This window comes from Psychrobacter sp. SHUES1, assembly GCF_001652315.1.
In the GTDB taxonomy this organism is placed as follows: domain Bacteria; phylum Pseudomonadota; class Gammaproteobacteria; order Pseudomonadales; family Moraxellaceae; genus Psychrobacter; species Psychrobacter faecalis.
On the sequence record NZ_LXWA01000031.1, the window covers coordinates 1 to 57,671 of the forward strand.

Annotated in this window: 43 protein-coding genes, 2 tRNA genes, 1 other RNA gene and 2 pseudogenes (1 of these 48 running past the window's edge); 28 read left to right on the top strand and 20 right to left on the bottom strand. The window is 44.1% G+C overall.

Annotated features, from left to right (window positions below):
- A pseudogene (locus tag A7325_RS13910) lies at window positions 1-258 on the top strand (DDE transposase); the annotation flags it as partial.
- A gap of 112 nt (window positions 259-370) precedes the next feature.
- On the opposite strand, the gene A7325_RS02690 reads toward A7325_RS13910, so the two are convergent.
- From A7325_RS02690 to A7325_RS02700, 3 genes are all read right to left on the bottom strand, one after another.
- Window positions 371-1,711, bottom strand: coding sequence for an outer membrane protein transport protein (locus tag A7325_RS02690; protein ID WP_068404399.1), 1,341 nt, complete (start codon window positions 1,709-1,711; stop codon window positions 371-373).
- A gap of 401 nt (window positions 1,712-2,112) precedes the next feature.
- On the bottom strand, window positions 2,113-3,564 hold the full coding sequence (locus tag A7325_RS02695; RefSeq protein WP_068404401.1) for a hypothetical protein: 1,452 nt from the start codon (window positions 3,562-3,564) through the stop codon (window positions 2,113-2,115).
- 234 nt (window positions 3,565-3,798) lie between these two features.
- The gene (locus A7325_RS02700; RefSeq protein WP_068404403.1) at window positions 3,799-4,080 is read right to left on the bottom strand and encodes a SlyX family protein; all 282 of its coding nucleotides are present in this window, start codon (window positions 4,078-4,080) and stop codon (window positions 3,799-3,801) included.
- 202 nt (window positions 4,081-4,282) lie between these two features.
- On the opposite strand from A7325_RS02700, the gene A7325_RS02705 reads away from it, so the two are divergent.
- From A7325_RS02705 to A7325_RS02730, 6 genes are all read left to right on the top strand, one after another.
- Window positions 4,283-6,232 carry an ATP-binding cassette domain-containing protein gene (locus A7325_RS02705; protein WP_068404405.1) on the top strand — a complete coding sequence of 650 codons (1,950 nt, stop codon included), beginning with the start codon at window positions 4,283-4,285 and terminating at the stop codon, window positions 6,230-6,232.
- A 448-nt stretch (window positions 6,233-6,680) separates the two neighbouring features.
- The gene (gene petA, locus A7325_RS02710) at window positions 6,681-7,265 is read left to right on the top strand and encodes a ubiquinol-cytochrome c reductase iron-sulfur subunit (RefSeq protein ID WP_068404407.1); all 585 of its coding nucleotides are present in this window, start codon (window positions 6,681-6,683) and stop codon (window positions 7,263-7,265) included.
- A 7-nt stretch (window positions 7,266-7,272) separates the two neighbouring features.
- The gene (locus tag A7325_RS02715; protein WP_369811263.1) at window positions 7,273-8,493 is read left to right on the top strand and encodes a cytochrome b; all 1,221 of its coding nucleotides are present in this window, start codon (window positions 7,273-7,275) and stop codon (window positions 8,491-8,493) included.
- Window positions 8,493-9,206, top strand: coding sequence for a cytochrome c1 (locus A7325_RS02720; RefSeq protein WP_068404411.1), 714 nt, complete (start codon window positions 8,493-8,495; stop codon window positions 9,204-9,206). Before A7325_RS02715 ends, A7325_RS02720 begins: the two co-directional genes overlap by 1 nt.
- Window positions 9,207-9,399: 193 nt before the next feature.
- Complete coding sequence (locus tag A7325_RS02725; protein WP_068404413.1) at window positions 9,400-10,014, top strand: glutathione S-transferase N-terminal domain-containing protein; 615 nt, start codon at window positions 9,400-9,402, stop codon at window positions 10,012-10,014.
- A 140-nt stretch (window positions 10,015-10,154) separates the two neighbouring features.
- The gene (locus A7325_RS02730; protein ID WP_068404415.1) at window positions 10,155-10,592 is read left to right on the top strand and encodes a ClpXP protease specificity-enhancing factor; all 438 of its coding nucleotides are present in this window, start codon (window positions 10,155-10,157) and stop codon (window positions 10,590-10,592) included.
- A gap of 148 nt (window positions 10,593-10,740) precedes the next feature.
- Here the strand turns inward: A7325_RS02730 and dcd are convergent, their stop codons facing one another.
- From dcd to A7325_RS02765, 7 genes are all read right to left on the bottom strand, one after another.
- Window positions 10,741-11,316 carry a dCTP deaminase gene (gene dcd, locus A7325_RS02735; protein ID WP_068404417.1) on the bottom strand — a complete coding sequence of 192 codons (576 nt, stop codon included), beginning with the start codon at window positions 11,314-11,316 and terminating at the stop codon, window positions 10,741-10,743.
- A 162-nt stretch (window positions 11,317-11,478) separates the two neighbouring features.
- Window positions 11,479-12,582: a DUF2804 domain-containing protein gene (locus tag A7325_RS02740; protein ID WP_068404418.1), complete on the bottom strand. Its 1,104-nt coding sequence runs from the start codon at window positions 12,580-12,582 to the stop codon at window positions 11,479-11,481.
- 26 nt (window positions 12,583-12,608) lie between these two features.
- Window positions 12,609-13,031, bottom strand: a complete 423-nt coding sequence (locus tag A7325_RS02745) for a hypothetical protein (protein ID WP_068404420.1) — start codon at window positions 13,029-13,031, stop codon at window positions 12,609-12,611.
- Window positions 13,032-13,122: 91 nt separating this feature from the next.
- The gene (gene apbC, locus A7325_RS02750; protein WP_068404422.1) at window positions 13,123-14,346 is read right to left on the bottom strand and encodes an iron-sulfur cluster carrier protein ApbC; all 1,224 of its coding nucleotides are present in this window, start codon (window positions 14,344-14,346) and stop codon (window positions 13,123-13,125) included.
- 260 nt (window positions 14,347-14,606) lie between these two features.
- The gene (gene mgtE / locus A7325_RS02755; RefSeq protein WP_068404424.1) at window positions 14,607-15,959 is read right to left on the bottom strand and encodes a magnesium transporter; all 1,353 of its coding nucleotides are present in this window, start codon (window positions 15,957-15,959) and stop codon (window positions 14,607-14,609) included.
- 187 nt (window positions 15,960-16,146) lie between these two features.
- Window positions 16,147-16,776: a CoA transferase subunit B gene (locus A7325_RS02760; protein WP_068404426.1), complete on the bottom strand. Its 630-nt coding sequence runs from the start codon at window positions 16,774-16,776 to the stop codon at window positions 16,147-16,149.
- A 68-nt stretch (window positions 16,777-16,844) separates the two neighbouring features.
- A complete protein-coding gene (locus A7325_RS02765; protein WP_068404428.1) occupies window positions 16,845-17,561 on the bottom strand; it encodes a CoA transferase subunit A in 717 nt (238 codons plus the stop codon).
- A 406-nt stretch (window positions 17,562-17,967) separates the two neighbouring features.
- On the opposite strand from A7325_RS02765, the gene metG reads away from it, so the two are divergent.
- The 5 genes from metG (at window position 17,968) to A7325_RS02790 (ending at window position 24,705) form a co-directional block, all read left to right on the top strand.
- The gene (gene metG, locus A7325_RS02770; RefSeq protein WP_197488861.1) at window positions 17,968-20,085 is read left to right on the top strand and encodes a methionine--tRNA ligase; all 2,118 of its coding nucleotides are present in this window, start codon (window positions 17,968-17,970) and stop codon (window positions 20,083-20,085) included.
- Between the two features lie 308 nt (window positions 20,086-20,393).
- Window positions 20,394-21,443, top strand: a complete 1,050-nt coding sequence (locus A7325_RS02775; protein WP_068404432.1) for an ABC transporter substrate-binding protein — start codon at window positions 20,394-20,396, stop codon at window positions 21,441-21,443.
- A 166-nt stretch (window positions 21,444-21,609) separates the two neighbouring features.
- Window positions 21,610-22,638, top strand: coding sequence for an ABC transporter substrate-binding protein (locus A7325_RS02780; protein ID WP_068404434.1), 1,029 nt, complete (start codon window positions 21,610-21,612; stop codon window positions 22,636-22,638).
- 341 nt (window positions 22,639-22,979) lie between these two features.
- A complete protein-coding gene (locus tag A7325_RS02785) occupies window positions 22,980-23,879 on the top strand; it encodes an ABC transporter permease (RefSeq protein WP_068404436.1) in 900 nt (299 codons plus the stop codon).
- A 31-nt stretch (window positions 23,880-23,910) separates the two neighbouring features.
- Window positions 23,911-24,705 (top strand): ABC transporter ATP-binding protein, encoded by a 795-nt coding sequence (locus A7325_RS02790; RefSeq protein WP_068404438.1) that lies wholly within the window; start codon window positions 23,911-23,913, stop codon window positions 24,703-24,705.
- Between the two features lie 75 nt (window positions 24,706-24,780).
- Here A7325_RS02790 and A7325_RS02795 read toward each other — a convergent pair whose 3' ends face one another.
- Window positions 24,781-25,434, bottom strand: a complete 654-nt coding sequence (locus A7325_RS02795; protein ID WP_082894261.1) for a response regulator transcription factor — start codon at window positions 25,432-25,434, stop codon at window positions 24,781-24,783.
- A 105-nt stretch (window positions 25,435-25,539) separates the two neighbouring features.
- Window positions 25,540-27,759, bottom strand: a complete 2,220-nt coding sequence (locus A7325_RS02800; RefSeq protein ID WP_068404440.1) for a PhnD/SsuA/transferrin family substrate-binding protein — start codon at window positions 27,757-27,759, stop codon at window positions 25,540-25,542.
- Between the two features lie 236 nt (window positions 27,760-27,995).
- Here A7325_RS02800 and A7325_RS02805 point away from each other — a divergent pair, with 236 nt between their 5' ends.
- From A7325_RS02805 to A7325_RS02835, 8 genes are all read left to right on the top strand, one after another.
- Window positions 27,996-29,372 carry a cytochrome c gene (locus tag A7325_RS02805; RefSeq protein WP_082894262.1) on the top strand — a complete coding sequence of 459 codons (1,377 nt, stop codon included), beginning with the start codon at window positions 27,996-27,998 and terminating at the stop codon, window positions 29,370-29,372.
- Window positions 29,372-30,340 carry a c-type cytochrome gene (locus A7325_RS02810; protein ID WP_264753692.1) on the top strand — a complete coding sequence of 323 codons (969 nt, stop codon included), beginning with the start codon at window positions 29,372-29,374 and terminating at the stop codon, window positions 30,338-30,340. Before A7325_RS02805 ends, A7325_RS02810 begins: the two co-directional genes overlap by 1 nt.
- 200 nt (window positions 30,341-30,540) lie before the next feature.
- The gene (locus A7325_RS02815; protein WP_068404617.1) at window positions 30,541-32,943 is read left to right on the top strand and encodes an FdhF/YdeP family oxidoreductase; all 2,403 of its coding nucleotides are present in this window, start codon (window positions 30,541-30,543) and stop codon (window positions 32,941-32,943) included.
- 132 nt (window positions 32,944-33,075) lie between these two features.
- Complete coding sequence (locus tag A7325_RS02820) at window positions 33,076-34,029, top strand: formate dehydrogenase accessory sulfurtransferase FdhD (RefSeq protein WP_068404619.1); 954 nt, start codon at window positions 33,076-33,078, stop codon at window positions 34,027-34,029.
- A 902-nt stretch (window positions 34,030-34,931) separates the two neighbouring features.
- Window positions 34,932-36,578 (top strand): sodium:solute symporter family protein, encoded by a 1,647-nt coding sequence (locus A7325_RS02825; protein WP_197488863.1) that lies wholly within the window; start codon window positions 34,932-34,934, stop codon window positions 36,576-36,578.
- A 102-nt stretch (window positions 36,579-36,680) separates the two neighbouring features.
- Complete coding sequence (locus tag A7325_RS13915) at window positions 36,681-36,815, top strand: putative transporter small subunit (RefSeq protein ID WP_223808464.1); 135 nt, start codon at window positions 36,681-36,683, stop codon at window positions 36,813-36,815.
- Window positions 36,816-37,033: 218 nt separating this feature from the next.
- Window positions 37,034-37,107: transfer RNA gene (locus tag A7325_RS02830), tRNA-Cys, on the top strand.
- A 122-nt stretch (window positions 37,108-37,229) separates the two neighbouring features.
- A tRNA-Leu gene (locus tag A7325_RS02835) sits at window positions 37,230-37,316 on the top strand.
- A gap of 198 nt (window positions 37,317-37,514) precedes the next feature.
- Here the strand turns inward: A7325_RS02835 and ssrA are convergent.
- The 4 genes from ssrA to prmB form a co-directional block, all read right to left on the bottom strand.
- Window positions 37,515-37,873, bottom strand: a transfer-messenger RNA (tmRNA) gene (gene ssrA, locus A7325_RS02840).
- Between the two features lie 85 nt (window positions 37,874-37,958).
- Entirely contained in the window at window positions 37,959-38,630 is a 672-nt protein-coding gene (locus A7325_RS02845; RefSeq protein WP_068404444.1) for an alpha/beta hydrolase, read from the bottom strand.
- 189 nt (window positions 38,631-38,819) lie between these two features.
- Window positions 38,820-39,923: a chorismate synthase gene (gene aroC, locus A7325_RS02850; RefSeq protein WP_068404446.1), complete on the bottom strand. Its 1,104-nt coding sequence runs from the start codon at window positions 39,921-39,923 to the stop codon at window positions 38,820-38,822.
- A gap of 86 nt (window positions 39,924-40,009) precedes the next feature.
- The gene (gene prmB, locus A7325_RS02855; protein ID WP_068404448.1) at window positions 40,010-41,182 is read right to left on the bottom strand and encodes a 50S ribosomal protein L3 N(5)-glutamine methyltransferase; all 1,173 of its coding nucleotides are present in this window, start codon (window positions 41,180-41,182) and stop codon (window positions 40,010-40,012) included.
- 427 nt (window positions 41,183-41,609) lie between these two features.
- On the opposite strand from prmB, the gene A7325_RS02860 reads away from it, so the two are divergent.
- Window positions 41,610-42,995: a L,D-transpeptidase family protein gene (locus A7325_RS02860; RefSeq protein ID WP_197488862.1), complete on the top strand. Its 1,386-nt coding sequence runs from the start codon at window positions 41,610-41,612 to the stop codon at window positions 42,993-42,995.
- Between the two features lie 208 nt (window positions 42,996-43,203).
- Here the strand turns inward: A7325_RS02860 and A7325_RS02865 are convergent, their stop codons facing one another.
- The gene (locus A7325_RS02865; RefSeq protein ID WP_068404450.1) at window positions 43,204-43,413 is read right to left on the bottom strand and encodes a hypothetical protein; all 210 of its coding nucleotides are present in this window, start codon (window positions 43,411-43,413) and stop codon (window positions 43,204-43,206) included.
- Window positions 43,414-43,770: 357 nt separating this feature from the next.
- Here A7325_RS02865 and A7325_RS02870 point away from each other — a divergent pair, with 357 nt between their 5' ends.
- The 5 genes and pseudogenes from A7325_RS02870 to A7325_RS02890 all read left to right on the top strand — a co-directional run bounded on the left by A7325_RS02870 (window position 43,771) and on the right by A7325_RS02890 (window position 51,049).
- Window positions 43,771-45,513, top strand: coding sequence for a TIGR00341 family protein (locus A7325_RS02870; protein WP_082894263.1), 1,743 nt, complete (start codon window positions 43,771-43,773; stop codon window positions 45,511-45,513).
- Between the two features lie 188 nt (window positions 45,514-45,701).
- Entirely contained in the window at window positions 45,702-48,374 is a 2,673-nt protein-coding gene (gene alaS, locus A7325_RS02875) for an alanine--tRNA ligase (RefSeq protein WP_068404452.1), read from the top strand.
- A 298-nt stretch (window positions 48,375-48,672) separates the two neighbouring features.
- Entirely contained in the window at window positions 48,673-49,959 is a 1,287-nt protein-coding gene (locus tag A7325_RS02880) for an aspartate kinase (RefSeq protein WP_068404454.1), read from the top strand.
- A gap of 373 nt (window positions 49,960-50,332) precedes the next feature.
- Window positions 50,333-50,500 (top strand): annotated as a pseudogene (csrA, locus tag A7325_RS02885) (carbon storage regulator CsrA); the annotation flags it as partial.
- Between the two features lie 174 nt (window positions 50,501-50,674).
- Window positions 50,675-51,049, top strand: coding sequence for a HopJ type III effector protein (locus A7325_RS02890; protein ID WP_068404458.1), 375 nt, complete (start codon window positions 50,675-50,677; stop codon window positions 51,047-51,049).
- A gap of 158 nt (window positions 51,050-51,207) precedes the next feature.
- On the opposite strand, the gene A7325_RS02895 is transcribed toward A7325_RS02890, so the two are convergent.
- Together A7325_RS02895 and A7325_RS02900 are read right to left on the bottom strand one after the other, a co-directional pair.
- Window positions 51,208-51,519, bottom strand: coding sequence for a YeaC family protein (locus tag A7325_RS02895; protein WP_068404460.1), 312 nt, complete (start codon window positions 51,517-51,519; stop codon window positions 51,208-51,210).
- Window positions 51,520-51,581: 62 nt separating this feature from the next.
- Entirely contained in the window at window positions 51,582-52,583 is a 1,002-nt protein-coding gene (locus A7325_RS02900) for an NAD(+) kinase (protein ID WP_068404461.1), read from the bottom strand.
- A gap of 309 nt (window positions 52,584-52,892) precedes the next feature.
- On the opposite strand from A7325_RS02900, the gene A7325_RS02905 reads away from it, so the two are divergent.
- Entirely contained in the window at window positions 52,893-53,615 is a 723-nt protein-coding gene (locus A7325_RS02905; RefSeq protein WP_011280732.1) for a Bax inhibitor-1/YccA family membrane protein, read from the top strand.
- Window positions 53,616-53,734: 119 nt separating this feature from the next.
- On the opposite strand, the gene A7325_RS02910 is transcribed toward A7325_RS02905, so the two are convergent.
- Window positions 53,735-56,560: a heavy metal translocating P-type ATPase gene (locus tag A7325_RS02910; protein ID WP_068404463.1), complete on the bottom strand. Its 2,826-nt coding sequence runs from the start codon at window positions 56,558-56,560 to the stop codon at window positions 53,735-53,737.
- Window positions 56,561-57,003: 443 nt separating this feature from the next.
- Between A7325_RS02910 and mrcB the strand changes: the two genes are divergently transcribed.
- On the top strand, window positions 57,004-57,671 hold the 5' portion of the coding sequence (mrcB, locus tag A7325_RS02915) for a penicillin-binding protein 1B (protein ID WP_068404464.1). 1,831 nt of this gene lie beyond the right edge of the window; the window shows 668 of its 2,499 coding nt (coding positions 1-668); it begins with the start codon at window positions 57,004-57,006; its stop codon lies off the right edge, out of view.

The window sequence follows — 57,671 nt, forward strand, 5'->3', positions numbered from 1 at the left end:
AGACGTTTGATGCGCTATATGGCAGTTAGAGCTAAGGTTAGCCCTCTACGAATTAGCTTTCATATGGCGTCTATTACGATTGTTGATCTGTTACGGTTTGCGCCTTTACAGGCTGCAGGACTCTTCCCTAAGTTGTTAGATACAGTTTTAGAGGAAGGAAAATTGTTTGTCATTCCTGAACGTAGAAAGCGATCTTGCCCGAGGGTAGTTAAGGGTAAACCACAAAAATATCCCAAAAAAAATACCAGTCAGCGTTAACTGACTGGCATTACTCTTGTGGGTCGCTTTTTTTAATATCGCAATTGCATTTATAATAATATTTGGGGCTCTCCTAAATAGTTTTACTTATCTAGGCCAGCCCCTAATATCTTTACTCACCTTGATAAGATAGTTTCACACCAAGGATATAACCATCGTTATCTTGGAAGTCACCAACGATTTTACCTGTCGGTAATTGACCTTTGGCATCACCGAACCATAAATATTTACCACCAGCTGATACCGCCCATTCAGGAGTCACGTTATATTTAGCACCTAAACCAACACTATAGTAACCATCGATAGGGCCTAATGACGTTGTTACATCGCCAGCACCACTGTCCCATCCAACTGTACCACTAACCGCTAAAGCAGGAGCAATACGTTTAGCAAGACCGAGCTCTACTTGCCATTGATCATCTTCATAATCAACTAAGTTCAAGCCATCAGGACGTGAAACTGGATTTTTGCTGGCTGCATTGTATAGTGGCGGTGTGATTGAAAAATCACTCCAAGGTACCCAGCGTACTTTTGCAGTAGCTAACATCGTTGGGTTAATGCCAGTTTGGAAATCAAGGTTTACTGATTTTGGAGTAGTAATTTCCATGTTAGTAACTTGAGTAGATGGAAGTGCACCACCACTTAATGTAGGAGCTAAAGGATAGCTTTCATAGATGTTCATACTATGGTCAATTTCTGACCGATATGTTAAAGCAGCCTTCAAAGCAATTTCTGGCTTACTATAAGAAATACCTGCTAACCAACCATAATCCTGATCTGGACTAATATGTGAGGTATAACTAGTAGCAGGACCATAAGCAAGACCACGCAGCTTAACATCAGACTTAACACGTTGTGCAACAGGACCACCATAAATTTGGAAGTTTTTATCTGCGCCAAGTTTCATACCAAGAATGGCAGTTAAATTCTCACTACGAACTTCAACTTTAGTATTTTCACCTGCAGTACTATTTTCAGCACCTATTATAGCTGGTTTTAAGGCTGCTGTTGTACCGCCACTTATAGGATCATTAGGTGCGGGATCATTAGCAAATTCACCTGCTGAGTCAGCCGGATTAGTGTTAGCAACAAAGTTATTATCACCCTTATATTCAGCAGCAGCGCCAAATGGCTCATCGTATAAAACACCGATACTAAAAGTATCATTGATATCCGTTTTCACACCGTAACGAAAGAAATCATAAGATTCAGCGATATCACCAGTTTTATTGCCACGCTCATATCTATTATTTAAAGGATCATTGTTAGAACTGTCATAACCACTAACATCAGCATCGATATAAGTATAGACAGCTTCAGCATAAGTACCATCTTGTAGAAATGCTGTGACATCTTGACCAGAACGGTCAAGACCTGCTGCATTAGTAATGCTAGCAATTGAAAGAGTAGCTATCGCTACAGTAAGGGTTTTTAAATGAAAAGTAGCGCGCATTGTATATCTCCAAACATCCTCGTTGTTTAATCGTTCTAATAATCCATATTTAGCATTGTTACGCAAAATATAAGATTATGTAAACGATGTCCTGAAATGAATAGTAATGACTTTTCAATACTAAAACAACAATTAAAACGCTTTATTTCTTGTTGATGACTGAGCAGTACAAAATATTAAATCCTTTTAATAAACAATAGTTTATTAAAATAATAGTCATTAATTTATAATTGATATTATTGACAAACTTAAATCGGAAATTGAAGATCTTTATTCTTAAGTTAAAAGGTATTTATTATTACATTCTCTTTATCATAAACGTAAAAAAACGACCCTTTAAGGATCGTTTTTTTTGTGCAAATTTATAACCTACATTAATGATAGCAATCTTAGTTAAAATATTATTTAGCTTGATAAGATAGTTTTACGCCAAGTGCAAAACCATCATTGTCTTCAAACTTACTGACTACTTGTTTGGTTGGGATTTGGCCATCTGCATCACCGAACCATAAATACTTACCGCCAGCAGATACTGCCCAGTTTTCAGTGATATCATATTTACCACCCAAACCAACGCTATAATAGCCTTCGATTGGACCGAGTGAAGTAACAGGGTTGCCTGCGCCACTATCCCAACCAACGGTACCGCTTACCGCAAACTTCGGTGCTAGACGTTTTGCAAGGCCTAATTCTACTTGCCATTGATCCTTATCGTAACTAACTAAAGGCAAACCTATATCATCTTTAGTTAGGTTTTTACTTACGTCATTATAAACAGGCGGAACAATGGCAAAATCTCCCCAGGGCACCCAACGTACTTTTGCTGTAGCTAAAGTTGTTGGATTAATACCAGTCTGAAAATCAAAGTTTACAGATTTTGGTGTGGTAATATCAATATCACCACCCTTTTTTATTCCTGCTACTGGATATTGTTCATATATAGGAAGGGTATGGTCAATTTCTGAACGATACGTCAATGCAGCTTTTAAAGCAATTTCAGGTTTGCTGTAAGCAATACCTGCTAACCAACCAATATCCTTATCAGAGCTAATATGAGCGGTATAACCGTTCGCTAAACCATAAGCCAGTCCTCTAAGCTTGACATCGGCCTGTACTTGCTGCGCGACTGGACCACCATACACTTGGAATTCTTTGTTAGTACCAAATTTTGCGCCTAATATTGCTGTAATACTCTCAGTGCGTACCTCGACATTAGTACCCTCGCCTTTACTGTCTAGCTCAGATTTGACAGCATTTAAGGGTGCGCCAAGTTGTTCAGCTTCAGTTTTATAGCCTGTCGCTTTCTCTTTTGCATCTTGTGCCAAAGCAGCCAATCTACCCGCTTCAGCAAGGTTGCCCTGCTGCTGAGCTAAGCCTGCTTGCTGAGCAAAACCTTGTGCCTTATTAGCTTCTTCTACTGCATTGTTACGAGCACTATTAAAGTCTGAGTTTAGATCATTAAAAGAAGTATATTTACCTTGTGTTAAATACTTCGTAGAACTATCAACATTGCCTTGAGCTACGAAATCGTTATTACCAAGATAGTCAGCTGCAGCACCAAATGGTTCATCATATAAGATACCAATACTAAAGGTGTCGTTGATATCCGTTTTTACACCATAACGGAAGAAGTCATAGTCTTCTGCGATGTCATCAATTTTATTACCTGAAGAGTCTTTACCACTAACATCAGCATCGATATAGGTATAAACGGTTTCGGCATAGGTACCATCTTGCAAAAACGCGGTGATATCTTGACCTGAACGATCAAGACCTGCCGCACTAGCGATACTAGCTGCAGAAAGAGCAGCCAAAGCTACCGTTAGAGTCTTTAGATTGAAATTTGCGCCCATTGTGTATCTCCAAACATCCACATTGTTTTACCGCTACACCGAACTTTGTTAGGTAGACAGTATCTAAGTTGAAGGATACTAATGTGTTTTTTACATGAAAACAACCGAAAAATACATTATTTCTGCAATATGACTGAATAGTCAGTAAACCGTATATTTATGCCAAAATTCGCATATAAACTTATAATAAATGCTGTGCAATTATTTGTTATCTATAATTAAAAAAACTTATTCCTAATAATGCGGTGGTCTATCTGCCATGACATCAAAAGGCGCTACACCGCCCTCCCCATCTTGGCTTTGCACTTGCTTATAGATAAACTGTAGTTGACGTTGCAAGGTTTGAATATCTCTATCTTGGCGCGTAATAACCTCATCAAGCCTCTCGACGGTAACTTCAAGGTGAGAGAGGTTCATTTGCAACTCAATGACCTGTGCTTGTAAATCTGCTTGGCTATCTGACAGCTGAGCTTGTTGATTAGAAGCGTCTTTTTCTATCGAATTTTGTTGGTTCATATTTTTCTCAATAGTAGTTCTCAATAATAGATAGTATAGTTATTTTCTTTATGAAATCTCAGACTTAACCATTTAAAACAGACTTTATAAAATAGTGTTTACAAAGGCATTTACGCATACTACAGTTAGGTGGCAGCATGTTATACTGCTAGGAATTGTGCAACAACCCCTACCTCACTATTATATAAGCTTAAGATATTCTATGGCATTGATACATTTAAAAGATATTCACTTAGCCTTTGGCGTGGCTCCTGTTCTCGATGGCATCGATTTTTCAATCAATGCAGGCGAGCGCGTTTGTTTAATTGGCCGTAATGGCGAAGGCAAATCTACTTTATTTAAATTGATAAATGGCTCATTGCAGCCTGACAGCGGCGAGATTATCAAAAATAGCAGCATGCGTGTCGCGATGCTAGAACAAGACGTTCCTGAAACCAGCGGACGTATCTTAGACATCGTGATGGGCGGTAGCCGCCACACCGCTGATTTGCTGATTAACTATAATAAGCAAGTCGATATGTGTGCCAATGGCGATATGGACGCTTGCGAGCATATGGCAACCTTGCAACACGATATCGATGCGGTACATGGTTGGGATTTAGAGCGTGATGCGACCCGTCTAATTACGACTATGGGACTTGATCCTGAGGCTGATCTGTCTTCATTGTCTGGTGGTCGTAAACGCCGTGTACTACTTGCGCGGGCGTTGGTCACCAAGCCTGATGTGCTATTACTCGATGAGCCAACCAACCATTTAGACGTTGAAAGCATCGAATGGTTGGAGCGCTTTTTACTCGACTGGCAAGGTCTGACGTTATTGTTCGTGACGCACGATAGAGCATTTGTTAATAAGCTTGCCACCCGTATCGTTGAGCTTGATCGCGGTCAATTGACGAGCTATGACGTCACCCAAGGCGCAAAAGGTTACGCGCGTTATCAAGAATTAAAAGAGCAGCAGCTACTCGCTGAAGAAAAAAACAATGCTAATTTTGATAAAAAATTGGCACAAGAAGAAGTTTGGATTCGCCAAGGTATCAAAGCGCGTCGTACCCGTAACGAAGGCCGTGTCCGTGAGCTAAAAGCTCTGCGCGAAGAGCGTAAAGGCCGCCGCGAGCAAGTCGGTAACGTCAATATCACCATGGGTGAAGGCGAGAAAAGCGGCAAGCTGGTTTGTAAAGTTAAGAACCTGCATCTGGAATATGATGGCAACGTCTTGGTCGACAACTTTAGCACCATGATTATGCGCGGTGACAAAATCGGTATCGTCGGTCCCAACGGCGCGGGTAAAACCACGCTAATTAAGGCCCTACTAGATATGTCCGACGATGAAGTCACTAAAACAGGCACGGTCGAGCTTGGCACCAATTTACAAATTGCCTTTTTCGATCAGCTGCGCGACCAGTTAGATTTAGAAGCCAGCGTGGCGCAAAACGTCTCTGAAGGTTCTGACTTCGTAGAAGTTGGCGGGCGCAAAACGCATATCATGAGCTATTTGCAAGACTTCTTATTTGCTCCAGAGCGTGCGCGTACGCCTGTTAAAGCCTTATCAGGTGGTGAGCGTAACCGTGTGTTATTGGCCAAGCAATTATTAAAGCCTGCCAATATTTTGGTACTCGATGAGCCAACCAACGATTTGGATATGGCCACCTTGGAGCTTTTAGAAGAATCGGTTGCCAGCTTCAACGGTACTATCCTGCTGATTAGCCATGACCGCTCATTTATGGACAATGTCGTTACCTCTACCTGGGTATTTGACACGGATGAAGAGGGTAATGGCATCGTCAAAGAATATGTCGGCGGCTATCAAGAATACTTGGTACAAAAAAACCGTGAAGAGGCAGCCAAAGCTAAGAATACTAAATCGTCTAACGATAATGCTGGCAATAGCAAAGCTAACAATAAAGCTACGGTCGCGGCAAAGTCTAATACCGCTGCGAAAAAGCTTAACTACAATGAACAGCGTGAACTCGATAATTTGCCAAAAGAAATTGCTGCGTTAGAAGCTGAGCAAACGGAGCTGGAAGAAAAGCTGGCTGACGGTTCATGGTTTACGAAAGATATGGAAGCCGCTATGGCTGCCAGTGAGCGTTTATTAGTCATCGAAGATGAGATGATGACTAAGCTTGAGCGCTGGCACACGCTTGAGAGTTGATATTGTCTAGCCCTATTTATCACCACATAACCTTATATCGAAAGTGGTTAAGGGTTATAAATAGCTTACGACCACTTACAACCGTGTAATGTGCGGAAAGTTAGTGAACATTGTCTTGATTTCAAGTATCATTCCCTATTGCTGAATACCCTTATTAATTATAAGGTCATTATTCATAATAGTCTTGTTGATAAAAAAGCGTACTTTAAGGTAGGTTAAATATTGATAATTAAGCAGTTTTAGACTAATTATCTTGTTTAACACTGAAGTACGCTTTCTCAAGGCTGCTTTATTTTTAACACAATAATTTATTTTATGACCGAAATAGCTTAGAATAGCAACAATTAGCAAAATTAGGCACAGCTAACGTGGCTTGATAATTGTCATTTTTCTAAGCCACAAACCCAGTGTGGGATAATCCCATTTCATTCACCTGGAGGAAGTATTAATGAGCCATGCCGAAGGCGTTAACGTACAACGTCGTAGAGTTCTTATTGCCTCGACTGCCGTCATTGGTGCAGCTGGGGTAGCTGCTGTGGCGACACCTTTTGTCCGTTCTTGGACTCCGAGCGCAAAAGCCGAGGCTGCAGGTGCTGCAGTGACCCAAGATATTGGTTCTATCGAAGCAGGACAGATGATTGTCGTCAAATATCGGGGCAAACCTATCTTTGTGGTCAAGCGCACTGAAGAGATGCTGACTACGTTAGAATCAGTGAAGCCATTACTGTCAGACCCTGATTCAGATGAGTCGCTACAACCAGAATATTGTAAAAACCCTGAGCGCTCTTTATCACCAGAAGTCTTGGTGGTAGAAGGCGTCTGTACACATTTAGGCTGTGCACCAAACTACCGTCCTGATGTGGGCGCAGCTGATTTAGGCGGTAATGACTGGTACGGTGGATTTTTCTGCCCATGTCATGGCTCTAAATACGATTTATCGGGTCGTGTTTATAGTGGTGTCCCTGCACCGCTTAACTTACCAATCCCAGAGTACAGCATGGATGGTACTATCTTGACGATTGGGGAGGCTTAATATGAGCATGGGTAAAAAATTAATGCATTGGGTGGACGCGCGCTTTCCTGCGACTGAAACCTATGAATATCATATGTCAAAGTACTATGCACCAAAGAACTTTAACTTTTGGTACTTCTTTGGCGTGTTATCAATGGTGGTATTGGTCAACCAGCTAGTGACTGGTATTTGGCTAACGATGATGTACAATCCAAGTGCCGAAGGGGCATTTGCGTCTGTTGAATATATCATGCGTGATGTCAAAGGAGGCTGGCTCATCCGTTATATGCACTCGACGGGCGCTTCTGCGTTCTTCGTCGTCGTATACCTGCATATGTTCCGCGCCTTGCTATATGGTTCATACCAAAAACCACGCGAGCTTATTTGGCTCATCGGTATGGGTATTTACCTAGCATTGATGGCAGAAGGTTTCTTCGGTTACCTACTTCCTTGGGGCAACATGTCATTCTGGGGCGCTCAGGTTATTCTAAACTTACCTGCAGCTCTACCTGTCATTGGCGATGGTCTTGCTGAATGGGTACGTGGTGATTATATCATCTCAGGTATCACCTTAAACCGCTTCTTTGCTTTGCACGTGGTTGCTATTCCACTTGTCCTTGTCGGCTTAGTGTTTATGCATTTAGTAGCGCTGCATCACGTTGGTTCAAACAACCCTGATGGCATTGATATTAAAAAGCTAAAAGATAAGAATGGCGTACCATTAGACGGTATCGAATTCCATCCTTACTATACTGTGCATGATATGGTTGGTATTGTTGTCTTCTTTATCTGTTTCTTTGCAGTAGTATTCTTCTTCCCAGAAGGCGGCGGTTTCTTCCTTGAGCCACCAAACTTTGAAGCAGCAAACTCACTGAAAACACCTGCGCATATTGCACCAGTATGGTACTACACACCTTTTTATGCCATCTTACGTGCGGTTCCTAATAAGCTTGGTGGTGTGATTGCAATGGGCGGTGCGATTGCCTTCCTATTCTTAATCCCATGGCTTGATAGATCGCCTGTACGCTCGATACGTTATAAAGGTATTTTGTCTAAGATTGCCCTTACTATCTTTGCTATCAGCTTTGTGGTATTAGGCTACTTGGGTGCGACACCTGCAACGCCAACAGCGACAATTTTGGCACGTATCTTTACTATTCTGTATTTCTTGTTTTTCTTATTGATGCCGTTCTACACAGCTATTGAGAAGTGTAAACAGCCACCAGAACGCGTTACCGGAGGTCACTAATGAGCACGCTAATTAAATCCCTAGCTGGTCTAGGCTTAGGCGCCGCGCTGACGTTGACTGCTGGCACTGCAAGCGCATCAGGTGGTGGATGTGGTACTTTTACCAATGCCGATGGTGTGGTTGAACACTTAGCTTGTAGTACAGCTCCTATTGATTTTACCAATAAGGGTTCGCTACAAAATGGCGCGAAAATCTTTATGAACTACTGCGCTGGATGTCACTCAGCAAAGTATGTTCGTCATTCGCGCATTGCTAAAGACTTAGAGATACCGCCTGAGCTGGTTGAAAAGTATTTGATGGTCACCACCGATGAAATCGGTGACCATATCAATGCTGAAATCGACCCCGATGTTCAAGCATCATGGTTTGGCGCGGCACCTCCGGACTTGTCACTTGAAACAAGACTACGCGGTGATGACTGGGTTTATACTTACCTTCTATCGTTCTATGAAGATCCAAGCCGTCCTTGGGGCTCGAACAACTTAGTACTTGCAAACGCTGCTATGCCGCATGTGTTGCATAATATGCAAGAAACCTTGAGTGAAGAAGAGTTTGAATCTGAAGTTGGTGACTTGGTTAACTTTATGGCGTGGATGGCAGAGCCAGTACGTCATGACCGCCAAGTAATCGGTTTCTTTGTGATTTTATTCTTATTAGTACTACTAATTCCAGTTTACTTATTGAATAAAGAATTCTGGAAAGACGTAAAATAATAAAGCAATAAAAACCCAACCTTCATCTAAAAAATAAGCACTACTTCGGTAGTGCTTTTTTATGTCTGCATAAATGGCTAACTATAAAACCTTCTGTTAACGATCGCCTCATGGACAATGTTTACGTACGCTACCTTGATAAACGCAGCGACATTGTTTACGATAATAGGCTTTATTAATACATTAGGCTTCCATGATTGATGCGAATGACATACCAAGTAGTCAGCTGATTTTATACGCTGACGATGGCTACAACAGCCATGTGGTCCGCCTATTGCTTGAAGAAAAAAAGCTCGCCTATTATTTATCACGGCTACATTCTGAGCGTCCGGAAGACTTGACCGAGCTCAACCCTTATCATACTTTGCCTGTCTTGCAACAGCGTGAGATTGCGCTATATGAGATTAACGTTATCTTCGAATACCTTGAGGAGCGTTATCATGCCAATAAACTACTGCCAGATACGCCACAAGAGCGCGCCCAGTTTCGCCAATTGGCTTGGCGTATACAACATGATTGGTTAGTACTCGGCAAACGATTGCTGATGCATCCGGACAGTTTTAACAAAGCGCAAGCAGCCTTGGCGAAAAAGCAGCTAAGCGACTCCTTGATTACTTTGTCGCCTTTATTCGCTCATAAACCTTATTTTATGGCCGACGAGTTTGGTTGGTGCGACGTGCTATTAGCGCCGTTGTTATGGCGATTGGAAGAGATGGGTATTGAGTTACCGCGCGCTATCAGCCGCCCCCTATTTGACTATCAAAAACGGGTCTTTGAACGTGACAGCTTTCAAAAAAGCGTACGTTAATTAGACAACCGCTAACGACTCCCCTAAAATAGACTTTGATATAGAGTAACGATGCAGTGAATAATTTTTTAATAGATACCACTCTGTTAGGAATTACTCATTAAGCAGTATTTAATAACCATACCTAAGGAAACCAAAAGATGAGCGAAGAAACCACCTCTATTACTCCAACACGTCCCTATATGGTGCGCGCGCTATATCAATGGATAGAGGACAATGCGCTCACCCCATACCTGATGGTAGATGCTACTGCTGACAATGTCCAAGTCCCTAAAGAGCATATCCAAGACGGACGTATCGTGCTCAACATTGCTAGCCGCGCGACCGGTAATATGAGCATGGAAAATGATTATATTCATTTTAGTGCGCGCTTCGGCGGTGTCTCGCAAGAGATTTGGGTACCATTGACGGCGGTAATGGGGATTTATGCCAAAGAAAATTCGCAAGGGATGTTTTTTGACCCCAATGAATATGATGATTATGTCCCTGAAGAAGACGCAGCGACTACCTCCAAGAAAAGTACCGCTGCCCCGAAACCTAAGCGCGATAATAAAGCAGGGTTAAAAGTTTTAAAATAATTATGTTAAAAAATCGATTTTAAAATAGCCGAAAGAGTTAGCCATAAAAAAGCCAGTCATATTCAATATGCTGGCTTTTTTTATGGTCAGTCCAAAATGCTAACAGGCTTAAAAGCACTTAATCTCTTGGTGGTTAAGTGCTTGATGATTAGGTTCTTGGCAGCGTCACACCGCGCTGACCTTGGTATTTACCGCCGCGGTCTTTATAACTGGTCTCACAAACGTCGTCCGCATCGCTTTGAAAAAACAGCATTTGTGCCACGCCCTCGCCCGCATAAATACGCGCAGGCAAGTTGGTGGTATTGCTGAACTCTAATGTCACATGCCCTTCCCACTCAGGCTCAAGTGGTGTGACGTTGACGATGATACCGCAGCGTGCATAGGTCGATTTACCAAGGCAAATCGTCAATATGTCACGCGGAATACGAAAATACTCCATCGTGCGCGCCAAAGCAAATGAATTTGGCGGAATGATACACTCGTCACCGATGACATCAATAAAACTTTTTTCATCGAAGTTTTTTGGGTCTACAATCACTGAATGAACGTTGGTAAAGACTTTAAACTCAGGCGCACAGCGTACATCATAACCGTAGCTTGAGGTGCCATAACTGACCAAACGCTCGCCGGCATCATTAAAACGTACTTGACCTGGTTCGTATGGTTCAATCATGCCATGTTCTTCGGCCATTTTACGAATCCAGCGGTCAGACTTGATAGACATTGTTGTTCCTTAAAAAATTTTCAATAGCCAATTTTTAATAGCCATTGTGATAATAGATTTTTGGTAGCGACGATTATACGGAATTGACGGCGCAATTTATAGAGCGGCAACGACTTTAAAGTTAAACCTGCTATTGATAAAAATATCATAAGCGCTCATCAGTTACCATTTAGCAAAATGATCTTCTGCTAAGCCCATTACCTTATCGAGCTTAATCACCTCATCTGCTAGCCGTATCTCACCACTATAAAAACCCAGCCATTGCTCAAAAATACTAGCGAGCACACCGAACTTATCGGTCTTTTTATAGACAGTAATCGGCGTAAAGGTTAAATCAATATCAACCTTGCTCCAGCCAAGATTTTGATGATAAATACGCCAAGTATGCTGCGCGGCTGCATCCAAATCTTGACGTACAAACATCACAGGCGGCAAGTACACTATCTGACCATCAAGCCAGCAAGCATTTTCACTGCTGCCGGTTTCGTTGACGCCCATCGATAAGTTCAAGGTGAAATGACGGCCATCGGGCAAATAACTATTGATACAGCTCCAAAACCAATTGGTCTTGTGGCGCATATAGCCAAGCGTCCAATCTAGATTGGCTATAGTCGTGTCAGTAAAGTCGATTTTTCTGAGCTGAGTATCCAGAGCTTTAGTACTAAATGTTGAATTATCTTTAATAAGTAGATGACCAGATATTGTTGTCAGCGGCTCTTTTTGGGTAAAGGTCCAACCGCGTCTGCCCGTTGGTGTACAGATAGCGAGTGGCTGTGACTGTCTTGCTAAGGTTGCATTGAGTGCAAGGTTTTGACTATCTAGCACAACTTCAATCTGGGAAGGCGTAAAATCCAATGTTACGGTCAGCTTATCATGAGTAAACGCCATTTGACCTTGATAGCAATCGCCTTCTAATAAGGTCTGCCAAGTCAAAGGTTGCAAGGCTTCGCAAACTTCTAGCTCATTAGTTTCATCATTATAGAGATAAACGAAGGCGCTGGTCGCAAGCTTAATCGTCGCCAGTGCTAGGCAAACTCGATAAGGCGGCTCGATAATTTGGATAAAACAAAATTGGTTGGCTTTAAGCGCTTTGCGCCAGTTTGGCAGCGCTTTTTGCGAGATAAGATAACTATGATAGTCAAGATAGTTGATGCGCTTAACGCTAGCAAAAACGCCAAAGCTAGGTTGACCGTTTTGAATAAGTTGGTCAATCTCAACTGCTCTCAAGTGATTAGCGATAGGTTGGTGATTATCGTTTTGCTTCATTTTTACGGCATCCTAGCCAAAATTCATTACGAGACTACCTGGCCTTGGTAGCTAACTGTGCTGCTAACTATTCTTCTTTTTGCTTGTCCTGAAGCAGCCCAAACGGCTTCCCTAATAGCTTTAATCTCTATCATCGTCAAACCATCTATAAGCTCTTCTGTCACATTGACTACTGCAAAAGAACTTATTCCAAACGGATGCCTAGAAAATTTAAGCAATAAATCAGTCATAGCTTGTATTGCTTGTAAAAAATCAGCAATCACCATTCGGCGATTGCTAAAATCTGCATTAACCTGATAGCGTTTGCTACTGCTATCTTTATAGTAGCAAACGGCGCTCACTTGATTGTTTGAGAGCTCAATCACGTATATAGGCGGACGAAATAGCTTTAGGAGCCGATATTGCTTGGGGATAGTATCTAAATGACGTTGATAAATGGATGGACTCACGATACTTCCTTTTTAAAATTCAAAGCCATTTAGATTGTAAGACTTTATACGCTTAGGCTATTTTACTAACTTTAGAAGCCATTAAAAACTATTAGAAAATCCGCTTATCATCGACAGGTTTGGCAAATTTATTGATATTGGCTTCGATATTTTTAGCAATACTTAGATAATACGGCGCAAATTCATCATCAGCCAACACGCTCGGCTCACCTTTATCCACTTGGGCGCGAATACCGCTAGCAAGCGGCAACTGACCCAAGAGTGGCACATGGTATTGCTCAGCGATTTTTTCGCCGCCGCCCGTACCAAAAATCGCTTCAGTATGGTTACAGTTGCTACAGGTATGCAGCGCCATATTTTCAACCACGCCAAGTACTGGAATATTGGTTTTATTAAACATCTCGATGCCTTTTTGCGCATCAAGTAAGGCGATATGCTGCGGCGTCGTCACAATCACCGCACCCGTTACCGGAATGCGCTGCGCCAATGTCAGCTGAATATCGCCAGTACCAGGCGGCATATCGATGACTAAGTAATCGAGCTGCGGCCAATTGGTTTGGTTATACAGCTGCATTAAGGCGCCAGTGGCTTTTGGTCCGCGCCACGCCACAGGTGTATTATCACCATCGAGCAAGCTACCAATCGATAGCATTGCCAAACCATGCGCTTCAATAGGTACAAATTGCTCGTTTTCTAGCTCAGGTTTGACTTTGTCCACGCCCAGCATCGTCGGCATACTTGGTCCATAAATATCAGCGTCTAGCACGCCAACCCGATTGCCCAATTTCTGTAATGCTAAGGCGATATTAACGGTAGTGGTTGATTTACCAACGCCGCCTTTACCCGAAGCGACGACGATAATATGGCGGATACGCGGATGCGCCGTTAAGGACGCTTGCGTCGGCGCCGCTTTCGTAATCGGCGGTTCAGCCTGATTGCTGCTATTTGTATTTGCAGAGGGTTTGGTCTGCTTTTCCATCGCGTTAGTGGTTTTTGGCATGGCTTTCGGTAGGCTTGAGCCCGCGCCTTTTGCAGGCGCTGGCAGGCGCACATTCATATGAATCACTCTGATGCCATGCGGATGCAGTAGATTGCCAAGCTCTTGCTGAATGGTCTCAGGGTCGCTATCTTGCGGCAGACGCAAATCCAAAGTCAGCTCATCGCCATCGCGCTCTAGACCTGTGACCATAGTTGCAAGACTGTTATTACCCAAATGGTAATTGAGCAACACTTGATCAACGGCGCTATCACGAGCCGCTTGTTGCTGCGGAGATTCGGATTTCGAAGATGCTCTTTTTTTTATAAAATTAAACATAGCTACCTCTACTACCTATATCGATGGTTAAATTTGGCAAAAACGATGAATCTTTTTAAACAATAACTGTTTAAAATTGTTTAAAAAAACTCTTAGCTAAAACTTTAGCCCATAAAACTTTTGCCAAATGCTTTTATATAGATACAGTGTAGCTCAATGGGCGCTATAAAAAAACCACACTGTCAGTAGGTATGAGGGTCAAAATTGGTGTTATTTTTTTATTTAAGCGGTCTTATGTAAATGACCGTTTGTTAAACGAACTAACCAATTGGTAAAAACCTAGAAGCGATGAATAAATAAATCAGCACGCCCGACGCATCACTGATTGAAGTAATCAAAGGCGCACTGGCGGTTGCAGGGTCAAAACCGAGTTTATTGAGTATAAAAGGCAGACTCATGCCAATGACACTACCAATCATAACGACACACAGCATACTTAGTGCCAAAACCAAAGAGACGGTCGCGTCACCACGCACATAGCCAATAAGGGCAATGGCAACGGCCATCGTCGCCCCGAGCAGCAGTGCAACTAAGGCTTCGCGGCCAAGGAGTGAAAACCAATCACGCATCTCCACATCACCCGTCGCTAAAGCACGTACCATTAAAGTCGCTGATTGCGAGCCGGCGTTACCGCCACTATCAACCAGTAAAGGTAAGAAAAATACCAATACTAAGTTTGCCGCAATGACGTCTTCGAAGTTAGCAATACTTAACCCCGACAGCAAGTTGCCAAATACTAAAAACACCAGCCAAAAAACCCGCTTACGGTAAAGGACAGTAATACTGACGTCTTTTAAGCGCCCGACCATGGTCGAGACACCGCCTGACTTATGGAAGTCATCCGTGGCTTCATCACTTGCCACGTCCATCGCATCATCATGAGTGACGATACCAACCAACGCTCCACTGGCATCAGTAATGGGTAGGGAGATTAAGTCATAACGGGCAACAGTTTTCGCAACGTCTTCTTGGTCATCGTTGACATCAGAAGAGATGACCGAGCTGACCATGATGTCTTTAATCAGCTGCTCAGGCGATGATAAAATAAGCACCCTTAATGACACCACGCCCAATAGCTTACGCGCGTCATCAATCACATAAGCATGATAAATAGTTTCGGCATCAGGCGCTTCTAAACGTAGCGCATCCAAGGCCTCGGCGACAGTCATCTCAGCCCCTAACGTCGCATAATCGGAGCTCATCAAAGCACCAGCTGTGCCTTCTTCATAGGCCGACAGACGGCGAATATCCTCACGCTTCGCCTGCGCTAAGGCAGGTAATAGCACGTCGCGTTGGTCTTGACTCAGGCGCTTATACAAATCAGTCCGTTCATCTGACGGCATCTCACCGACTATCTTGGCTAAAATAGCGCGCGGAAAGACATAAGCGAGCGCCACTTGACTATCTGGGTCTAAATAAGCAAATATCGTCGAGCGATTGGGCAAATGCGCAAGGAGCTGCCAAGCCAGTTTGGGTTCAATTAATGCCAATAAATCAGCTATATCGATAGGACGCAGGTTTTGAATCTCTTCAATCGCTTGCTCATACTGCTGCTGCTCGATAGCACGGCTTATTTTTTCGGCATAGGTCAACGCCAAGTCTTTATTATTCATTGCTTTTACTCCGTGCAGCGCAAAATAGGGCAACAGGCGCTCATAAAAAAGAGCCAATATTATTGGCTCAAATTAACATAAAATCAAATGCTAAAGGATTGAGGTTTTATTAGCAAGCGAATGATGCTTAAAGCAAGCAAACACCTAACAAAGTTGAATACTTATTCACCAATCTTTTTTGACGTACTTATTGCATAATGCTCACCGGCGTCTTTTCTTGTAATTCTTTAAAACTCACTCCTTCTGCCAGCTCAACCAATTTTAGACCGTTGCCAGTGACATCTAATACGGCAAGCTCGGTAATGATACGGTCGACCACGCCTTTACCTGTCAAAGGCAATTCACACTCGGCAAGGATTTTTGGCTCGCCATGTTTGTTGACCTGTTCCATCAGTACAATCACCCGCTGCACGCCAGCCACCAAATCCATCGCGCCGCCCATGCCTTTGACCATTTTTTTTGGAATCATCCAGTTGGCCAGATCGCCTTTTTCGGATACTTCCATCGCGCCCAATATCGCAAGATTGACATGACCACCGCGGATCATCGCAAACGACTCTGAACTACTAAAATAGCTGGCACCCGGTTCGGTGGTGACGGTTTGCTTGCCTGCATTAATCAAATCCGCATCGACATTTTCTTCGGTTGGAAACTCGCCAATACCGAGTAAACCGTTTTCAGACTGAAGCCAAACATCGACGCCTTCAGGGATATAGTTGGCGACTAGGGTCGGTAAACCAATGCCTAAATTGACATAATAGCCATCTTTTAACTCTTGCGCGGCGCGCTGTGCCATCTGCTCTCTCGTCCATGCCATGATAGTTTCCTTATTTTTTACAAAGCCTATTGTTATTTTTTCATTAAAACCATTAAATAATCTTTCATTTAAGCGCTTGTAGTGGCTGCTTTGGTAGTAGTTTTTTCAATACGTTTTTCGGGATTATCATTTAAGACAATACGCTGGACAAAAATACCCGGTAGATGGATCTCATCGGGGTTTAGCTGCCCTATCTCTACGATTTCTTCGACTTCCACAACTGTAACTTTACCCGCCATCGCACAATCTGGATTAAAGTTACGCGCCGTTTTATTAAAGATTAAGTTGCCGGCTTTATCAGCCTTTTGTGCTTTGATTAATGCCACATCTGCCCGCAAAGTATGTTCAAGCACATAGATACGACCATCAAATTCGCGCGTTTCTTTGCCTTCAGCCACTTGCGTGCCAACGCCTGTAGCGGTATAAAACGCTGGAATACCAGCGCCGCCTGAACGCAGTTTTTCCGCCAACGTCCCTTGCGGTGTCAGCTCAACCTCTAGCTCGCCTGACAGATATTGACGCTCAAACTCTTTATTTTCACCGACATACGATGAAATCATTTTTTTGATTTGGCGCGTTTGTAACAATAGACCTAAACCAAAATCATCGACACCGGCGTTATTACTGATACAGGTCAAATCCTTGACCCCGCTATCACGCAGCGCCTCAATCAGCGCTTCAGGAATACCGCACAGTCCAAACCCACCGATAGCAAGAGTTTGACCGTCACTGACGACACCTTTTAACGCTTCTGCAGCGCTGCTATATACTTTTGATTGACTCATGCTCATCTCCTTGCAAGTCACATTATTTTTTATATAGGTAATGTCTCATCGTTTATATAAGACAATACATTATGTATCGATATAACTAAATTATAATCTCTTTGCTAACTTAGCATATTATTATCCTAGCGACCAGATAACAATCTTAAAATACTTATATGCTAAATCGTTGAGTAACTGCGTAGCTGCCTGCGTGATTAAGCATCGATTTAATTACCAAGGTAATATCACAAAATCGGCCGAATTACGGTATCATAGGCGCACTTTTTTAATTCTTCTCTTTTTTAGAGTTATTGGACGTTTTAAGTGTTAATAATTTAGCATTGATAATACGGTGCTGACTCCTCATAAAGTGCTCGAGACGTTTGAAAATCAACCCGTTTATATAAAAATATAGGTGACAAAAGTGCGTGAGATTTTAGTAACCAGTGCGCTGCCCTACGCCAATGGCTATATCCATTTGGGGCATCTTGTAGAATATATTCAGACCGACATTTGGGTACGTGCGATGAAAGCACAAGGCCATCAGGTCACCTATGTCTGCGCTGATGATGCACACGGTACGGCGATTATGCTCAAAGCAGAAGCCAATGGCGTCACCCCAGAAGAGCAAATCGCCTCGGTAAAAGCCTCACATGAAGCCGATTTTGCCAAATTTTTGATTGACTTTGATAATTATCACAGCACCCATTCAGAAGAAAACAAGCATTTCTCTGAGCTGATTTATCGTCGCCTTAATAGCGCCGGACATATCAGCACAAAGGACGTCAAGCAGCTTTTTGACCCTGAAAAGCAGCTGTTTTTAGCCGATCGTTTTGTCAAAGGAGAGTGCCCTGAATGCAGCGCGCTTGACCAATATGGCGATAATTGTGAGGTATGCGGTACCACTTATGATGCAACCGACCTTATCAATCCGCATTCAACGCTATCTAATGCGACGCCCGTGCTTAAAACTTCTAAGCATTATTTCTTTGATTTGCCTGAGTTTGAGCAATTCTTAAAAGATTGGACGCGTAGCGAAAATCGCTTGCAAGTCTCCGTCGCCAATAAACTGCAAGAATGGTTTGACGCGGGTCTGACCAGCTGGGATATCTCGCGTGATGCGCCGTATTTTGGTTTTCAAATCCCAGATACACCAAGCGATGAGCCAGAAAAATACTTTTATGTCTGGCTAGATGCACCAGTTGGCTATATGGCAAGCTTTAAAAACCTATGTGATAAGCGCGAAGGTAGCGACCAAGCGCTTGATTTTGACCGTTATTGGATGCAAGAAAACGAGCATAAAACCGAGGTGTATCATTTCATCGGTAAAGACATCGTTTATTTCCATGCGCTATTTTGGCCAGCGATGCTAGCCGGCAGCGAGTTCCGTACGCCAACCGGTGTTTTTGCCCACGGTTTCTTGATGGTCAATGGCGAAAAAATGAGTAAGTCACGCGGCACCTTTATCAAGGCCGAAACTTACGCGGAACACTTACACCCTGAATACTTGCGTTATTATTTCGCCAGTAAACTGTCTGACAAAGTTGAAGATATTAACCTTGATTTAGAAGACTTTATGCAAAAGGTCAACTCTGACTTGGTGGGTAAAGTGGTCAATATCGCCAGCCGTAGTGCCGGTTTTATCGTGAAGAAATACGACGGTATGCTGTCAGACAATTGCGTAGAATCAGAATTACTAGAAAATATCACCAAAACTGGTGATGAAATTGCCGCCGCTTACGAAAACCGTGAGTTCTCGCGTGCGATGCGCTTAATCATGCAGTGTGCCGACAAAGCCAATGAATATATCGACGAGAAAAAACCTTGGTCGCTTGCCAAAATCGAGGGCACTGAGAAAGAAGTGCAAGACGTCTGCTCGGTGGCGATTAATATCTTCCGCCAATTGATGGTTTATTTGGCGCCAGTATTGCCTGAGCTGACAGCCAATGCTAAAGAATTCTTAAATATTGATGATTTAAGCTTTGCTAGCCGAAATCAATGGCTACTTGGTCATAAAATCAATAAATTTAAACCTTTGATGCAGCGTATCGAAGAAAAAGACGTTGCGGCAATGGTTGAAGATTCAAAGGCCTCGTTAGCGCAAGCAGACGCCCCTACTGCTAACAGCGATAATAATTCAGATAATAAAAAAGCAGTAGTAAACACCCAGCCAGTACCAGCGGCTAATACTGACAGTGAAGCTGGGCAAGCGGACTATATTGGTATTGAAGACTTTGCCAAAGTTGAGATGAAAGTGGCACACGTCTTAGCCTGTAATTATGTCGAAGGTGCGGATAAGCTTTTACAATTTACCTTGGACGTTGGCGAAGACAAACCGCGTAATGTCTTTAGCGGTATCCGTAAGTTTTATGAGCCTGAGCAATTGCTGGATAAAAAGGTAATTTGCGTCACCAATCTTGCGCCGCGTAAGATGAAATTTGGCATCTCAGAAGGCATGGTATTATCGACTGGCAACCCGAAAACTCAGTTAACGGTGGTTACTTTACCGGACAACTGCGTGATTGGTGATGTGTTAGCTTAAATGCGGTTGTACTTATAGAATAAAAAAGATGCTTTCGTGGCATCTTTTTTTTGCCTAAAATTCATTGGTGACAAAATAAAAAGAGCGTGGGCAAAAAATAAAAATATCGACAAAAATCTGCCTTTATTCACTTTTATAAAATCAATGACAAATGCGTTTTATTTTCTTATTGCCATAAGTTACATTACTGTCATAATATGGACGTAATCATCAAGGGATTGATTACCTTTATGTTCGCCCGTTATCTCAGCATGCACATAACATTGACTCGGGTAACCTGCAATTTTTAACCTATGAGCCAAAATAAAATGACCTTTGCCACTACTTTACGCCTTAGCCTGTGCGGCGCTGCTTTTAGCGCGGCGCTTGGTTTAACCGCTTGCTCTAATAATGCGACCGACCCTGCCGTCAACGCTGATGATAGCGCAACTAACGATAAGCCTGCCAAAACCTTGGCCATCACGCAAATTGTCGAGCATCCTTCTTTAGATGAGATGCGCCGCGGCATTATTGATGAGCTGGCGGACAACGGCTACGCAGAAGGGCAAAACCTAACCGTTAATTTTCAAAGTGCGCAAGGGAATACCGCAACGGCTGGGCAAATTGCCAAACAGTTCGCCGGTGACAATCCAGATGCTATCGTTGCCATCTCAACACCTTCTGCGCAATCGGTAGTTGCTTCGACCAAAACTGTTCCCGTTATTTATACCGCCATTTCAGACCCTGTGGCAGCCAAGCTAATTGACGAAAATGACGTGCCTATCCAAACCAATGTGACTGGTTTGTCGAGCGAATTACCTATTGAACCGCAGTTAGACAATATTCAAAAAATCGTGCCCAATGTGAAAACCATTGGTTATGTCTATAGCCCAGGCGAAGCCAATTCGGTGGTGGTTCTTAAACAACTGGAAAAGGCAGCACCAGCACGCGGGCTTAAGATATTGGGCGTCACTGCCAATCGCCCTACCGACGTTGCAATGGCTACTCGTAGTCTGGCTGGCAAGGTAGAGGTTATTTATACCTCACTGGATAACAATGTGGTTTCGGCTTTTGAAGCGATGGCAAATGCGGCTAATGAGCTTGATATCCCAGTTATTGCCTCAGATGAATTTAGCGTCAGACGCGGTGCGACGGCAGCGCTTGGTGTCAATGATTATGACTTTGGTCGTACTACAGGCAAAATGGTGTATCGGGTATTAAACGGTGAAGCGACCAAAGATATCGCACCGCAAGTTATGAATACCTTAACGCTATATGTCAGCCCAAAACACGCCGCTGAACAAGGTACTAGCCTATCGGCAGACTTACTTAAAAATGCCATCAATGTCGACAAAGAAGCACAAAAGGCCAGCAAATAGTCACTAATAAATAGTTGCGTCTCAATAGTAAAGAATAAACGGACGGTAATTAATAATCAGCTATACAACGGATTACACAATCAGCTAGGATAATGGCTGGCAGCGCTACCCTTTTTTATCTTTTATATAATGTACGGACACATTATTATTTTCAGGAGTCAGACCCATGTTGTATCAAAATCGTTTTGCCAAAGCTTTATTATGGGGCGGTGTTTGCACCGCTATCTTGACCGGCTGTAACCAGCCAGCACAAGATGCCAACACCACTGACGGCGCTGCTACGGGCGGCGATGCCAAAGCTGCCATGAAAACGGTCGCTATTACCGCCATCGTTGAACATCCAGCACTCGATGATGTGCGTAAAGGCGTTATCGACGAGTTAAGTGACGCCGGCTTTAAAGAAGGCGAAAACTTAACCATCAACTTCCAAAGCGCCCAAGGTAATACCGCCACTGCCGGTCAGATTGCCAAACAATTCGTCGCTGATGCACCAGATGTCATCGTGGCGATTGCCACGCCATCGGCTCAGTCTGTAGCCGCTTCTACCAGCAGCATTCCTATGGTGTTCTCAGCGGTCACCGACCCTGTCGCAGCAAAACTGGTACCGAAACTTGATGGCTCTGGCACCAACGTTACTGGCGCCTCTGATGCCCTTCCTTATGCGCCGCAAATCGATTTGATGCGTCAAATTATCCCAAGTCTAAAAAACGTCGGTTATGTCTATAGCCCAGGTGAGGTGAACTCAACCATCGTTTTAAAAGCGCTAAAAGAGAATCTGACCCCGCTTGGTATTAACGTTCACGAAGCGCCTGCGCAGCGTAGTAACGATATTGCGATGGCCGCTCGTAGCCTTGAAGGTAAAGTCGATATGATTTATACCTCAACGGATAATAACGTGGTTTCAGCATACGAATCACTGTACCAAATCGCTAAAGAAAGTAAGATTCCATTGATTGCCTCTGATACCAGTTCGGTTGAGCGCGGTGCCGTTGCAGCCTTAGGGGTGAACTATTACGATTTAGGCCGCGAAACCGGTAAAATCGTTACGCGTATCTTAAACGGTGAAAAAGCAGGCGAAATCCCTGTTTATACGCCGCAATCGCTTGATTTACATGTCAGTCCAAAGAATGCGCAAGCTGAAGGCATCACGCTACCACAAGCCGTTATCGATAAAGCAAAAGTAGTGTTAGAATAACTGCCGCTTTTAACTCTAATTCTTAGACGATAGTTTTTATCAATTATCGTCTAGGTTAATTGGATATAGCTATTTTGATATGGCTATATAGGTAGCGCAGACAAACCCAGCTCTCAGTCAGTAGGCTGGGCTTGTTTTTTCAAGGCTGTAAATAAGCAAAGCTTATAATCAAGCATTCTAAGAATAGGTTTTGCTTGACCCTAACTGCAGATACCTCTATCTGTTAAATTCACCGCTTAGTCGTTTAAGCAAAGTTGGCTGATTGATAGCGCGATATGTCGCCTATCTCAATTATCTCGCCATCATTTATTAAACGCTGGGTTATGACTTACTGATCTCTTATGTCTTTAATTGCTTTTTTTGGTGCGCTTGAAAGTGGTCTGATTTATGGCCTAGTGGCGCTTGGCGTCCTTATCTCATTTCGTACCCTCGACTTTCCGGATTTGACCGCTGACGGTAGTTTTCCGTTGGGCGGCGCTGTCGCGGGTATTTCTATCATCGCTGGAGTGAATCCTTGGCTTGCTTGTGCCTTTGGTATGCTAGCAGGGTCAGTCGCCGGTATTGTCACCGCGTGGCTACACGTTAAGCTGGGCATTTTACAGCTGCTTGCCAGTATCCTTGTGATGGTTGCTTTATACTCTGTCAATCTACGGATTATGGGTGCGCCAAACTTACCATTGTTAGGTGAAACGACCGTATTTAGTACCTTGGTCAGTGATGGTAATGGTTACTGGATGCGCTGCCTCATTATTGGTGTCGTCGTCCTATTGGCCATGTTGTTTTTAAACTGGTTTTATAGTACCGAAACGGGTTTATCGATGCGGGCGACTGGCTCAAACCTACGCATGGCACAGGCGCAAGGTATCAATACCTCATGGATGACCATCATTGGTATGGCGATTTCTAACGGCTTGATTGCGTTAGCAGGCGCATTATTTGTGCAGACGCAAGGTGGCGCTGATATCTCAATTGGTATCGGTACGATTGTCATTGGTTTAGCAGCGGTCATCATCGGCGAGACCATTATTCCAGCTAAGCGTATTTGGCTGATTACCTTTGCGGTGGTCGTTGGTGCGGTGCTTTATAAGCTCTTTATTCAAGTGGCTCTATCAAGCAGTACGCTACGTAGTATCGGATTTGGTCCCCAAGATTTGAACTTGATTACCGCGCTACTCGTGGTATTAGCCTTAGTCTTGCCAAAAGCTAAAAATAAATTTTTAAGTCGTAAAGTTCGGGCTTAATGTCAATATGCAACCATAAGGAATAATTATTATGATGCAAGCTACAGATTTGCGGTTGACCTTTAACCCTGGAACGCCCATTGAAAACCCTGCCCTACGCGGTATCAATTTAAATATCGCCGATGGTGAATTTGTCACCGTCATCGGTACCAATGGCGCAGGCAAATCGACCTTTTTAAATGCTGTCAGTGGCACCACGCGCGTGGATAGCGGTTCAATCTTGTTAAATGGTATTGATGTCACCAAAAAGACCGCGCACCAACGTGCCCATTGGGTTGCTCGCGTTTTCCAAGACCCGATGGCGGGAACTTGTGAGGCGCTAACCATCGAAGAAAATATGGCGCTAGCCTATAAGCGCGGCGGCAAACGTGGTTTGAACTTTGCCCTTAATCAAAATAACCGTGACTTATTTCGCGAGAAATTATCGGTATTAAAATTGGGTCTAGAAAATCGTTTAACCGACCGTATGGGCCTGTTATCCGGTGGTCAACGCCAAGCCGTGAGCTTACTGATGGCGTCATTGCAACCGTCTAAGATTCTACTGCTTGATGAGCATACGGCGGCCCTTGACCCTAAAACAGCGGCGTTTGTTTTAGAATTAACCGATAAAATCGTCACCGACAATCAGCTAACAACGATGATGGTGACGCATTCGATGCAGCAGGCTCTAGCTCATGGTACGCGTACTGTGATGCTTCATCAAGGTCAGGTGGTATTAGACGTATCTGGCGATATCCGTAAAGGCATGGATGTGCATGATTTACTGGATATGTTTGAGCAAACCCGCGGTGAAAAGGTCGAAGATGACAGTTTGATATTAAGCTAACTCATTTTGCAAAATATTTTGAATTTAAAATAAAACGCCTTCTCATTAGGCGTTTTTTTATGGCTGTTTTAGTTTTTAAGAATCAAGCATGACCAATTTTTGAATCAATTCACTGACATGCTGCGCTTGCATTTTCTTCATCACCTGTGAGCGATGTACCTCTACCGTTCGTACCGATATGTCTAAATGGTCGGCGATATTTTTATTTAGATTGCCTTGCATCAGCTCATGAGCGACCTGTTTTTCTTTCTCGGTTAGCTGCGCATAGAGCTTTTTTATACTATAAAGCTCAGCTCGTTTGAGGGTTAATACTTGCGCACGCTCAAGCGCTTCTTGGAGACGGTGACTATTAATCGGTTTCTCTAAGTAATCAGCGGCGCCTTGTTTGAGCATATTAACAGCATCAGCAATCTCACCTTGACCAGTTAATGCAATAAGCGCTATCGGACTGTCCTGTTGATTAAGGTGCGCTTGTAGTGCTTGACCGCTCATGGCTGGCATCATTAAATCACTGACGATCACCGCGGGATAATAGATATCAACTTGCTGCAAAAAAGTCAGGGCACTTGACCACACTTGGGTCGGCAATCCTAAGCTGCTAATTAAAAAATTACAGGAATGACGCACGCTTTCTTCATCGTCGATGATATGAACCAGTAGAGGTTCATTATTGCTATCAACTGGCGTTTGCCATTCTGAGTGCTTAACTGAATTATGCTGAGCATTCATACGCAACCTTATGATTAAGTTAATTTGTAAAATTTATAAATGCTTGGTTGTTGATAACCCTCTCTTGCTCACTTTCGCTTTTGCTTACTGTCTCTGTTGATTATCTTATTTCTGCGCATCATCTGCCAAATGCAGCGGCAGATAAAAAGACACTTGCGCACCTACCCTGTTTGCTAATGGATGAGTGTTTTCCATTTTTATCAAGCGCACTTTACCATTTAACGACCGCTTTAAGCGTTGCTGATAACCATCTAACGCTTGTATAGTATTAAGCTCCTGCTGGAATTCGATATTGCCAAGCTGCATCATACCGCCAATTGACTTGCACAAACGCTGACATATCATCAGCCCCAAGCCTAAACCATTTTCTTTGGTCGATTTGGTGGCGTATTTATTAGTCAGACGCTGTTGTGATTGACCCTCAACTAACTGCTGATTACCCTCTAACGGTTTATGGTCAAGCAACTGCGCCTCATCAAAACCGCCTGCATCATCGGTTATATGCAATACGATATAAGATTTACCATTATAATCTTTTGCCTGACAACGTAACATTATCTGCGTTGCCCCTTGCTGCTCGGCATTGAGCATACTATTCATCAATAACTGGTCAAGAACCAAGCTTGGCAACTGCAAAGTCTGGTAGTCACTCGCCAACCAAAAGCCAATACTTGAGGCTTTTTCACCAAGTAGCAATATACACTGCGCATAGGTGGTGACGATGTCCACTTGAACGTTGTTCGGCTGCGAGCGCCCTGCCCAGCGCCGAATATTACTGATAACAGCCGCGACCCGTTCGGTTTCATTAACAATTTGCTGTAACGCACTTTCTGTCGCTTGTTTGTCTATTGCTTGCTTTTCTAGCACTTGCTTGTCCGTTAGGGTCTTTTCTAGCGCATTCAAACTATGGGCAGAGTTTTTATCCAGCACCGTACTTTCTTTACCGTCTTGGCGGCTGACACTGCTTTGACTGCGAATAAGTAAGCCTTGCGCATAATTTTGAATGGTCGCCAGCGGCTGATTGATTTCATGGGCGATGGATCCACTCATCTCACCGATGACAGCGAAGCGTTCTGATTGACGTAGCTGCTGGTCATAATCACGAATCAGTTGATTTTGCAGAATGATTTTTTGCCGTCGTCGCCATGCCAGCCAGCTCATCCACGCATAATTCACCGTTGATATCAGTACAATTAAAACGATAACTGCCATCCACAATCGATGCGCCTTTACCCAATCGACCATATGCGCGCCCAGCTGCTTTTGTGCTGGATGACGATTCATATCATAAAGGATACGTTCAGCATCGCTACTCGATTCGGCTGGTAGCCAGCGCTGTCCTATCCCTAACGACTCTTGCTCTGGTTGACTCTTTCCATATTGACTCAAACCAAATAAATTTTGATTGATTTGCCGAATCAAGGCAGCTGGCGCTTGCTCGGTCGCCGCCAATGTCCAATTGGGATATATCTTTGTTGAAGACTGACAGCTAGAAGCGGTCGCCACAGGGTGAATAAGTCGGTATTGTTTTTTGCTAATCTTCCCTTGCTGCGCCATTTCTTCCATCAAACAAAGTGGCGCAATCGCTGCATCTACGCTGCCACTGGCCAATGCATGTAAGGTACGCTCAATAGGATAACCGACGAACTGGGTCTGATAACGGTTGGATGGCACACCGTTTTGTTGTAATAAATGCGCGACGAGCAGATAACCACCAAAAGCCTCACTGTCGACGGCAGCAATTTTACGCTGCTGCAAATCTTGCAACTGATAAATGCCGCTGTCTGCCTTTACCCAAAGTGCACTGGCGACGGCTTCCATGGCGCTAGGTTCTTTTAACGGACTACCCTGACTGAGTTTATTAAATTTATTAGCTAGATTAACCGTTGTAGAAAGCTGCTTATCAGCGCTTTTATTAAAACTTTTTTTATGAAAGTTTTTACCCTGGTTATCATCAGGCCTATCCAATTGAGCGGTCTCTGTATCAGCTTGCAAGGTCGCAAGCCAGCGCCAATGGGTGGTATTCATTTTAATCAGCTGTACTTGCGGACCAAGCACTAGGGCAAACTGCTGCGCTTCGATTTCCTGCTGCCAATTTTCTAATGCTAGCGGTATCAAGACCACCGTGTCCTCTTGCAACTGTCCATTAAGCTGATTAAGCCAAGGTTGCCAACGCTCTTGTGCAGCCGTTTCCCCTTGCGGCGCGAGCACGCCTAAATAGTAAGTTTGCGCATTGGCAATGGCTAGCATTAACCAAGTAAAGGACGCTACAACGATAATAAAATAAGCGTTCAAGCTAGCCCAGACTTTAGACTTTTTAACCATACACCTAGCCTTACAGTTGAGCTATCAAACAGCCATTATAAATGAAAACCATAATTATAATGTGGTTTTCCACAATATCGTAATGTTACCCGCCACTTTATACTAGATAACAATCTTGTAACTTTTCATTTACTAAGCTTAATTTTTAAATATTTCATAGGACTATCTAATAGTCCTCATAGAATGTTTATGACGAATGAGAAGCTTAGTAAAAATATCTTATGGAGGGCAGGCTTATGAAAAAGTGGCCATTAATTATTATTATGGCAGCCATTGTCGGGCTGATTTTAGCGTTTATTATTGGGCAAATACTACCTAATATGCGCACAACCAGCAGTGACATCGAGGTCAATATCACTGACCCTGTCCTTATTAAACAAGGGCAATACGTCGCGCGTACTGCTGACTGTGTCGCCTGCCATACGACGCTTGACGGTGAAACTTATGCTGGCGGCCTGCCGATGCTGACGCCACTAGGTGCCATTTATTCAACCAATATTACCCCTGATAAAGAAACGGGTATTGGTCAATATACCTTTAGCGACTTTAAAAATGCCGTCAAGCATGGCGTGCGCCGTGATAATAAAGCGCTATATCCTGCGATGCCCTATCCGTCTTATCAGCTCATGCCAGAGGAAGATTTGGCCGCGATGTACGCCTATTTTATGTCTGACGTCAAACCCGTTAAGCAAGCCAACTTAAAAAGTGAGTTGCCGCCAATAGCCAATTGGCGCTGGCCGCTGGCTTATTGGCAAGCACTGTTTGACCCAAAACGTGACTTTGTGCCAGAAACTGATGATGCGCTATTGACCCGTGGCCAGTATCTAATAGAAGGTCCTGGACACTGCGGCTCTTGTCATACTGGACGCGGTATCGGTTTCCAAGAAATCGCCTTAAATAATGCCGACTCAGAAGAATATTTGAGCGGTGCGGTTATCGATGGCTGGCGAGCCAAAAGCATTCGCGGTGAACATCGCGGTTTGGCTACGTGGACGGCCGCAGAATTGAATGACTTCTTTAAAACCGGTCGTACTGACAGCACGGCTGCTTTTGGCGCCATGGCCGAAGTGGTCGAGCACAGCACACAATATATGACAGACTATGATATCAACGCCATGTCGTCTTATCTAAAAACACTGTCTCCTGCGCCAAACAAAGAAACAATCTTGCCAGCGAAAAAAGACATTACCACGCAAAAACTGCTTGATGGCAACTATGATTCGCGCGGCTCAATTTTGTACGCTGAGTATTGCCAAGTTTGTCACCGTGCCGATGGTAAAGGCGTGGCGCGTATTTTCCCAGCCCTTGATGGTAATAGCGCGGTATATGCTAAAAATGCTGACTCGGTACTCCAAATCACCTTGAGCGGTGGCCGCATGCCCGAAACCCCGCACGACCGCATGGCCTTTACCATGCCTGAATTTATCAACCTAAGTGATGCTGATGTGGCAGAAGTGGTCAACTATGTCCGTAATAGCTGGACCAACCAAGCGCCTGAAATTGGTGTTAATGACGTGGTAAAAATGCGCGCTTTTCTTGCCAAAAAACCAAAAACCAGTACCGATATCGCCCCAGACTTAAGTATTAATGCGCAAACAAAAGGAGCAAAATAATGAAAAACTCTCCACTCAACTTGCCTGCTATTGTTAGCGTTATCTCTCAAAAAATGACTATTCGCAAATTACCTACTGCCATCTTTACTGCTTCAGCGCTTAGTATCGGCGCTATCAGTAGTGGCTGCTCACAGCCCGAGCCTGTAGAACAAAACGCGCCTAAATATGGCTTAGTTACTGCTGATGATGCCAATGAAGACATCGGTACTTATGTGCTGCCGCAAGATACGTCTATCTTGGATGAGCCAAACGCTGATGAGATATTTTATGGTAAGCGCTTATTAAACGAAACCAAGCGCTTATTACCCGAGCACGTTGGCGCGCAAATGAACTGTAATAGCTGTCATATCTCGCAAGGTAAAATCCCCCTTGGCGACCCGTATATCAACAGTTACAACTTCTACCCGCGTGTGATGCCGCGCGCAGGTAAAGAAATCGATTTAACCAAACGCATCAATGGCTGCTTTCAGCGTTCGATGAATGGCAAACCATTAAAACCTGAATCACCTGAAATGCTAGCAATGTTGGCCTATATGAAATGGCTGTCACAAAATACGCCAAAAGAGCAAAAGGTCGATATCCAAAATGCTGGTAAAGTGGATGAATCCTTGGTCGGTAACCCTGTACGCGGTGAAAAAATATACCAAGTACAATGTGCCACCTGTCATGGTGATAACGGCGAAGGTATCAAAGACAGCCGCGGTGATATTGTCTTCCCACCATTATGGGGCGATGAATCCTTTAATATCGGTGCGGGCATGGCGCGTACTTATAAAGCGGCGGCTTTTGTGAAATACAATATGCCGATGGGCATTCAAACCAAAGGTCTATGGGGTCATGGCAATGTGCTCAGTGATCAAGACGCCATCGATGTCGCTGAATTTTTTACCCATCAACCGCGTCCTGACTTTGCTGGTAAAGTAAACGACTGGCCTAATGGCAAAAAACCTAAAGATGCGCGTTATTAAATGCACTAACCTGACAACATATCAGTCATGCTGATTTATAAAATAAAAAAACCTCAAACGCATGAATGGCTTTGAGGTTTTTTGTTATCTATGGTTAATGCGACTAAAAAATTTTGACCAGCCATTATATAGTAGTGCTTAAGGCAATGACTTTTATTACAGTCATACTTACTTATCGCCATTCGCTTATGAGGTCTATCATTCGTAAAATTCCTATTTACTCTCACCCTGCTGCTGGTTGGCCAGCTTTGGTTGCTTCTACTCGTAAGCTAATGGATTACAAGGCTTTTTTGCGTGGCAGTATAAGTATCTTACACAGCAATCAGCCCAACGGCGGCTTTGACTGTCCGGGCTGTGCATGGCCAGATCATAAGACCCATAAAAGCCTTGATGTCTGTGAAACGGGTATTAAAGTCATTGCCAGTGAAACGATGAGTAGGCGCGCCGATGCCGCATTTTTTGCCAAACATAGCGTCAAAAAACTACAAAGCTGGTCAGGCTACGAGCTTGAGCACAGCGGCCGCTTATCAGAGCCGTTATATTATGATGCAGGGCAAGACCGCTATGTGGCAATTTCTTGGCAGGCAGCATATGAGCGTATTGCTGATACGTTGAAAAATCTCGATTCGCCAGATGAAGCGTTATTTTACACCTCAGGACGCGTCACTAACGAGCCTGCTTTTATGTATCAATTGTTTGTACGCTGTTTTGGCACCAATAATTTGCCAGATTGCTCAAATATGTGTCACGAGCCAACGTCAGTGATGCTCGGTAAACAGTTAGGCGTCGGTAAAGCCACGGTGGTTTTGGAAGATTTTGAACAGGCGAAGCTAATTATGCTGTTTGGGCAAAATCCTGCTACCAATCACCCGCGTATGCTTGAGATGCTGGCACACGCTCATAAGCAAGGCTGCAAAATCATCTCTATCAATCCTATGCGTGAGCAAGGTTTAAGCAAGTTTAGAAATCCGCAAAAACCAACCCATATGGCCGCAGGGCAAAGTGATGAAATGGTTGATGAAGTCATTCAAATTCAAATCGGTGGTGATACCGCTTTATTGACGGGCTTGGCCAAATGGCTGACCAAAAATGGCAAAATTGATAATGATTTTATTGAGCAGCACACATCAGGTTATGAGGCGCTGGATACCTGGTTACGCCAGCAGTCTTGGACAGAGGTAGAGCGTGGCTGCGGTATTAGTAAAGCAGACATTATTAAACTTGCCAAACTTGTTGCTGATAGCCCCGCAACCATTTGTACCTGGGGCATGGGTATTACCCAACATGTCCAAGGCGAAGATAACGTCGCCATGATTACCAATTTGCTACTACTCATGGGTATGATTGGGGTCGATGGCGCAGGCGCCTCACCGGTGCGCGGTCACTCCAATGTGCAGGGCGATCGCACCATGGGTATCCATGAGCGTCCTAAACAGAGCTTACTTGATAGCCTTGAGCGCGTTTTTAAGCGCCCTATGCCGCAAGAAGATGGGCTTGATGTCATCGCTGGGGCAAAAGCATTGATGCAAGGTAAGCTCAAAGCCTTTATCAGCATGGGTGGGAATTATGCCGTTGCCGCGCCCGATAAAATTGCGATTCAAACGGCCTTAACCGCTACCGAGCTTAATGTTTTTATTGGCACCAAACTTAATGAAACTATGCTATATCCGGGTAAAAACAACCTTATTTTACCTTGTATCAGTCGTACCGAACGTTTAGTAACGGCGAAAGGTGAACAGTTCGCGACGATTGAAGACTCTATGTGCCAGATTGTTTCTACGCGCGGTCGCATTGAGCCGATTAGTGATGATTTAAAATCTGAAGCGCAAATTGTGGCCGATATGGCAACCCACGTGCTTGGCGCTGATTCGTCTATTCCATGGCAAACCATGAGCAGCGACTTCGATATCATCCGTAATTATATCGCTCAAGCGATTGAAGGCTTTGAGAATTTTAACGATCGTATTCGTGAAAATAAGCGCGGTTTTCATTTATATCACCCTGCCCGTCATCGCGTTTGGAATACCGATAGCGGCAAAGCGCAGTTTGAAGTCCCACAATATCCAATTACTTATGTCGCAGCACAGATGGCAAAAGCCACATCGAGCTATCATAGCCATGCTAAAAATAACAATGCTAAAAGTGACCATAGCAAAAATAATGAACCCGCGATTCATCCAAGCGATAGCGATAGCGATCACAATCCAACCCAAAGCGCTGAGCAAAAAGTATGGCAGCTAACCAGTGTCCGCAGTCATGATCAATTTAACACCATGATTTTTGGTCATCAAGACCGCTATCGCCAGACCAACCGCCGCGACGTGTTATTTATGCATCCCGATGAAATCAAGCGTTTAGGTTGGCAAAAAGGCGATAGCGTTATGGTATCGCGTCAAGATAGTCAAGATGAACAGCGCACCTTAGGTCCATTAATACTGACTGAGATGGATATCGCTGCCAATGCGGTGGCGACCTATTATCCTGAATGTAACGACCTTATCGACTTAGACACTCATGCACCAGACTCAAGGACGCCTTCTTATAAATCCGTCACCGTTGTTTTGCAGCGCGTTAATGAGGGCACACTAGCCGCCAGCGCTTAATAAAGATGGTTTGATAAAGGTAATGGTTAAAATATAATGCTCAGTAAACATAACGCAGTTGCAGTAGAACCTTGGTTAAATGGCTCAGCGGCCGATTTAGAAACCAATGCTGATCATGCTGCTGCGCCAATAATGGATATGCAGACCGTGCCCTTATCGCGCCTACATTTAACACAAAAACATGCTTATTTATCTACAGCAAATCTCTCTTCTAAAAATGCAGAAATAGAGGTTGATGACAAATCAGCGCTGCTGGCAGTAGAGGCAGCGGTTGCGATTGTCATTAATGGTATCCACTATGCGATATTGATGGCAAGCCCCTACCAGCTTGAGTATCTTGCTATTGGTTTTTTGTATAGCGAAGGATTGATTCATCATAGTCATGAATTATTAGAGTGGGAGGTAACGCAACTGACCGATATTGCCAGTTACCGAAAATTCACCAGTGATTTAACGGATGACTTACTTGATGAAAAGACGGCATTTGAGCAATTTTCAGCGCAGTTGCAAGACTATGATGTATATGTAGTAGAGCTGGTACTAAATCAGCGCTGTCATCAGCGTATTCAAGCGCAGAGGCGACAGCTAGCAGGACGTACAGGCTGCGGTATGTGCGGTATCACCGGGCTTTCGCAAGCGCTTCCCGATTTAAGTCATTATTTATCATCCAGCTTGCAACAAAAACAGTCAGAATCCTCCGTGCCCAGTCTTAGTTATTTACTGCACATGCATCAGCAAATTAACGCCGCCCAGCATACCCATCAACTCACTGGTGCGGTACACGCTGCAGCCACCATGCAAGGCAAGGATTTGTATTTATTTGAAGACGTAGGGCGTCATAACGCACTTGATAAACTCATCGGTTGGCAATTGCGCAACAAGACCAAGCTGACATGCGTGGTGATGACCTCGCGATTGTCTATTGAGCTGGTACAAAAATCCATTCGTAGCCACATTCCTTGGCTCGTTGGTATGTCGGCACCGACCAGTACTGCAGTACGCGTCGCTGAACACTATGGTTTGGGACTGGCAGGGTTTTTACGCGATGACCGAGTTACTTATTATACCAATTATAAAGACGCTTAAAACAACAAGTTAGGGGCGACTCTTTTATTATATCCATTTAACTCTATCACTAAACCGCTAAGCAATAACTATTTTCTACTTATTTTTACTTCAACTTAACTCTCCCTGTAAGTTCGTAAAAGAGCCCCTAGCCTTTATCGTTACCTTTCCTTAATACAAGAAAATTTGTTTAAACTTCATAGTTTCTCCTAACCTCTTCTGCTTATTAGGATCATTTTAATAACGACCTATTAGTTTATCTTAATGCTGGCTGACTAAAAAGTCTGCGGTAAAATTTGAGATAGCAGACAGAATAGGTTACTCTTACCGCACAAACATGTTACGATAATTTAACATCGCTGTAGTTTTATTTATCAATGAGAAGTAAATACTGGCAATAACTGCCGTAAAAATTTACTTATTATCACGACAGCGGATGTTCGCTCACAAGCAATAAAGGGATGAAAACCCATCCTAACTGTTGCTTAACGCAGCTACTATAAACAGCTCTATTTAGCACCGCTCAAGCAGTTTAGGCTCAGTGCTTATCCGTATTTTTGCTAGAGATGCTTAGTCAATAAGCGTCTTTTAGCGTCTCGTTACTATCGAGTAGGCATCACTTGACAGCGTAATGGTCAATCCATTAACAGACGCCTATTGAGAGTTGCCGCCGTTATTTCTAAGACAAATTTTTAGTCTATATTTTTTGTCAAATATTTGTCTAACAGGCTGTGCTAAATGAAAAAGCGGCATCACATTTAACGTGAGCGTTTGGCTTGCCTCATTGCGTGCTTGTGCGCTGTATACAAGCAGCGAATAGAACCAATGCGTCCTATTACATTCCTAACAGTTTGTGGCATGACTTTTATTGCAAACCTTTATTCTTCAAACAATTGCGAGGTATGAATTTGAAAACTGAGTCATTGTTCCAATTTTCATCAATCACCATTCTTTTACTTTTATTAGGATTTTATGGCGGTACTTACCTGCTGTCTTTATTGATTAAAAAAGATAAGGAAACCACTTCTGGATTTATGGTCGCCGGTCATGGTGTCGGTTTTGGCATGGGCGCGGCGAGTATGACTGCAACTTGGATTTGGGCAGCCTCGTTTTATGCGGCTGCAACCTCCGGTTATAAATACGGCGTTTCAGGACCGCTACATTATGGTTTTTGGGGCGCCTTGATGATTTTATTCATCTACCCTTTTGGCATGCGCTTTCGCGAACTTGCTCCTAATGGACACACCTTAGGTGAACTTATCCACGCGCGCCACGGATCATCAAGCCAATTAATTTTAGCAATATCTAACCTTATGGGCAGCTTAATTAGCTTGATGGTCAACTTCACCGCTGCTGGTGCTTTGGTATCAGTATTATCGCCGTTATCTTTTCAGACCGGCGTCATTATCGCAGGTGTCGGAGTGCTCAGCTATACGTTAACCTCTGGATTTCGAGCGTCCGTATTTACCGATTTTGCTCAATTAGTTGCTTTGATGGCGATTGGAGTCATCATCATCCCTGCGGTGCTATTTGCCATGGGCGGGCCATCGGTCATGGTCAGTGGCTTATCAAACTTAACCTTAGAGCAGCAAAACCTGTTTTCTTCTGAAGCCTTTTTTCAGCAAGGGGCGCCTTATTTTGTCGCGGTATTGGCTTATGCTATCGGCAACCAAACCATTACCCAGCGATTATTTGCCATTGATAAAAGCAAAATCAAAGCCACTTTTGTCACTGCAACGGTCGGCTACGCGGGCATCGTCATTGGACTTGGTATGATTGGCTTGATGGCTTTGACCATTGGTATTGAACCGCTCGATGGCAATATGAATAACTTAATCCCGCAAATGGTTAGTACTTATTTGCATCCGGTATTTATTGCCTTGTTCTTTATTTTGGTCATTGGCTCGTTATCCTCAACCGCTGACTCAGATTTATCGGCGCTATCAACGATTATGATGGCGGACGTTTATGGCAAAAATATCGCTAAAGGGCGCGTAAAACCAAAAACCATGATGCTGGTTGGACGCTCAACCATGATTATTGCCACCGCTGCCGGATTGATTTTTGCCAGCTTTAAGCTTGATATATTGGTCATGCTGGTCTTCGTTGGCGCATTGTGGGGCACCATTGTATTCCCTGTGATTGCCAGTGTGTTCTGGAATCGCGTCACCAATGTGGCCTTTACCTCAGCCGTCATCGTCGGGTTGTTATTATTTTGCGTCGCGCGCTTTGAGCTGATTCCCATTGAAGGCTTCACCGCACTATTTTTTGAAATTTTGGCCAGTGTTGGTGCTGCTGTCGTCATTGGACTCATGGTCTTTGGCTTTTTAGGACGCAAAATCGGTGTGGGCGCCGCCGCTATTACGCTCGTACTGATGCTCATTTTTGCCACCGGCTTTTTACGCCAATATATGGTCTTGCTGGCTTCCTTGACCGCTTACGGTGCCAGTACCATCGTCTGCGTGATTGTTAGCCTTATGGGTGACGAGCATTTTGATTTTGACCTCATTAAACAGCGGGTGGACAACTACGATAAACAGCCGCAAGCACAAACGTTACCAAAAACTTAAGCAAAAACTCATTAGTCATTGATGGTTAACCAATGCTTGGCTAGCCATTGTTACTAAAATCTAGTAAGCAAAAAATTTATATAAACACTATAAGGAGACATCATGGACAACGTCTTTATCTATGGATTTTATATCCTCGTCTGGCCGGCGATTACCCTTGGGGTGCTGACATTAATCTGTACCGCAACTTATCGCGATTTCAAAAAAGCAAAACGTAATAATCAAGATATTGTCTAGCAAGCGCTAAACTAGAATAATTATTTTTAACAAGTCATCACTGAATTTAGGTTTGGCGATGACTTCATTTGCACCACTTTTGCTGTCCTTTTACCTTATTAAGGCTCAAATAATGCCTCATTTATGGTTAAATAGCGGCAACTTAGCAAATAAGCGCTGTTTCGTTAAAAAATGACTTGTAATTTAAATTATTTTTGCTAATATAGGCATCCTTGATTGGCTGGGTGGCAGAGTGGTCATGCAGCGGACTGCAACTCCGTTAACGCCGGTTCGATTCCGACCTCAGCCTCCAATTATTTAGCTATAAATATATAAGTATGACGTTAATTTTAGCTTGCATTATTAATGGAAATGCTTATAATAGCGACCACTATCTAATAAGTAGAAAGCTTACTTTTAGATAAGACAAGTTTTGCCCGGGTGGTGAAATTGGTAGACACAAGGGATTTAAAATCCCTCGCTAGTAATAGCGTGCCGGTTCAAGTCCGGCTCCGGGTACCATTATATTAAAAGGCTTCCAAGCGATTGGAGGCCTTTTTCTTATAAGCGCATTAAGAAAACAGTGCTTTTATTGTCTTTGAACTCTATCAAATAGATCAATCAACCTTCTACTCTCATTAAAACTTTACATTCCGAACTTAGTAATAAATTTAAATCAAAAAAAATCCGACCACATTATGTGATCGGATTTTTAGTATTTGGTGGAGATGGCGGGAGTTGAACCCGCGTCCGCCAGCATTACGCTCATGAATCTACATGTTTAGTTTCTGTCTTTAGTTTTAATCCGCACCGATCCGACAGTCAGGATGGATTGGACGATTCTCTACTTTTGAACCCAAGCGATTGAGACAATCACTTGTGGCGAGCCTACATGCGGACGCTTCAACTTAGTTGACCAACTGTAGGTGATCAGCAACCAAGTAAGCAGGGTTTAAGCTGCTAGAGCGTAAGTTTCGTCGTTTGCGACTATAACAATATATGTTTGATTAACGAGAGGACATACACTCTCGACATGCATCATTGAGTTTCATCACCAGCGTCGAAGCCAGAACATCCCCAATAAGACTGACTATTATATAGTACCTGCCTATCAGTTTTCAACCTAAAAACCTTCTGTATTACATTAAGTTACAGCTCAATTATCTAAGCCAAAACTTTATTCATCCATTGGCCAATATTTTGAATTTGCGGCATACAAACTTGATGCGCCATCGGGTAGGTATGGTAAACGACACTATAGCCTTTCTCCGATAACAAATTTTGTGCTTGCTCGCCTAGAACCACAGGCACGACGGGGTCATGCGTACCGTGTTCAATCAATATCGGCATATCTTTGTTGGCGGCGTTATAGTTGATATGGTCATTGGTCGCCAGATAGGTAGACAGCGCCATCAAGCCTGCTAAGCGCTGTGGATAGCCAAGTGCCACATGATACGCCACTGCCCCGCCCTGCGAAAATCCCGCAATGACAATATGCTCAGGCTTAACACCGCGCTCGATTTCACGAGCAATCAAGTCATGGATTTGCTGAGAAGATTCTTCGATTTGAGCGATATCGACTTTACGTTCAAGGCTCATTTCTAAGATGTCATACCATGCGGGCATGACCATACCACCATTAACCGTCACTGGACGATTAGGCGCATGCGGAAAGATAAAACGTACTGCCATGTCATCCGCAAGACCTAACTGTGGTACAACTGGCTCAAAGTCATGACCGCTAGCACCCAAGCCATGCAGCCAAATGACGGCTCGGTCAATCACTTTGTTTGTAGGATTATGTTCAACAATAACAGCATCTAAATAGTTACTCATGTGTTTAAGTTCCTTCAACTGATAAATAAAACCAGATTTGTTTGTTTTATTAAGCAAGACATACCGTATTTAAATAGAGTTTATAACTTACCTACTTAACTTTTTAGGCATGCATAAAAAAACCCTCTAACGTATCTAATAGAACAGCAGTAGATGCGGCAAAGGGCAAATAAATAGATGGTAGAAAATTTAAGTAATCGACTGCACTGGCAGCTTAACATCGACATTTTGACCGCGATGGCGCAGATAGTGATCGAGTAACACAATCGCTAGCATCGCTTCAGCAATGGGGGTCGCGCGTACACCCACGCAAGGGTCATGGCGCCCTTTAGTCAGCATCTCAATCGCTTCACCCTCTGTGTTGATACTCTTGCCAGCCGTGGTGATACTAGAGGTTGGCTTCAAGGCAATACTAACGCGGATGTCTTGGCCTGATGAGATACCACCCAAGATGCCACCCGCATGATTGGCCGTAAAACCACCAGGGGTCATCTCATCACGTGAGCGATGACCAAACTGTCCAGCTACCGCCATACCATCACCGACCTCTACGCCTTTGACGGCATTAATACTCATCATCGCGTGGGCAATATCAGCGTCTAGGCGGTCAAATACCGGTTCACCCAATCCGACGGGCACGCCGCTTGCGATAATCTCCAAACGTGCTCCGCAACTCGTGCCTTCACGGCGCAAGCTGTCTATCAAGACTTCAAAGCGGCTGACCGCTTCTTTATCCGCACAAAAAAACGGATTGCTATTGACAAAATCCCAGTCAATTTGACTCGGGTCTAGCACTTGACTGTATTCCGAGCCAATTTGGGTAACATGTCCGCGCACTTGTACGCCTAAGCGCTCATGCAAATATTTTTTAGCGATGGCACCTGCCGCCACCCGCATAGCCGTTTCACGGGCTGATGAACGCCCGCCGCCGCGATAATCGCGAAAGCCGTATTTCATACTATAGGTATAATCGGCATGACCGGGGCGAAAAGTGTCTTTTATTTCACTATAGTCTTTTGATTTTTGATTGGTATTACGAATTAAAAGCCCAATCGAGGTGCCCGTGGTCTTACCTTCAAATACCCCAGAGATAATCTCGACTTCATCAGACTCGCGGCGCTGGGTTGAGTATTTAGACGTTCCAGGCTTACGGCGATCCAAATCTATCTGCAAATCTGCTTCGCACAATTCTAAACCTGGCGGAACGCCATCGACGATAGCCATCAGGCCTGCACCATGCGACTCACCGCACGTCGTTACGGTGAAAACCTGTCCAATACTATTGCCAGCCATATTTATCCTTAAACAAATGAAGTCGATTTTTTAATTGCTGCTTTTTAATTGCCGTTTTTTAATTTAGTGTCAGTGTCAATTTTACTTTATTGATTACCATCTAATAATTGCACATAAGCGGCAAATAATTGACGATGAGTCATAAGCTCGTCATAGGTAATAGCAAAAATACCATGACCACCGTGAGCGAATTTCAACCAATCAAATTGGATTTCAGGATACGCTTGCTTTAACGCCCATTCACTATCGCCGACTTCACAGACCAGCAACCCTTCAGGGCTAAGATAATCTGGCGCTTCAAACAAGATACGATGTACCAAATCTAGTCCGTCCTGACCAGCAGCGAGCGCATGTTCTGGCTCATATAAAAACTCTGGTGGCAAATCGGCCATAATCGCGGCATCGACATAAGGAGGATTGGTAACGATTAGCTCATATTGATGCTCAGCAGGAATCTTGGCAAATAAGTCAGACTCAATCACATTAACTTGATGACCTAAGTCATGATGATCGACATTGACCATCGCAACTTCTAGCGCTCCTTTATCAATATCAACCGCATCGACTAAGGCATCAACAAAGCGGGTGGCAAGCGCAATAGCGATACAACCAGAACCGGTGCACAAATCCAAAATACGCTCAGGCTGCGCCAACTGCTTAATCTCTAAACCATGGTCAAAGAAGGCGGCAGCTTGATTGTTCATACTCATACCGAGCGGCTTTGCCAACTCATTAACATCGAAGTACGGATGGAACTGCTGACGAATCAGCTCGGCGATTGGTGAGCGCGGAATTAGGACGCGCTCATCGACATAAAAAGGCAGGTCACAGAAATACGATAAATTAATGAGATAACTCAACGGCTTACGCTCAGCGATACGCTCTTCTAATAAGCCCAGTACCTGCTGCTTTTCTGAAGTGGTTAAACGGCAATCGAGAATCTGATCATTGGCTGCCCAATCTAAGGACAGCGTGTGCAACACAATCGCCGACGCTTCGGCAAATTCATCCGTCGTTCCTTGAGCGACGACCACGTCATAGTTGCGCAGCTGTGTGACCGCAAAACGAATAAAATCACGGATACTGACCAGTTGCTCACGCGCCTCTGCAAGCTCTGCACGCAGATTGGCAAACTCATCGTCTTCACCGAGCAGCTCTGACTCCAAATTGTAGGTCATCTCATCACCTAAGCCTTGCGACTCATCAGCAAAGTACTGATTTTGAAACTCTTCTGCGCTCATGGTTTGGTCTTCTGACATATCACACCTTACTGATTGCACGCGTATCGACGACATGCGGATGGATTAAATCGCTGACTTTTAACAGCCGATTTATTAAATAAAAACTTGTCATACATTATAGACGTAAACCTTGCGCTGCGCCAATGGCTGTATTTTTTAGCGCAAAAAGCTACTGCAAATAAATAAGGCAACTTTTATGATAGGTAAATGTATCATTAACCTCTTATCACTCTAGCATTTAACGATAAAGCAAATAAGCAAGACTCTAACCAAATGTGAATGCTCTTTTATAACTAGCATGACTAAATTATTTCCCAACTGTAGTGAATACGTCAACTGTTGACGTTTAGCAAGCCCTAAACGAAAAAAGATGTGTCAAAAGTTTGCGAAGCGTCCAAATTATGCGCATAATAGCCGCATTAGTTATAACCATAAGTAAGCCAATATGATGAAAATGAAGCCCCTTATCACCGCTATATCTATTGCGATTGTTAGTGCCAGTGTCAGCGCTGTTGCTGCCCCTGCCGACAATACGCGCACTCTACCAGTACGTAAAGCTGACTCAATGCCTAGTTTGGCGAAAAAAGTCAGCCTTAACGTGCAAGAAAACCGCAGCAGTTCACTCGATAGTCGCGCGCCTGCCGTAGCCACGCCTGCTTTAAAGCCTAAATCGCCTGATCGTATGACGCAGCTGATTGATGAAAAACAGGAAGCTGACGAAGACGACAATGACGCGCAACAAGCAGATGAGCAACAAAGCGTCAGCGCCGATAATATGAGTGTCGAAGAGCTAGCGCGTAAAGATGTACAGTCTGATAGCACCGATGACATCAGTGATGGCCAAGCTGTTGCCGCTCCTAGTGCAGCAATAGCCAATAACCGCCCAGCCGATACTTCTATCAAAAGTATCGAAGATGTCGATGGTAAAAAATATACCACGCTAAACCTGTCTAATTATGCCAAACAAGTCAACGGTGCCACTTGGACACCGAACATGAAGGTCAACTCCGCAATGACCATCAAAATGCAGGCGTTGTTGGATTGGAATCATGCCTCACCGGGCGCTATTGATGGCGGCTGGGGTATGAACAGTAAAAAGGCACTGATTAACTTCCAAACCATGAAAGGCTTGCCTGCAACTGGTAAAATGGATCAAAAAACATGGGACGCTTTGAATAAAAATATCCCAGCCAATAAGCCAGTGCTAGTGACTTATACCATCACCGAAGATGATGTAAAAACCAACTTTGCTACCACGCCTGCAGGCGCAGAGGCTAAGTCGAAAATGAAAGGCTTATATTATCAGGACATCAAAGAGATGTTAGGTGAGCGTTTCCATATGGACGTGCGCTATTTAGACAAGTTGAATAAAAACAAACAGTATAAAGCTGGCGAAACCATCACCGTTTTAAATACGCGCGATCCACTCAAACAGCGGATTAATCGCGTCGTTGCCAATAAAGCCGACAAAACCCTTTATGCTTATAACGGTGATAAACTGGTCGCCACTTATCCAACAACAGTCGGAAGTGATGCGACGCCATCACCGCAAGGCACGTTTAAAATCATTAATAAAGTAAAAATGCCGTGGTATAAAGCGACCGTTGGTAAAGGGTCAGACAAACAAGTACATATGCTACCACCAGGTCCAAACAGCCCTGTCGGTGTGGTATGGATGGGCTTGTCTAAGCCATCTTATGGTCTACACGGTTCACCGAAACCTGAAGGTATCAGCCGCCAAGCATCCGCTGGTTGCGTCCGTTTGACCAACTGGGATGTGTTAGAGGTATATGCCAATATCGAAAATGGCGCCACCGTTGAGCTAAAATAGTTGTTATTAATGAAAACGCATAACCACGCCTTATAAGCAATAAAAAAACAGCTCCTTTTTAGGGGCTGTTTTTTATTTTATATAAATTCTAAAGCTAAGCTGCCTTTCTTTATTTTTAATTTTTATGGTGGCGGGCTTTTGAAACTGCTAGCTTTTGAAATAGCCAGCTTTTGAAATGGCTTAGTCTTAAATTCGTAGCTTTGTAGCCCTAAGCCTTATGACCTTCCTTACCCGTGATACTTCCCACTTTTTTGGTAAAAAATAAGGCAGCTGGAATGGATACAATGATACCTGCGGCAACCGCCATTTGGATGTGCGGGATTTGGTTAAATCCTGTGACCAAAGCAGCAATCATTAATACACCGACGGTCACGGTTGCAGCTATTGAATAGATGACAGAAAATAGTGGCCAGTTCATGATTTATTCCTCATTTTTTGTGTGGGTATAACACCTTTATACACCAAATCCACACAAATAGTAAGCCTTTTCTTATAGACCCACAGCCCATTTATAGCAAGTGATTCATATTAAAAGCCATATTATAATTATTGATTTGTACTTGGCATTTTTCTCTTGAAAATATAGCCAAACTATCCTCTTATCTGTCTTTTATCTCCCTCTATTTAGGTACAAGAAATTTACACGATATTGGACATTTATCATTACAATAGTAGACTTCCTACTTTTTAGTTTTGGAATTTTTAACCTGCTGCGTTTAACTTATTTTAGTTACCTACTTGTTTCTAACCTTGTTCTTTAATAAAGCATTCTTTTATGACCTCATCTGATACCGATAAAGACTCACTGCCAATAAATACCCCTCAAAACGCTAGCGAGCTTGCAGCCACGCGTAAGACTGACAACATTGACAATATCGACAACGAGGCTGTTATCGAAGCACAGGCGCATAGCGAAAGTAATAGTGATAATGCATTAGCAGAAGCGTCAAAAGATGCGCAGGTGCCTGAGGCAACCATCAAAATGGAAACGGTGGCACCCGATGTGGTGGTTGCTTCCTTAGAAACGCCAGAAGAAGTTGACGACTCTCAACCTGTTGATGAATTTACAAATGATAATGCAGACATTGACTTTACCGATACAGCGGAAGCGTTTTTTCAGGAGAAGGATAAAGCTGAGGTCAGCCGAGCAGATAAGACTGACTCTAGCCAGACAAATTCAAACAATATCCAACCTGATAAGTCACTCACTAAACAGAGCCTACAAGAAGATTCAAAACCAAGTTTAAATATAGAAAACGCGGACGAAAAAGAAGATAGCAAGCAAAACGAGCAGGACGTTACTCAAGTTCAAGATAGCAGCCAAACCAGCGATAGAACGGTGAAAAGTAGAACGGTGAAAGACGAAAACAACGCAGACGACACTGTAGAAGATAGCGAAGATGAAGAGATCAAAGAGAAAAAAGAGAAAAAAGAAGCCAAACTTGAGTCTTATAAGCAGTTTGTCGCCGAGCAATTCAGTAATAAAAAAGTAGACTATCCAGAAGTACGGGTCCGGATTGAGGCCAACGCCTTGCCGAGTAAAATGTATTTTGTGATGAATATCCTCTCGGCTATCATCGCAAGCTATGGTTTGGTGACCAATTCGGCGGCGGTGGTTATCGGCGCGATGCTGGTAGCAATGATGCTCGGTCCTATCACTGGCGTGGCGTTGGCGATTATTGACCACCGTATGCCGCTATTACGAAAATCACTTATTACAGTATTTCTTGGCATCTCTTTGGTGGTGTTGGTCGGTTTCATCGTCGGCTGGCTACATAAAGATCAACCACTTACTGTTGAGATATTATCGCGTACGCAGCCAACTTCGATGGATTTGATGATTGCTTTAGCTGGTGGTACGGCAGGTGCTTATGCGATGGTTTCGCCGCACCTATCGGTCGCTGTGGTTGGGGTCGCTGTGGCTACGGCATTGGTGCCACCGCTTGCCGCCAGTGGGATATTATTTGCCAATGGTGAGATGCAAATGGGACTTGGCGCGCTGCTATTGGCCTTGACCAATATTATCGCCATTCAATTTACCAACGCTTTGGTACTATGGCTACTAGGTTTTCGCCGCTTGGTCGATGATGATTATAAATCAAGTACTTATTGGACCTTTTTACGGCGTAATGCGGTGACGTTATTGTTATTGGGCGTTTTAGGGACCTATTTAACCATCAACCTACAAACCAACGCCAAGCAGCAAGGGTTTGAAAGTAGCGTCAAAGAGACGATTAATAGCTATTTTAGCGACAAGGGCAACGTGCTGACCAATACCCAGTTCGATAAAGACACTACCAATCAAGTCGTGCGCGCGGTGATTCGCGGCGAGACCACCCCTACCTTTTATGACGTCCGCCAAATTGAGGCGATTATTAGCCAAGATATGGCAGATAATTTTCCCGACTATTTACCGATACGCTTACAGCTACGCTATATGCCCGTGCAGGTGATTGAGTCGCATCCACTTATTCAAGATAAGCTCGATAAAACCGATGTGACCATTTTAACCAACTGATGTGTTTGGCGGTTTAATTTATCCTAGTCACTTAATACAAGCGCTTGCTTAATAAAGAAAATTAAGCCTTATTTCCGCTGCGTTTGCTGATGAATCTTCAACACGCTTGGTACGTTTGTGCTAAAATCGCTTGCAAAATTATTTTACTTATTCTATTTAATAAAACCATTCGTCAGTAAGGAGCCGCTGTGAGCCAGCCATTTCGCTCAGCCGATATTCGTCAAGCTTTTATCGATTTTTTCATAAGCAAGCAGCACACCCCCGTCGCCTCGTCGAGCTTGATTCCCTACAATGACCCGACATTGCTATTTACCAATGCCGGTATGAATCAGTTTAAAGAGACTTTTTTGGGTATGGAGCCGCGCGACTATACGCGTGCGGTGAGCTCACAAAAATGCGTCCGTGCCGGTGGTAAACACAACGATTTGGATAATGTCGGTTATACGGCGCGCCATCATACGTTTTTTGAGATGCTCGGCAACTTCTCGTTTGGCGATTATTTTAAGCAAGCGGGTATTGCTTATATTTGGGAATTTTTAACTTCCGATAAATGGTTGGCAATCGATAAAGACCGCTTGTATGTGACCATTTATGAAACTGATGATGAAGCCTTTGATATTTGGCATAAAGACATTGGCTTGCCTAGTGAGCGCATCATCCGTATTGGTGATAATAAAGGCGCACCGTACGCCTCTGATAACTTTTGGACCATGGGTGATACCGGTCCTTGTGGCCCTTGTACCGAAGTTTTTTATGACCATGGCTCTGATATCGAAGGCGGATTGCCGGGTACGCCAGAAGAAGATGGCGACCGCTATATCGAGATTTGGAACTGCGTCTTTATGCAGTTTAACCGTCAAAAAGACGGTACCATGCTGCCGCTACCTGCGCCGAGCGTCGATACTGGCATGGGGCTTGAGCGTATTAGCGCCATCATGCAAGGCGTGCATGGCAACTATGAGATAGATTTATTTATCCATCTAATGGATGCGGCGGCTAAGATTTTAGATATTGAAAACGAGCAACAATCCTCATTAAAAGTCATCGCCGACCATATTCGTGCCGTGGCCTTTTTGATTGCTGATGGCGTAACCCCTAGTAACGAAGGGCGTGGTTATGTACTGCGCCGTATCATTCGCCGTGCCGTACGTCATGGCAATAAACTTGGTGCGGACAGTGAATTCTTTTATAAAATGGTCGCGCCTTTGGTTGCTGAGATGGGCGACGCCTATCCCGAGCTAAAAGACAAACAAAGCGCGATTGAAAATGCCATTCAAAAAGAAGAAGCCCAATTTGCCAAAACCTTAGCACAAGGGTTACGCTTGCTTGCCAGCGAGCTTGAAGGCTTGCAAGACGGCGATACCCTCTCTGGTGAAGCAGCATTTAAACTTTATGATACTTATGGTTTCCCCGTTGATTTGACCGCTGATATCACCCGTGAGCGCGGCATTGTGATTGATGAAGCAGAATTCGATGAGCACATGCAAGCACAGCGTGAACGTGCGCGTGATGCGGGCAAATTCGACGTTGATTATAGTAGCGTCATTCAAGTAGACAACCCAACGACCTTTGTCGGCTACGAACAGCTTGAAGAAGACGGCGTTACCATCCATGCGCTTTATCAAGACGGCAATCCAGCCGAGAGCTTGGCCGAAGGCATGGAAGGCGTTATTGTCCTTGACCGTACCCCGTTTTATGCTGAAGGCGGTGGTCAGGTGGGTGAGCTGGGTGAAATTCGCACAGCGACAGGTGTTTTTGAAGTGCAAGACACCAAAAAATCTGGCCAAGCCATTATCCATTATGGCGTGGTCACTATGGGCGAAATTAACGCTCAGCAAACGGCTGATGCGCAGGTATTGTCCAGCATTCGTGCGGCGAGTGCCAAAAACCATTCGGCGACGCATTTATTGCATGCGGCATTAAGAGAAGTACTGGGCGATGCAGTCACACAAAAAGGCTCATTAGTCTCAAGCGAAGTATTACGTTTTGACTTTTCTTATGACAAACCGGTTAGCGCTGCTGAAATTAGCCGTATCGAACGTCTTGTCAATGAGCAAATTCAAGCCAACACCCCTGCCCGTATCGAGCATATGTCTATCGATGAAGCGATGAAACAAGGTGCGATGGCGTTATTTGGCGAAAAATATGGTAATGATGTACGCGTTTTGACCATGGGTACCGATAGCATCGTTGATGGTCAACGCAAGCCGTTCTCTATCGAGCTATGCGGTGGCCTTCATGTCCAGCGTACGGGTGATATTGGGGTGTTAAAAATCACCAGTGAATCAGGTATTGCTGCGGGTATTCGCCGTATTGAAGCGGTCACTGGGATGAATGCCATTAAAAACATGCAGCAAAGCGAGCAGCAACTAAGCGAGCTTGCAGCTCAGCTAAAAGTCAAACGTCCAGAGGTTGCACAGCGTGTGCGCACCATGGCAGATAAGCAGCGTGATTTGGAAAAACAACTAGAACGCTTAGAGCAAAAAATTGCTAGCGCCCAAGCGGCAAACTTGCTTGATGACGTGCAGACCATCGCTGGTACATCGGTACTTATTAGCACTTTAAGTGGCGTTGATGGCAAATCCATTCGTACCTTGATAGACGATGTGAAATCAAAACTGCCGTACAGCATCATCGTGCTGATTGGCGATAAAGATGAGCAGCTGGCACTGGCAGCAAGCGTTGACAAATCGCTGACCGATCGCGTCAAAGCGGGCGATATTATTCGTCATTTGGCAAGCGAGCTTGGCGGTAAAGGCGGCGGTAAGCCTGATTATGCCCAAGGCGGTGCGCCAAAATCTGCCAATATCAATACCGTTATCAGTGCACTAAGCGCTTGGGTTGCAGAAAAGCTTGCGTAAATAGTAGGAATATAGGCGATTGGTTATAACGGTTATAACCAATCGCCATATATCTAATGCTTGCTAGCACTTAAAGTTATACCGCTAATATGGTATAAAGTAGCACGCTTAACGACTGTCAGCATATCAAGTGTATGGGTATAAACAGTAAAATAGCAGAGCAAATAAAGGGCGCAATTTTTATAATTCGGCTTTATCGTTATTAAAATGAATCTTGCACTGTCATGGCAGACCGCGCCATGATGGATTGATGTCGATAAGTAACAGATGGCCATTGGTGAATAATAGGTAGATTTTTATGGCGTTAATAGTACAAAAATACGGCGGCACCTCGATGGGCAGTATCGACCGCATCAAAAATGTCGCCAAACGAGTCAAACGTTGGCATGACAACGGTCATCAAGTGATCGTAGTTGTGTCTGCCATGAGCGGTGAAACCAACCGTTTGATTGATTTAGCACGCCAAATCAGCAGCCAACCTGATCCACGCGAATACGACCAAATGGTCTCAACGGGCGAACAGGTTTCTATCTCTTTACTGGCGATGGCGATTAAAGAGCTTGGTATTGGCGCCCGTTCATTCACCGGTCGTCAGGTCGCCATTAAAACCGATAGTGCCCACACCAAAGCGCGTATCGAAAGCATTGATGACAAAAACATCCGTGAGCAACTAGATGCAGGCAACATTGTCATCGTGGCAGGTTTCCAAGGTATCGATGAAGAAGGTAACGCCACAACCTTAGGTCGCGGCGGCTCGGATACCACAGGTGTGGCCATTGCCGCAGCCTTAGGCGCTGATGAATGCCAAATCTATACCGATGTCGATGGCGTTTATACCACTGACCCACGCGTGACCTCAAAAGCCAAAAAACTTGAAAAGATTACCTTTGAAGAAATGCTTGAGATGGCAAGCCTTGGCTCTAAGATTTTACAGATTCGCTCAGTAGAGTTTGCTGGCAAATACGGCGTGCCTCTACGCGTATTATCTAGCTTTGATGAAAACAACGATGGTAGCTTCGACCAAGACTTTCAAGACAATGTCGGCACCCTAATTACGATAGACGAAGGAGACAACATGGAACAGGCAATCATCTCAGGTATCGCTTTTAATCGCGACGAAGCAAAAATAGTCGTGCGCGGTGTACCCGATCATCCTGGTATCGCCTCTGCCATCCTAAGCCCTATCGGTCGCGCCAATATCGAAATCGATATGATCGTGCAAAACTTATCGACCAATGGCACTACTGACTTTACTTTTACCGTCAACCGTACGGACATGGATAAAACCATGAAAGTGCTAGAAAACGAAGTCAAAGATGAAATTGGTGCCAAAGAGATCTTGGCCAATAACGAAGTGGTAAAAGTGTCATTGGTCGGGGTTGGTATGCGCTCGCATGCAGGAGTTGCCAGCCTTATGTTCCAGACTTTGGCCGAAAACAACATCAATATCCAAATGATATCGACCAGTGAAATAAAAGTTTCGGTACTTATCCAAGAGCAGCATTTAGAAAAGGCCGTGAAATCGTTACACACCGCCTTTGGTCTTGACCGTGAAGACGGCGACAGCACAATCGCTGGGTTATAATGTGTAAAGGCTATACATTATATCGCTGTAAGATACTTCTGGTTTAATAACGATTGGCTAAATAGCGATTATTTTTTAGTAAAACTTTGATTAAATAGAGTCTTTTTAGGCTCTATTTTCTTTTATTACTATTGCTCAGGTAAGTATATACCTAATAGTTTTGTGAAAATCCGTGACAGTATCTGTTATGCCCCCTATAATGGGGCTTTCATTTGGGCTAAATGAATTTATCTATCATTACCGCTATGAGTATTAGGTGACGCAGAGTTTTTATAATGACTGCTCTGCCTATTTAGTACTAGAGTAATGTCCTGTAATTGAGACGCAATCTGATGAGTAATAATCTGTTGATGCGACATAAGGAGTGTGACGCATGTTAATTTTGACACGCCGCGTGGGCGAAACGCTAATGATTGGCGATGAGGTCAGTGTGACTGTCCTAGGCGTTAAAGGCAATCAAGTACGAATCGGCGTCAATGCGCCAAAAGATATTGCGGTACACCGTGAAGAGATTTATCAGCGTATTCAGCATGAACGCACGGTACAATCGCAAATGCAACATCTTGAGCAAGGCAGCTTTGCACCTTCATTCGATGATGAAGACTATTTTAATCGCTAAGTTGATCGCTTGTTCGTTAACTAACTATCAATAATTATTGGGCATAAATTAAGCACCCTATTTTTGCTTTCTAATCTGCTCTGAGGTCATGTATTTATGAGTATCCGTCAATCAGATGTATCGGCTCTACTTAATGGTTTGAATAAAAAAGCCATTGGATTCAATGATGTCATCAGCTTTATTGATGATTTTTATCGCTATGCGCCAGCGCCTTTTGTTAATGGTATGCTGCACAATGCAGCGGGCGAAAACGAAGGCAGCGCCAAGATTTTTGGTTTCGCTAAGCACCATGGTCTAAACCAATTGGACACGCTAAAGCTGTTTGGTGAACATTATGCCAAGGTACAAGCGACGCCAAAGGGTACCGACCATGCCAATATTCGTAACTTTTTACATTGGGGCTGGCAAGGATTTTTGATGGAAAAAAATCCATTAACGCCGCGTCCAAGTGTTGATACTAGCGCGCTGTAGTTTTCTATTTTCGCTAACTATCTATTTTAAAAGTATTAAAAAAGCCACGCTATGCAATTAGCGTGGCTTTTTGCTGTTTCCTACCTTCAATTTGGTGCTTTTGGCTTAATGCCGCTTAGCCGCTTATTTATCTCAATTAATTGCGACAAAGCTATTGCTTATTTATTGTGGAATTTAACGGGTTGTACTGCCCCTTTAGGATTGGGCATATTGGGATAATGATGCTCGTGCTCGACATCACATTCCGCGCCCACGACAGAGCCATCGTCTCGCACGGGTTTATGAATATAGCCAGTACGCTCGGCTGGCGGCAGGTGCTCATGCTCCCATACCATCACCGCTTGCATACAAGTTTCGCGCTGCTCAGGCGTGAGCTTACGACCATCCGGCCATTTACCCAGCTCAATGGCTTGGCGAAACTTCTCTACCACTTCTGGTGTGACACTTGCTAATATCGTTTGTTTGTCCATCGTACCTACTCTCCGCGACTATTTTATAATCCAGTACTGTTTTGAGAAATCTAGCACTGCATTCATTCTTCTATAATATCATCATCGATGTCCATACTGAATTCTTCGGCATGGACGTTCCAGTGTAATTTGGTGCGGCAGGCTTCATAAAAATCAAACCCTGGCGGATGGAGCAAGGTCAGCTTATCAGGATGCTTACGAATATAAAGGCGCTGCTCTTGGTCGAGCGCGATACTCGGCTTACCATCGGCACTGACTTGTGGCTGGGTGCGGTTGTCCTCATGAATACGAATACAAATCTCGCTGGTGCCGCTAACCACAATCGGACGACTGGATAAGGTATGTGGATGCATCGGCACCAAACAAATGGCATCCATACTCGGATGAATAATCGGACCACCACCTGAAAGTGCATAAGCAGTGGAACCTGTCGGCGTCGCCACAATGAGACCATCGCTATGCTGACGATAGACATCGTGCCCGTCAATTTTCATCTGAAAATCAATCATGTGCACCGATTTACCCGCATGTAGCACCACATCGTTGAGCGCCATATCTTCGTGAATGATTTTTCGCCCTTCGCGAATCTCCATGGTCAGCAAAAACCTGTGGTCTAACTGATAATCGCCCATCAATACTTGGCGTAGTTTAAAGGCCGCTTCATTGGGCTTAACATCGGCCAAAAACCCCAAACGACCACGGTTGACCCCTAGAACTGGCACCCGATAACGCGCCAATGCTTCGGCGGCATGCAATATCGAACCATCGCCGCCTACTACGATAACTAAATCGCAAATCTCACCAATCAAGCTACGTTTGACGATTTTAACTTTTTCAATTTCGGTGAGGTTCAAAGTAGGCAAATTGGCCGTCTGCACATCCATAATCAATGTCAGATTCATCTCATTGATGGTATTGGCAATCTGTACCAGACTTTGGGTCACGCTGCGTTTTCCGGCGCGGCCCATCAAACCAATGCGCCTAAACGCTGGGTTTTTGATGGCATGAAACAGCTCTGATTCATGTAAGTGCGGCAATCGGGCGGACTGCGCTGAGTTTTCCATAAAACGACTCGGCATAACGATAAAATACAGTGCAATGATAACGAGAAATCAGCGCTTAGACTAGCATGTTTATGAAGTTTCGTTGTTAACTGTCGTAATTGGCCCCATATATCCTCTATCATACGCCACTTTTAAGCGTATTTGTTTTGCTACTCATTACCGCTTTATATGTCGATATTCCCTAGTTAATTAAGGCTCGATAGCTATGTGATGCCTTGCATGCGCTCACGTAAACACAGTTGACAATAATGGCGGTTTTGCTAAAGTAGCTGGCATCTTAGTTATTTATATTTTAAAAAGGACAACTTTATGGCAAATCCTATTGTCAGTCGCGCAGAGCTTGCCGTTGGCGGCGCGCCGATGACGGTAAAGGGTGTGATTCAAAAGACCAGTTTATTGCTTGGACTATCGGCGATTACGGGTATTGGATTTTTCTTTTATGCGTTAATGGCAGGCCTATCACAAGGCTTTATCACCATGGCCGCTTTTGGTAGTATGTTTGCCGCCTTTGGTCTTGCTATTTTTATTACCTTTAAGCCGCAAAAAGCCAAAACTTTTGCCGTACCTTATGCGTTATTGGAAGGTATCTTTTTAGGTGGTATCTCGCTATTTTTTATGCGCATGTACCCAAGCGTGCCTGTCACTGCGATGTGTGCGACCTTTGTCACCGCAGCGGTCATGCTAGGGCTGTATCGCTCAGGTTTGGTTAAAGTTACTGAGAAATTCCGCTCAATCGTCACCTCAGCATTGATTGCTATCATGTTGGTTTATGTGGCGCAGTGGGTGCTATCTTTAGCGTTCGGCTCGAGCTTACCTTTCTTATTCGAAGGTGGCGCTATCGCTATCGGCTTTAGCTTATTTGTGATTGTTATCGCCTCTTTTACGCTGCTATTGGACTTTGATAATATCGATCGCGGTGTGGCGATGGGCGTATCAGAAGACTACGAATGGTTATTTAGTATCGGTATTCTTGCGACGCTAGTGTGGATGTATATCGAATTTATGCGTCTGCTAAGTTACCTGCAAGACTAATCTAAACCCTGTTTAGCCGTTATTTAAAATAATTAAAATAAAAAAAACCGTCTTTATAAAGACGGTTTTTTTGTGGGTAATTTTTGAGGTTTATATAAATAAGTTTAAGCTGCTTTACATTAAGCACGCTTTAGACGCAGCGCGTTTAATACCACAAATAATGAGCTTAACGACATACCAATCGCCGCAAGCCAAGGCGGCACATAGCCTAAAGCTGCGGGTATCAAGACGCTACTATTATAAATTAGCGCCCAACGTAAGTTTTGCTTAATAATACGTTTGGTCTTATCAGCGATACGCTTCGCCGCCGTGATAGCTTCGATTTGACCATTTAGAATGATACTGTCACTCGAGACTTGCGCCAAATCTGCTGCGCCCGCAATCGAGGTTGAGACATCTGCCGCTGCTAAAACAGGCGCATCATTAATACCGTCACCAACCATGAGTACGACGGCCCCTTTTGCTTGCAGCGCTTGAATATGATTGACTTTATCGGTTGGCGACAGGCCGTTATAAGCGGCTTTCATGCCTAACTCTTCCGCCATTACCAGTGCTTGTGGACTTGGGTCACCGGTTAGCATGACCGGCTCAATACCTGATTTTTTGAGAGCGGCGAGCATAGACGGCGCACTATCACGTACCTTATCGTTAAAGTAAAAACCTGCCAGCGCTTGCCATGCATTTGACGGACTATTTTGACAAGACAATACCACCGCCGAGCTGGCACGATGAGTGGCTAAATCAATGGTTAACGCATTATTTTGTTGAGAATCAGTATTCGCTTTATCCATGGCAAAATCGACATGACCGATGCGATATAGGACGCCATCAATCATTGCCTCTACCCCGCCTGCAGGATAGTATTGCAACGACTGCGTCGCAGGCAGATGTAATTGATAAGCGGCGGTGAGCAAAGCGTGAGCAATCGGATGGCGGCTGCCCACTTCAAGCGCGGCGGCAATCGCTAATAGCTTGTCTTTTTCTTCATTGCTAGCAGCTGTCGTATCATTAGTTGCCAATCGCTCGATATTTAATAAATTGGGCTTACCATAAGTCAGCGTGCCTGTTTTATCAAACGCCACATGGGTAATCTCAGCAAGGGTTTGCAGCGTATGGCCTCGTGTGGTTAAAAAGCCATAACTCGCCAATCGATTGGTCGCTACCGTCAGCGCAATCGGTGTCGCTAAGGAGAGCGCACACGGACAGGTCGCCACCAATACCGCCACCGTTGCCCAAATTGCTTGGCTTGGGTCGACGATATACCAACCAATGAACACCAAAGCTGATAATACTAAAATCCGCGCTACAAACCAACGCGCCAGCTTATCCGCTTGCTGAGCGAGTTTTGGTTTCTCACTCATCGCCCGATTCATCAGCCTATCAATCAACCCTATCTGGCTGTCTTCTGGCAATGCCGTCACTAACATCTCAAACGGCTGACTGTCGTTTTGGGCGCCGCCAACGATATAATCGCCTTGGGTTTTGATGATTAAATCGCCCTCACCAGTTAGCAGGCTTTGCGAGACGGTCGCTGTAGAGCTAAGCAAGATACCATCGCTGATAATCTCAGAGCCTGCTTCCACCATAATAATATCGCCCACTTGCAAGCTATGAGCGGTCACCATCTGCCTTTTTTCTGGCACGGCTTCTGTCTGCGCTATATTTGATGGTTTATGATTTGCTCGCTGCCAGTCTTGAGCGATACGTGACGTCAATTGCTGAATATTGGCATCCATGCTTTGCTTAAAGTTGGGCATCGTTTTTGCGCTAGTGGTTGTGCCCTTTGTCGCTAAATTATTATTTGGATTAAGCACCTGTTCAGCACTATTATCAGAAAGAGCGTCATTATCAAAGATAGTATTATTAAGCGTATTTTGCTCTATGAGCTGCAAGATACGCGCCGCCGCGTCTTTATCTTCAGCAATTTTTTGTACCAAGACGGGCTCGACCACCACCAAGTCATTGGCCATAGTGGCGGCTTTTAAGCGTGCATTATGCTCAATATAACGCCCAGCCAATAAGAAGAAAATGAACATACTGACCGAATCAAAGTACGTTTCCCCTTGCCCGGTAATGGTCGCATAAAGACTGGCAAAGAAGGTCACCACTAAGGCGATACTAACCGGCACATCCATATTGACTTGGCGGGCACGAATCGCTGACCATGCTGAGGTAAAAAACGGCACACCGGCATAAAAGAACACCGGCGTACTCACAAATAGCGACACCCAACGTAGAAAATCACGCTGAAAAATAAGCATGTCGCTATATTCGCCAAAATAAATCGCTACCGCATACATCATTGCTTGCATCGAGCCGAGCGCCGCGATACCAAGCCGTAATAGCATCTGACTGTTATGACGTGCCAGCATGGCCTCATGGGTATCTTGACGATAAGGCTTGGCTTCGTAGCCAATCTCATTGATAACGCCCAAAATACGACTAATCGGCAGCTTATCTTCGTCCCAAATCACCCGCATGCGCTGATTGGTTAAATTAACCTGACATTGGCTGATGCCATCTAACTCATCTAGCCGCGACTCAATCAGCCACGTACAGGCCGCACAGCGCAGATTATTGACCGATAGTTCTGCTACCGACATGCCGTCTTGGGCGTAGACAAATTGAGATTTTATTTCATCGTGATCATAAGCTTCAAGGCGCGTCAGCTGGGTTGGTAAACTTGCCGTACGGTTAATCTCCGAGCGGTCAAGATAGTATTGCTCAAGCCCTGCCTCGACAATACTTTGCGACGCTAACTGACAGCCCATACAGCACATCTCGCGCGACTGACCTAAAATATCGGTATGAAACGGCGGCTCTGGTACCGGATCACCGCAATGAAAACAATGACCGGCAAGCGGCAACACCAGACCCTCAGTAATCGAGTGGTCTTGATAGTGGCGGTTGTTATTTGCTGGCATAGATGAGGGAATACTAGACATAATCGCGCTATTTCCTTTCGACAAGTTTACTTGCAGCCGACCGGCTTTTAATAAACTTGCTCTGATTAACGAGAGTCAATCCCTATGTAAAAAAGCGATTGAATTATCTGCCTTTAACACAGCTACTTTACATAGATATTGGCACAACGTTATTGGCACAATGATATTGGCATAAATGAGACTAAAAAATCGGTAAAAACTATTAATAAAAGGGGTCGATAAAACTGTTGGTATCAACCTAATTATTAATATAAACATTATACTACAAGCGCGCGGCGTAAGCAGCCTAGCCCTTTATCCCAAAACATTAATACCTCCAAAACACCTACTACGAAAGTCTAACGCCTGCTTAATGAATGCAGGCGTTGATGATGATAGATTGAAAAATTTGTCAATTTGCGTCATTATGAGGCAGTTTTTTATCCCAAAATGGTGTGTCATCAGTGCAAAAGTCTAATTCTAAGCGACTACAGTCGTCTAAGCCTGCTATCAATACGCTACCCTCACAGCAGCGCGGCGTGGTGTTTAGTGGTATTTTATTAATCGTCATTATCGCAGCTATGGTGCTATTGGCGCTATATTTGGTCAAACTTGATCGCACCATTACCCACAAGTTTGAGGGCAAGCGCTGGGACATTCCTGCTAAGGTTTACTCGCAGCCCCTAGAGCTGTATCAGGGTGCCAATGTCGATACAGACACCATGAAAACTTGGCTTAAGCTGCTCAATTATCAGAGCAACAAGGCTTATGATCGCACCGGTACCTACCATAAATCTGGCAATACCTACTTTATCCATACGCGCGGCTTTACGTATAGCGCCAACGACGTCGATAAAGAGCAAGTCATCAAAATGACCATTGCTGGCAATAAGATTGAGTCGGTACAAAGCACCCAGCCTGCCAAAACTGGCATTATTCGTCTGGAGCCAGTAAACATCGGCGGTATTTATCCAGACAGTAACGAAGATCGCATGGTGGTGACGCTCGATCAAGTACCGCAGCCGCTGATTGACGCGCTTATCGCTACCGAGGATCGCGGTTTTTATGAGCACAAAGGCGTCTCGATACGCGGTATCGCGCGTGCGGTATTAAACAACTTTACCGGTGGCCC

What these genes read in the sequence shown, in the direction of transcription:
- A7325_RS02690 (WP_068404399.1), bottom strand. Translation starts at nt 1,711, where the DNA reads ATGCGCGCTACTTTTCATTTAAAAACCCTTACTGTAGCGATAGCTACT.
- A7325_RS02695 (WP_068404401.1), bottom strand. Translation starts at nt 3,564, where the DNA reads ATGGGCGCAAATTTCAATCTAAAGACTCTAACGGTAGCTTTGGCTGCT.
- A7325_RS02700 (WP_068404403.1), bottom strand. Translation starts at nt 4,080, where the DNA reads ATGAACCAACAAAATTCGATAGAAAAAGACGCTTCTAATCAACAAGCT.
- A7325_RS02705 (WP_068404405.1), top strand. Translation starts at nt 4,283, where the DNA reads ATGGCATTGATACATTTAAAAGATATTCACTTAGCCTTTGGCGTGGCT.
- petA (WP_068404407.1), top strand. Translation starts at nt 6,681, where the DNA reads ATGAGCCATGCCGAAGGCGTTAACGTACAACGTCGTAGAGTTCTTATT.
- A7325_RS02715 (WP_369811263.1), top strand. Translation starts at nt 7,273, where the DNA reads ATGGGTAAAAAATTAATGCATTGGGTGGACGCGCGCTTTCCTGCGACT.
- A7325_RS02720 (WP_068404411.1), top strand. Translation starts at nt 8,493, where the DNA reads ATGAGCACGCTAATTAAATCCCTAGCTGGTCTAGGCTTAGGCGCCGCG.
- A7325_RS02725 (WP_068404413.1), top strand. Translation starts at nt 9,400, where the DNA reads ATGATTGATGCGAATGACATACCAAGTAGTCAGCTGATTTTATACGCT.
- A7325_RS02730 (WP_068404415.1), top strand. Translation starts at nt 10,155, where the DNA reads ATGAGCGAAGAAACCACCTCTATTACTCCAACACGTCCCTATATGGTG.
- dcd (WP_068404417.1), bottom strand. Translation starts at nt 11,316, where the DNA reads ATGTCTATCAAGTCTGACCGCTGGATTCGTAAAATGGCCGAAGAACAT.
- A7325_RS02740 (WP_068404418.1), bottom strand. Translation starts at nt 12,582, where the DNA reads ATGAAGCAAAACGATAATCACCAACCTATCGCTAATCACTTGAGAGCA.
- apbC (WP_068404422.1), bottom strand. Translation starts at nt 14,346, where the DNA reads ATGTTTAATTTTATAAAAAAAAGAGCATCTTCGAAATCCGAATCTCCG.
- mgtE (WP_068404424.1), bottom strand. Translation starts at nt 15,959, where the DNA reads ATGAATAATAAAGACTTGGCGTTGACCTATGCCGAAAAAATAAGCCGT.
- A7325_RS02760 (WP_068404426.1), bottom strand. Translation starts at nt 16,776, where the DNA reads ATGGCATGGACGAGAGAGCAGATGGCACAGCGCGCCGCGCAAGAGTTA.
- A7325_RS02765 (WP_068404428.1), bottom strand. Translation starts at nt 17,561, where the DNA reads ATGAGTCAATCAAAAGTATATAGCAGCGCTGCAGAAGCGTTAAAAGGT.
- A7325_RS02775 (WP_068404432.1), top strand. Translation starts at nt 20,394, where the DNA reads ATGACCTTTGCCACTACTTTACGCCTTAGCCTGTGCGGCGCTGCTTTT.
- A7325_RS02780 (WP_068404434.1), top strand. Translation starts at nt 21,610, where the DNA reads ATGTTGTATCAAAATCGTTTTGCCAAAGCTTTATTATGGGGCGGTGTT.
- A7325_RS02785 (WP_068404436.1), top strand. Translation starts at nt 22,980, where the DNA reads ATGTCTTTAATTGCTTTTTTTGGTGCGCTTGAAAGTGGTCTGATTTAT.
- A7325_RS02790 (WP_068404438.1), top strand. Translation starts at nt 23,911, where the DNA reads ATGATGCAAGCTACAGATTTGCGGTTGACCTTTAACCCTGGAACGCCC.
- A7325_RS02795 (WP_082894261.1), bottom strand. Translation starts at nt 25,434, where the DNA reads ATGAATGCTCAGCATAATTCAGTTAAGCACTCAGAATGGCAAACGCCA.
- A7325_RS02800 (WP_068404440.1), bottom strand. Translation starts at nt 27,759, where the DNA reads ATGGTTAAAAAGTCTAAAGTCTGGGCTAGCTTGAACGCTTATTTTATT.
- A7325_RS02805 (WP_082894262.1), top strand. Translation starts at nt 27,996, where the DNA reads ATGAAAAAGTGGCCATTAATTATTATTATGGCAGCCATTGTCGGGCTG.
- A7325_RS02810 (WP_264753692.1), top strand. Translation starts at nt 29,372, where the DNA reads ATGAAAAACTCTCCACTCAACTTGCCTGCTATTGTTAGCGTTATCTCT.
- A7325_RS02820 (WP_068404619.1), top strand. Translation starts at nt 33,076, where the DNA reads ATGGATATGCAGACCGTGCCCTTATCGCGCCTACATTTAACACAAAAA.
- A7325_RS13915 (WP_223808464.1), top strand. Translation starts at nt 36,681, where the DNA reads ATGGACAACGTCTTTATCTATGGATTTTATATCCTCGTCTGGCCGGCG.
- A7325_RS02845 (WP_068404444.1), bottom strand. Translation starts at nt 38,630, where the DNA reads ATGAGTAACTATTTAGATGCTGTTATTGTTGAACATAATCCTACAAAC.
- aroC (WP_068404446.1), bottom strand. Translation starts at nt 39,923, where the DNA reads ATGGCTGGCAATAGTATTGGACAGGTTTTCACCGTAACGACGTGCGGT.
- prmB (WP_068404448.1), bottom strand. Translation starts at nt 41,182, where the DNA reads ATGTCAGAAGACCAAACCATGAGCGCAGAAGAGTTTCAAAATCAGTAC.
- A7325_RS02860 (WP_197488862.1), top strand. Translation starts at nt 41,610, where the DNA reads ATGATGAAAATGAAGCCCCTTATCACCGCTATATCTATTGCGATTGTT.
- A7325_RS02865 (WP_068404450.1), bottom strand. Translation starts at nt 43,413, where the DNA reads ATGAACTGGCCACTATTTTCTGTCATCTATTCAATAGCTGCAACCGTG.
- A7325_RS02870 (WP_082894263.1), top strand. Translation starts at nt 43,771, where the DNA reads ATGACCTCATCTGATACCGATAAAGACTCACTGCCAATAAATACCCCT.
- A7325_RS02880 (WP_068404454.1), top strand. Translation starts at nt 48,673, where the DNA reads ATGGCGTTAATAGTACAAAAATACGGCGGCACCTCGATGGGCAGTATC.
- A7325_RS02890 (WP_068404458.1), top strand. Translation starts at nt 50,675, where the DNA reads ATGAGTATCCGTCAATCAGATGTATCGGCTCTACTTAATGGTTTGAAT.
- A7325_RS02895 (WP_068404460.1), bottom strand. Translation starts at nt 51,519, where the DNA reads ATGGACAAACAAACGATATTAGCAAGTGTCACACCAGAAGTGGTAGAG.
- A7325_RS02900 (WP_068404461.1), bottom strand. Translation starts at nt 52,583, where the DNA reads ATGGAAAACTCAGCGCAGTCCGCCCGATTGCCGCACTTACATGAATCA.
- A7325_RS02905 (WP_011280732.1), top strand. Translation starts at nt 52,893, where the DNA reads ATGGCAAATCCTATTGTCAGTCGCGCAGAGCTTGCCGTTGGCGGCGCG.
- A7325_RS02910 (WP_068404463.1), bottom strand. Translation starts at nt 56,560, where the DNA reads ATGTCTAGTATTCCCTCATCTATGCCAGCAAATAACAACCGCCACTAT.